This window comes from Rhodococcus sp. 05-339-2 (assembly GCF_002258965.1).
Classification (GTDB): domain Bacteria; phylum Actinomycetota; class Actinomycetes; order Mycobacteriales; family Mycobacteriaceae; genus Rhodococcoides.
Genome location: NZ_NOYW01000014.1, coordinates 230,686 through 285,803, shown reverse-complemented (window position 1 = coordinate 285,803; position 55,118 = coordinate 230,686). Strand labels below are relative to the sequence as shown.

The 55,118-nt window shown below is 64.2% G+C and carries 64 protein-coding genes and 1 tRNA gene (2 of these 65 only partly in view); 42 read left to right on the top strand and 23 right to left on the bottom strand.

What is annotated here, in order from left to right:
• On the top strand, positions 1-377 hold the 3' portion of the coding sequence (gene purN / locus CH273_RS12230) for a phosphoribosylglycinamide formyltransferase (protein WP_032395762.1). Its footprint begins 238 nt before the window's first position; only the last 377 of its 615 coding nucleotides appear in the window; the start codon falls outside the window, past its left edge; the stop codon is at positions 375-377.
• Positions 374-1,930, top strand: coding sequence for a bifunctional phosphoribosylaminoimidazolecarboxamide formyltransferase/IMP cyclohydrolase (gene purH / locus CH273_RS12225; RefSeq protein ID WP_032395761.1), 1,557 nt, complete (start codon positions 374-376; stop codon positions 1,928-1,930). The genes purN and purH overlap by 4 nt, the downstream gene beginning before the upstream one ends.
• A 67-nt stretch (positions 1,931-1,997) precedes the next feature.
• On the opposite strand, the gene CH273_RS12220 is transcribed toward purH, so the two are convergent.
• Positions 1,998-2,861 (bottom strand): DUF559 domain-containing protein, encoded by an 864-nt coding sequence (locus CH273_RS12220; protein ID WP_032395760.1) that lies wholly within the window; start codon positions 2,859-2,861, stop codon positions 1,998-2,000.
• 237 nt (positions 2,862-3,098) lie between these two features.
• Here CH273_RS12220 and CH273_RS12215 point away from each other — a divergent pair, with 237 nt between their 5' ends.
• Both CH273_RS12215 and CH273_RS12210 read left to right on the top strand, forming a co-directional pair.
• Positions 3,099-4,484, top strand: a complete 1,386-nt coding sequence (locus CH273_RS12215) for an ATP-binding protein (protein ID WP_032395759.1) — start codon at positions 3,099-3,101, stop codon at positions 4,482-4,484.
• The gene (locus tag CH273_RS12210) at positions 4,484-6,430 is read left to right on the top strand and encodes a vWA domain-containing protein (RefSeq protein WP_032395758.1); all 1,947 of its coding nucleotides are present in this window, start codon (positions 4,484-4,486) and stop codon (positions 6,428-6,430) included. The genes CH273_RS12215 and CH273_RS12210 overlap by 1 nt, the downstream gene beginning before the upstream one ends.
• On the opposite strand, the gene CH273_RS12205 is transcribed toward CH273_RS12210, so the two are convergent.
• The 7 genes from CH273_RS12205 to rpmB form a co-directional block, all read right to left on the bottom strand.
• On the bottom strand, positions 6,431-7,003 hold the full coding sequence (locus CH273_RS12205) for a DUF1707 SHOCT-like domain-containing protein (protein WP_032395757.1): 573 nt from the start codon (positions 7,001-7,003) through the stop codon (positions 6,431-6,433).
• A gap of 25 nt (positions 7,004-7,028) precedes the next feature.
• A complete protein-coding gene (locus CH273_RS12200) occupies positions 7,029-7,493 on the bottom strand; it encodes a hypothetical protein (protein WP_032395756.1) in 465 nt (154 codons plus the stop codon).
• Between the two features lie 46 nt (positions 7,494-7,539).
• Positions 7,540-8,466, bottom strand: a complete 927-nt coding sequence (locus tag CH273_RS12195) for an AEC family transporter (RefSeq protein ID WP_032395755.1) — start codon at positions 8,464-8,466, stop codon at positions 7,540-7,542.
• A gap of 85 nt (positions 8,467-8,551) precedes the next feature.
• Positions 8,552-8,806, bottom strand: coding sequence for a 30S ribosomal protein S18 (rpsR, locus tag CH273_RS12190; protein ID WP_008719028.1), 255 nt, complete (start codon positions 8,804-8,806; stop codon positions 8,552-8,554).
• 16 nt (positions 8,807-8,822) lie between these two features.
• Positions 8,823-9,128 (bottom strand): 30S ribosomal protein S14, encoded by a 306-nt coding sequence (gene rpsN, locus CH273_RS12185; protein ID WP_032395754.1) that lies wholly within the window; start codon positions 9,126-9,128, stop codon positions 8,823-8,825.
• Between the two features lie 3 nt (positions 9,129-9,131).
• Positions 9,132-9,302 (bottom strand): 50S ribosomal protein L33, encoded by a 171-nt coding sequence (gene rpmG / locus CH273_RS12180; RefSeq protein WP_170944568.1) that lies wholly within the window; start codon positions 9,300-9,302, stop codon positions 9,132-9,134.
• A complete protein-coding gene (rpmB, locus tag CH273_RS12175; RefSeq protein WP_032395753.1) occupies positions 9,299-9,535 on the bottom strand; it encodes a 50S ribosomal protein L28 in 237 nt (78 codons plus the stop codon). Before rpmB ends, rpmG begins: the two co-directional genes overlap by 4 nt.
• A 137-nt stretch (positions 9,536-9,672) precedes the next feature.
• Here rpmB and mrf point away from each other — a divergent pair, with 137 nt between their 5' ends.
• The 6 genes from mrf (at position 9,673) to CH273_RS12145 (ending at position 15,716) form a co-directional block, all read left to right on the top strand.
• Entirely contained in the window at positions 9,673-10,905 is a 1,233-nt protein-coding gene (gene mrf / locus CH273_RS12170) for a ribosome hibernation factor-recruiting GTPase MRF (RefSeq protein WP_032396244.1), read from the top strand.
• The gene (locus CH273_RS12165; RefSeq protein ID WP_032395752.1) at positions 10,902-11,162 is read left to right on the top strand and encodes a type B 50S ribosomal protein L31; all 261 of its coding nucleotides are present in this window, start codon (positions 10,902-10,904) and stop codon (positions 11,160-11,162) included. The genes mrf and CH273_RS12165 overlap by 4 nt, the downstream gene beginning before the upstream one ends.
• A gap of 3 nt (positions 11,163-11,165) precedes the next feature.
• On the top strand, positions 11,166-11,333 hold the full coding sequence (gene rpmF, locus CH273_RS12160) for a 50S ribosomal protein L32 (protein ID WP_032388658.1): 168 nt from the start codon (positions 11,166-11,168) through the stop codon (positions 11,331-11,333).
• A 26-nt stretch (positions 11,334-11,359) separates the two neighbouring features.
• A complete protein-coding gene (locus CH273_RS12155) occupies positions 11,360-12,418 on the top strand; it encodes a VIT1/CCC1 transporter family protein (protein ID WP_032395751.1) in 1,059 nt (352 codons plus the stop codon).
• Between the two features lie 233 nt (positions 12,419-12,651).
• On the top strand, positions 12,652-13,833 hold the full coding sequence (locus tag CH273_RS12150; RefSeq protein WP_032396243.1) for an RtcB family protein: 1,182 nt from the start codon (positions 12,652-12,654) through the stop codon (positions 13,831-13,833).
• A 164-nt stretch (positions 13,834-13,997) separates the two neighbouring features.
• Positions 13,998-15,716, top strand: a complete 1,719-nt coding sequence (locus tag CH273_RS12145; protein WP_032395750.1) for a metallophosphoesterase — start codon at positions 13,998-14,000, stop codon at positions 15,714-15,716.
• A gap of 66 nt (positions 15,717-15,782) precedes the next feature.
• Here the strand turns inward: CH273_RS12145 and CH273_RS12140 are convergent, their stop codons facing one another.
• Both CH273_RS12140 and CH273_RS12135 read right to left on the bottom strand, forming a co-directional pair.
• Positions 15,783-16,799: a magnesium and cobalt transport protein CorA gene (locus CH273_RS12140; RefSeq protein ID WP_032396242.1), complete on the bottom strand. Its 1,017-nt coding sequence runs from the start codon at positions 16,797-16,799 to the stop codon at positions 15,783-15,785.
• 226 nt (positions 16,800-17,025) lie between these two features.
• Positions 17,026-17,343 carry a PASTA domain-containing protein gene (locus tag CH273_RS12135; RefSeq protein WP_032395749.1) on the bottom strand — a complete coding sequence of 106 codons (318 nt, stop codon included), beginning with the start codon at positions 17,341-17,343 and terminating at the stop codon, positions 17,026-17,028.
• 77 nt (positions 17,344-17,420) lie between these two features.
• On the opposite strand from CH273_RS12135, the gene CH273_RS12130 reads away from it, so the two are divergent.
• The 8 genes from CH273_RS12130 (at position 17,421) to CH273_RS12095 (ending at position 24,540) form a co-directional block, all read left to right on the top strand.
• Positions 17,421-18,035, top strand: coding sequence for a trimeric intracellular cation channel family protein (locus CH273_RS12130; protein WP_032395748.1), 615 nt, complete (start codon positions 17,421-17,423; stop codon positions 18,033-18,035).
• Positions 18,036-18,091: 56 nt separating this feature from the next.
• Positions 18,092-18,778, top strand: a complete 687-nt coding sequence (locus tag CH273_RS12125; RefSeq protein WP_032395747.1) for a response regulator transcription factor — start codon at positions 18,092-18,094, stop codon at positions 18,776-18,778.
• Positions 18,778-20,229 (top strand): HAMP domain-containing sensor histidine kinase, encoded by a 1,452-nt coding sequence (locus tag CH273_RS12120; RefSeq protein WP_032395746.1) that lies wholly within the window; start codon positions 18,778-18,780, stop codon positions 20,227-20,229. The genes CH273_RS12125 and CH273_RS12120 overlap by 1 nt, the downstream gene beginning before the upstream one ends.
• A 102-nt stretch (positions 20,230-20,331) precedes the next feature.
• Positions 20,332-21,813, top strand: a complete 1,482-nt coding sequence (locus CH273_RS12115; RefSeq protein WP_082322504.1) for a trypsin-like peptidase domain-containing protein — start codon at positions 20,332-20,334, stop codon at positions 21,811-21,813.
• Positions 21,814-21,902: 89 nt separating this feature from the next.
• Positions 21,903-22,400, top strand: coding sequence for a MogA/MoaB family molybdenum cofactor biosynthesis protein (locus tag CH273_RS12110; RefSeq protein ID WP_037191958.1), 498 nt, complete (start codon positions 21,903-21,905; stop codon positions 22,398-22,400).
• Positions 22,401-22,408: 8 nt separating this feature from the next.
• Positions 22,409-22,612 (top strand): hypothetical protein, encoded by a 204-nt coding sequence (locus CH273_RS12105; protein WP_032395744.1) that lies wholly within the window; start codon positions 22,409-22,411, stop codon positions 22,610-22,612.
• Between the two features lie 564 nt (positions 22,613-23,176).
• Positions 23,177-23,950, top strand: a complete 774-nt coding sequence (locus CH273_RS12100) for an MspA family porin (RefSeq protein WP_052049610.1) — start codon at positions 23,177-23,179, stop codon at positions 23,948-23,950.
• 146 nt (positions 23,951-24,096) lie between these two features.
• On the top strand, positions 24,097-24,540 hold the full coding sequence (locus CH273_RS12095) for a hypothetical protein (RefSeq protein ID WP_032395743.1): 444 nt from the start codon (positions 24,097-24,099) through the stop codon (positions 24,538-24,540).
• A gap of 133 nt (positions 24,541-24,673) precedes the next feature.
• Here the strand turns inward: CH273_RS12095 and CH273_RS12090 are convergent, their stop codons facing one another.
• Positions 24,674-25,105: a hypothetical protein gene (locus CH273_RS12090; RefSeq protein WP_052049608.1), complete on the bottom strand. Its 432-nt coding sequence runs from the start codon at positions 25,103-25,105 to the stop codon at positions 24,674-24,676.
• 212 nt (positions 25,106-25,317) lie between these two features.
• Positions 25,318-25,794 (bottom strand): large conductance mechanosensitive channel protein MscL, encoded by a 477-nt coding sequence (mscL, locus tag CH273_RS12085; RefSeq protein ID WP_032395742.1) that lies wholly within the window; start codon positions 25,792-25,794, stop codon positions 25,318-25,320.
• 252 nt (positions 25,795-26,046) lie between these two features.
• Here mscL and CH273_RS12080 point away from each other — a divergent pair, with 252 nt between their 5' ends.
• Positions 26,047-26,583 carry a hypothetical protein gene (locus tag CH273_RS12080; protein ID WP_032395741.1) on the top strand — a complete coding sequence of 179 codons (537 nt, stop codon included), beginning with the start codon at positions 26,047-26,049 and terminating at the stop codon, positions 26,581-26,583.
• 20 nt (positions 26,584-26,603) lie between these two features.
• On the opposite strand, the gene CH273_RS12075 is transcribed toward CH273_RS12080, so the two are convergent.
• The 3 genes from CH273_RS12075 to CH273_RS12065 all read right to left on the bottom strand — a co-directional run bounded on the left by CH273_RS12075 (position 26,604) and on the right by CH273_RS12065 (position 28,450).
• Positions 26,604-27,266 (bottom strand): SAF domain-containing protein, encoded by a 663-nt coding sequence (locus CH273_RS12075; RefSeq protein WP_032395740.1) that lies wholly within the window; start codon positions 27,264-27,266, stop codon positions 26,604-26,606.
• 89 nt (positions 27,267-27,355) lie between these two features.
• Positions 27,356-27,700 carry an FmdB family zinc ribbon protein gene (locus tag CH273_RS12070; protein WP_032396238.1) on the bottom strand — a complete coding sequence of 115 codons (345 nt, stop codon included), beginning with the start codon at positions 27,698-27,700 and terminating at the stop codon, positions 27,356-27,358.
• Between the two features lie 153 nt (positions 27,701-27,853).
• A complete protein-coding gene (locus CH273_RS12065) occupies positions 27,854-28,450 on the bottom strand; it encodes a 5-formyltetrahydrofolate cyclo-ligase (RefSeq protein WP_032395739.1) in 597 nt (198 codons plus the stop codon).
• A 107-nt stretch (positions 28,451-28,557) separates the two neighbouring features.
• Between CH273_RS12065 and CH273_RS12060 the strand changes: the two genes are divergently transcribed.
• The 13 genes from CH273_RS12060 to CH273_RS11995 all read left to right on the top strand — a co-directional run bounded on the left by CH273_RS12060 (position 28,558) and on the right by CH273_RS11995 (position 38,865).
• A complete protein-coding gene (locus CH273_RS12060) occupies positions 28,558-29,511 on the top strand; it encodes a UTP--glucose-1-phosphate uridylyltransferase (protein WP_032395738.1) in 954 nt (317 codons plus the stop codon).
• A 33-nt stretch (positions 29,512-29,544) separates the two neighbouring features.
• Positions 29,545-30,804, top strand: coding sequence for a molybdotransferase-like divisome protein Glp (gene glp / locus CH273_RS12055; protein WP_032395737.1), 1,260 nt, complete (start codon positions 29,545-29,547; stop codon positions 30,802-30,804).
• Between the two features lie 72 nt (positions 30,805-30,876).
• Positions 30,877-31,524, top strand: coding sequence for a GNAT family N-acetyltransferase (locus tag CH273_RS12050; protein ID WP_032395736.1), 648 nt, complete (start codon positions 30,877-30,879; stop codon positions 31,522-31,524).
• 150 nt (positions 31,525-31,674) lie between these two features.
• Positions 31,675-32,544 carry a divisome protein SepX/GlpR gene (gene sepX, locus CH273_RS12045; RefSeq protein WP_032395735.1) on the top strand — a complete coding sequence of 290 codons (870 nt, stop codon included), beginning with the start codon at positions 31,675-31,677 and terminating at the stop codon, positions 32,542-32,544.
• 55 nt (positions 32,545-32,599) lie between these two features.
• Positions 32,600-32,672: transfer RNA gene (locus CH273_RS12040), tRNA-Ala, on the top strand.
• A 353-nt stretch (positions 32,673-33,025) separates the two neighbouring features.
• On the top strand, positions 33,026-33,868 hold the full coding sequence (locus CH273_RS12035; protein WP_052049606.1) for a glycosyltransferase family 2 protein: 843 nt from the start codon (positions 33,026-33,028) through the stop codon (positions 33,866-33,868).
• A complete protein-coding gene (locus CH273_RS12030; protein ID WP_230596810.1) occupies positions 33,865-34,509 on the top strand; it encodes an acyltransferase in 645 nt (214 codons plus the stop codon). The genes CH273_RS12035 and CH273_RS12030 overlap by 4 nt, the downstream gene beginning before the upstream one ends.
• Positions 34,510-34,654: 145 nt before the next feature.
• Positions 34,655-35,539 carry a glycosyltransferase family 2 protein gene (locus CH273_RS12025; protein ID WP_143546213.1) on the top strand — a complete coding sequence of 295 codons (885 nt, stop codon included), beginning with the start codon at positions 34,655-34,657 and terminating at the stop codon, positions 35,537-35,539.
• Between the two features lie 367 nt (positions 35,540-35,906).
• Positions 35,907-36,359 carry a GyrI-like domain-containing protein gene (locus CH273_RS12015; RefSeq protein ID WP_032395733.1) on the top strand — a complete coding sequence of 151 codons (453 nt, stop codon included), beginning with the start codon at positions 35,907-35,909 and terminating at the stop codon, positions 36,357-36,359.
• Positions 36,359-36,793 (top strand): effector binding domain-containing protein, encoded by a 435-nt coding sequence (locus tag CH273_RS12010; RefSeq protein ID WP_032396234.1) that lies wholly within the window; start codon positions 36,359-36,361, stop codon positions 36,791-36,793. Before CH273_RS12015 ends, CH273_RS12010 begins: the two co-directional genes overlap by 1 nt.
• Positions 36,794-36,982: 189 nt before the next feature.
• On the top strand, positions 36,983-37,657 hold the full coding sequence (locus CH273_RS12005; protein ID WP_032395732.1) for a ScbR family autoregulator-binding transcription factor: 675 nt from the start codon (positions 36,983-36,985) through the stop codon (positions 37,655-37,657).
• A gap of 59 nt (positions 37,658-37,716) precedes the next feature.
• On the top strand, positions 37,717-37,887 hold the full coding sequence (locus CH273_RS27670) for a hypothetical protein (RefSeq protein ID WP_155290802.1): 171 nt from the start codon (positions 37,717-37,719) through the stop codon (positions 37,885-37,887).
• A 75-nt stretch (positions 37,888-37,962) separates the two neighbouring features.
• On the top strand, positions 37,963-38,865 hold the full coding sequence (locus tag CH273_RS11995; protein WP_032395730.1) for an SDR family oxidoreductase: 903 nt from the start codon (positions 37,963-37,965) through the stop codon (positions 38,863-38,865).
• Here CH273_RS11995 and soxR read toward each other — a convergent pair.
• Entirely contained in the window at positions 38,781-39,281 is a 501-nt protein-coding gene (gene soxR / locus CH273_RS11990) for a redox-sensitive transcriptional activator SoxR (RefSeq protein ID WP_082073774.1), read from the bottom strand. The genes CH273_RS11995 and soxR overlap by 85 nt on opposite strands.
• Positions 39,282-39,345: 64 nt before the next feature.
• Between soxR and CH273_RS11985 the strand changes: the two genes are divergently transcribed.
• Positions 39,346-40,584: an arginine deiminase gene (locus CH273_RS11985; RefSeq protein WP_032396233.1), complete on the top strand. Its 1,239-nt coding sequence runs from the start codon at positions 39,346-39,348 to the stop codon at positions 40,582-40,584.
• Positions 40,585-40,588: 4 nt separating this feature from the next.
• Here the strand turns inward: CH273_RS11985 and arsC are convergent, their stop codons facing one another.
• Positions 40,589-40,972, bottom strand: a complete 384-nt coding sequence (arsC, locus tag CH273_RS11980; protein ID WP_052049600.1) for an arsenate reductase (glutaredoxin) — start codon at positions 40,970-40,972, stop codon at positions 40,589-40,591.
• 64 nt (positions 40,973-41,036) lie between these two features.
• On the opposite strand from arsC, the gene CH273_RS11975 reads away from it, so the two are divergent.
• From CH273_RS11975 to CH273_RS11965, 3 genes are all read left to right on the top strand, one after another.
• Positions 41,037-41,705, top strand: coding sequence for an SDR family oxidoreductase (locus tag CH273_RS11975; RefSeq protein WP_032395728.1), 669 nt, complete (start codon positions 41,037-41,039; stop codon positions 41,703-41,705).
• A gap of 10 nt (positions 41,706-41,715) precedes the next feature.
• Complete coding sequence (locus CH273_RS11970) at positions 41,716-42,084, top strand: GntR family transcriptional regulator (RefSeq protein ID WP_032395727.1); 369 nt, start codon at positions 41,716-41,718, stop codon at positions 42,082-42,084.
• 66 nt (positions 42,085-42,150) lie between these two features.
• The gene (locus tag CH273_RS11965) at positions 42,151-42,573 is read left to right on the top strand and encodes a DoxX family protein (RefSeq protein WP_032395726.1); all 423 of its coding nucleotides are present in this window, start codon (positions 42,151-42,153) and stop codon (positions 42,571-42,573) included.
• Positions 42,574-42,612: 39 nt separating this feature from the next.
• On the opposite strand, the gene CH273_RS11960 is transcribed toward CH273_RS11965, so the two are convergent.
• Entirely contained in the window at positions 42,613-44,124 is a 1,512-nt protein-coding gene (locus CH273_RS11960) for a dolichyl-phosphate-mannose--protein mannosyltransferase (RefSeq protein ID WP_032396231.1), read from the bottom strand.
• Positions 44,125-44,231: 107 nt separating this feature from the next.
• On the opposite strand from CH273_RS11960, the gene rsmI reads away from it, so the two are divergent.
• Complete coding sequence (gene rsmI, locus CH273_RS11955) at positions 44,232-45,056, top strand: 16S rRNA (cytidine(1402)-2'-O)-methyltransferase (protein ID WP_032396230.1); 825 nt, start codon at positions 44,232-44,234, stop codon at positions 45,054-45,056.
• Positions 45,057-45,060: 4 nt separating this feature from the next.
• Here rsmI and CH273_RS11950 read toward each other — a convergent pair whose 3' ends face one another.
• Positions 45,061-45,489 (bottom strand): SRPBCC family protein, encoded by a 429-nt coding sequence (locus CH273_RS11950; protein WP_032395725.1) that lies wholly within the window; start codon positions 45,487-45,489, stop codon positions 45,061-45,063.
• A gap of 14 nt (positions 45,490-45,503) precedes the next feature.
• Positions 45,504-46,523 carry an alpha/beta hydrolase gene (locus CH273_RS11945; protein WP_032395724.1) on the bottom strand — a complete coding sequence of 340 codons (1,020 nt, stop codon included), beginning with the start codon at positions 46,521-46,523 and terminating at the stop codon, positions 45,504-45,506.
• A 171-nt stretch (positions 46,524-46,694) separates the two neighbouring features.
• Here CH273_RS11945 and CH273_RS11940 point away from each other — a divergent pair, with 171 nt between their 5' ends.
• On the top strand, positions 46,695-48,074 hold the full coding sequence (locus tag CH273_RS11940; protein ID WP_032395723.1) for a WS/DGAT/MGAT family O-acyltransferase: 1,380 nt from the start codon (positions 46,695-46,697) through the stop codon (positions 48,072-48,074).
• Positions 48,075-48,145: 71 nt separating this feature from the next.
• On the opposite strand, the gene metG is transcribed toward CH273_RS11940, so the two are convergent.
• Entirely contained in the window at positions 48,146-49,690 is a 1,545-nt protein-coding gene (gene metG, locus CH273_RS11935; protein ID WP_032395722.1) for a methionine--tRNA ligase, read from the bottom strand.
• Between the two features lie 21 nt (positions 49,691-49,711).
• Here metG and CH273_RS11930 point away from each other — a divergent pair, with 21 nt between their 5' ends.
• The 3 genes from CH273_RS11930 to rsmA all read left to right on the top strand — a co-directional run bounded on the left by CH273_RS11930 (position 49,712) and on the right by rsmA (position 52,763).
• Complete coding sequence (locus tag CH273_RS11930; RefSeq protein ID WP_032395721.1) at positions 49,712-50,539, top strand: TatD family hydrolase; 828 nt, start codon at positions 49,712-49,714, stop codon at positions 50,537-50,539.
• 102 nt (positions 50,540-50,641) lie between these two features.
• Entirely contained in the window at positions 50,642-51,769 is a 1,128-nt protein-coding gene (locus tag CH273_RS11925; RefSeq protein ID WP_032395720.1) for a resuscitation-promoting factor, read from the top strand.
• A 118-nt stretch (positions 51,770-51,887) separates the two neighbouring features.
• A complete protein-coding gene (gene rsmA / locus CH273_RS11920) occupies positions 51,888-52,763 on the top strand; it encodes a 16S rRNA (adenine(1518)-N(6)/adenine(1519)-N(6))-dimethyltransferase RsmA (RefSeq protein ID WP_032395719.1) in 876 nt (291 codons plus the stop codon).
• Between the two features lie 7 nt (positions 52,764-52,770).
• On the opposite strand, the gene CH273_RS11915 is transcribed toward rsmA, so the two are convergent.
• Together CH273_RS11915 and CH273_RS11910 are read right to left on the bottom strand one after the other, a co-directional pair.
• Positions 52,771-53,586, bottom strand: a complete 816-nt coding sequence (locus tag CH273_RS11915; protein WP_032395718.1) for a DNA/RNA non-specific endonuclease — start codon at positions 53,584-53,586, stop codon at positions 52,771-52,773.
• 12 nt (positions 53,587-53,598) lie between these two features.
• Complete coding sequence (locus tag CH273_RS11910) at positions 53,599-54,588, bottom strand: helix-turn-helix transcriptional regulator (protein ID WP_032395717.1); 990 nt, start codon at positions 54,586-54,588, stop codon at positions 53,599-53,601.
• A 182-nt stretch (positions 54,589-54,770) separates the two neighbouring features.
• Between CH273_RS11910 and CH273_RS11905 the strand changes: the two genes are divergently transcribed.
• Positions 54,771-55,118: the 5' end (the start) of a 4-(cytidine 5'-diphospho)-2-C-methyl-D-erythritol kinase gene (locus tag CH273_RS11905; RefSeq protein ID WP_032396229.1), read on the top strand. It continues 588 nt past the right edge of the window; 348 of the gene's 936 nt are visible here — the first part of the coding sequence; it begins with the start codon at positions 54,771-54,773; its stop codon lies beyond the right edge, outside the window.

The window sequence follows — 55,118 nt, the reverse complement described above, 5'->3', positions numbered from 1 at the left end:
CGAGCTTCGAACCCGATCTGGTCGTCACCGCCGGGTTCATGAAGATACTCGGCCCGCAGTTCCTCGGGGCCTACACCGGACGCATCGTCAACACCCACCCTGCACTCCTGCCGTCGTTCCCCGGCGCACACGCCGTCCGCGACGCGCTCGACCACGGCGTCAAACTGACCGGTTCGACGGTTCATCTGGTCGATTCCGGAGTCGACACCGGGCCGATCCTGGCGCAGGAAGCCGTACCGGTTCTCGACGGCGACGACGAATCCGCGTTGCACGAACGCATCAAGATTGTGGAGCGACGGTTGCTGGTCGACGTGATCGCAGCCGTGGCCGCCAAAGGTGTCACCTCCGATGGACGAAAGGCTCAGATAATCCGATGAGTGAACGTAAAGCAGTGCGCCGCGCGCTGGTCAGCGTCTACGACAAGACCGGACTGATCGAACTGGCGACCGGCTTGCACAGCGCAGGCGTCGCTCTGGTGTCCACCGGATCGACGGCGAGCAAGATCGCCGACGCCGGAATCCCGGTCACCAAGGTCGAGGACCTCACCGGATTCCCCGAGACCCTGGAGGGGCGCGTCAAGACGCTGCACCCGCGGGTGCACGCGGGCGTGCTCGCCGATACCCGTAAGCCCGAGCATCTTTCGCAGCTCGAGGAATTGGGCATCGAGGCTTTCGAGCTCGTCGTGGTGAACCTCTACCCGTTCACCGACACCGTCGCCAGTGGCGCGACGCCGGACGAATGCGTCGAGCAGATCGACATCGGCGGACCCTCGATGGTGCGCGCCGCGGCCAAGAATCACCCGTCGGTGGCCGTCGTCGTCGACCCGGCCCGCTACGAGGACGTGCTCACGGCCGTCTCCGGTGGCGGATTCACCCTCGCCGAGCGCACGTCGCTTGCGGCACAGGCCTTTCAGCACACGGCCGCCTACGACGTCGCGGTGGCATCGTGGATGAGCAGCGTTCTGACCCCCGACACCGAGACGGTGTTCCCGGAATGGATCGGCGGCACCTGGGACCGCTCGGCCGTGCTCCGTTACGGCGAGAACCCGCACCAGAAGGCTGCCCTGTACGTCGACTCCTCTGCTGCTCCTGGCATCGCGCAGGCCGAGCAGTTGCACGGTAAAGAGATGTCGTACAACAACTTCACCGATTCCGATGCGGCCTGGCGTGCGGCGTTCGATCACGCCGATCCCACCGTCGCCATCATAAAGCACGCCAATCCGTGTGGCATCGCCGTCGGCAAGGACATCGCCGAGGCGCACCGCAAGGCGCACGCCTGCGATCCGGTGAGCGCATACGGCGGCGTCATCGCAGCCAACCGTGAGGTCACCGTCGAGATGGCCGAGCAGGTGGCCGAGATCTTCACCGAGGTCATCATCGCCCCGTCCTACGCCGACGGTGCGCTCGGAGTCTTGCAGCGTAAGAAGAACATTCGCGTGCTGCTCGCGGTAGCACCGCCCACCTCGGGCGTCGAACTCAAGCCCATCTCCGGCGGCGCACTGTTGCAGCAGCGGGACGTGCTCGACGCCGACGGCGACAATCCCGCCAACTGGACCCTCGCAGCCGGCGAACCCGCCGACGAGGCGACGCTGAAGGATCTCGAATTTGCCTGGCGCGCAGGAAGGGCCGTGAAGTCCAACGCGATCCTGCTCGCCCACGACGGTGCGTCCGTCGGCGTCGGAATGGGCCAGGTCAACCGCGTCGACGCCGCCCATCTCGCCGTGCAGCGAGCCGGGGATCGCGTCGCCGGTTCGGTCGCTTCCTCCGATGCGTTCTTCCCGTTCCCCGACGGTCTGCAGGTGCTGATGAACGCAGGCGTCAAAGCCGTTGTGCAGCCCGGTGGCTCGGTACGCGACAACGAAGTGATCGCCGCGGCACAGGACGCGGGAGTGACGCTGTATCTGACGGGATCGCGGCACTTCGCTCACTGAGCTCTCCTGCCGAACTCGAAGTTATGGATGGATTTCCGGCGAAATCCGTCCATAACTTCGAGCTCGGCTAGACCTTGGCCCCCGCGGCGCGCAACTTGTCGCGAACCCGCGCTGCGACTTCCCACGGATCGGCGCGCAGTTGCAGTGCGCTCACCCGAATCACCGTCCAGCCCATTGATTCCAGAAGGTGTTGACGCTCGATGTCCCAGGCTCGCTGCCTTTCGTCGGACCAGTGCTGCTCGCCGTCGTACTCCACCGCCACCTTCCACCGTGCCCAGCCGATGTCGATGCGGGCGAACACCCTCCCGTCCGGACCCACCACCTCGATCTGAGTTTGCGGTCGAGGTAGTCCCGCGTTCATGAGAGCCAGTCTGGTGCGTGTCTCCTGTGGTGATTCCGCACCGGCGTCGACCACGGCGAGCACGGCCCTGAGCTGAACGATGCCGCGGGCACCTCGATGGTTCTCGGCAAGCCGGGCGATGTCGTGAACGCCGACTCCTGTGGCGCGGCACAGTGCATCCAGCCGTGCGACGGCGGTTCCGAACGGCCTGCGTCGGCCGAGGTCGTATGCAGTTCGCGCCGCTGTGGTGAAGACCAAGCCGTCGACAGTCTCGGATTCTTCGGGCAACAGCTCGTCGAAGCCGATCCGAAGCCCGCCCAACTTCTGTCGATGTTCGGCCCAGATGAGCTCGGCATCGTGGTCTGCGGAGATCCAGCCCGATCCGTGCAACGCCGCGGCACTCAGGCCGGAGACCACTGCCTTGCCTCGCGAGTACAACCACGCTGCCCTTGCCTTGGTCGGCGCATCCAGTTCGGAACCCGGGTCGATGTAGACGTCACGATAGATTCGACGAAAGTGCTGCCGGAGCTGCTGGCGGGTGACCAACCCGTTTGCCAGTGCCTCGGATCCGACGAACGGTGCGCTGTCCATTCATGCACAGTGGCATCGGATTCAGGCGAATAGTGGGCCGAGCGCCGGCTGTGGATGAACAAAATTGTTGTCCACAGTTATGCCGCTGTGATCAATATCGGGCCGAGATGTGTATCGGCTGCCGAGCTCGAAGTTGTGGACGGAATTTGCCCGATTTTCGTCCACAACTTCGAGCTCGGCAGAACGGGTGTTCGTCACTACATGGCAGCATCGGCCAAACGCTCGTAGCGTGGAGAAGTGACCTCTACCAAACCTGGCATCTCCACACTCGGCGAACTCAAGGCATCCGGACATCGGCAGCGGTCGATCAAGGAAGAGTTGCGGGAAAATCTTCTGAAGGCATTGCGTGACGGCACCGATCCGTGGCCGGGGATCGTCGGTTTCGGATCGACGGTGTTGCCGCAGTTCGAGCGCGCGATTCTGGCCGGTCACGATGTTGTGCTGCTCGGCGAACGCGGTCAGGGCAAGACGCGTCTGCTGCGCACCCTGAATCTTCTGCTCGACGAGTGGGTGCCGGTGATCGCCGGAGCCGAACTCGGAGAGCATCCGTACGAGCCGATCACCCCCGCCAGCATTCGCAAGGCCACCGAACTCGGCGACGACCTGCCCGTCGAGTGGCGTCATCGCAGCGAGCGGTACGCCGAGAAGCTCGCAACCCCGGATACCTCGGTTGCGGACCTCGTCGGTGACGTCGATCCCGTCAAGGTCGCCGAAGGTCGCAGCCTCGGCGATCCCGAGACGATCCACTTCGGACTCGTGCCCCGCAGCCACCGCGGCATCGTGGCGATCAACGAGCTGCCCGACCTCGCCGAGCGAATTCAGGTCTCGCTGCTCAACGTCATGGAGGAGCGCGACATCCAGGTCCGCGGCTACACGCTGCGTCTGCCTCTCGACGTCATGCTGGTGGCGAGCGCGAACCCCGAGGACTACACCAATCGCGGACGCATCATCACCCCGCTCAAGGACCGCTTCGGCGCGGAGATCAGGACGCACTACCCCCTCGAGCTCGATGCCGAAGTGGCCGTCATCGACCAGGAGGCGGAGCTGCAGGCAACTGTTCCCACCTATCTGCTCGAGGTGCTGGCTCGATTCACCCGGCTGCTGCGCGAGTCGCCGTCGGTCGATCAGCGGTCCGGCGTCTCCGCTCGCTTCGCTATCGCAGCGGCCGAAACCATCGCTGCCGCAGCCGTTCACCGAGCAGCGATACTCGGCGAGGCCGAGCCCGTGGCGCGGCCGGTGGATCTCGGCACCATCATCGAGGTGCTGCGCGGCAAGGTCGAGTTCGAGTCGGGTGAGGAGGGCCGCGAAATCGAGGTCCTCGAGCACATGTTGCGCCGGGCGACTGCCGACACCGTTCGAGCTCACCTCGGCGGAATCAACCTCGCAGCGCTGGTGACGGCGGTCGAGACGGGCGAACCCATCGTCACCGGCGACCGCATCACCGCCAAGGCGTTGCTCGACGAGTTGCCCGACGTCGAGGTGATCGGCGACATCCACGAGCGACTGAACGCCACCTCGGACGGCGAAAAGGCCGCCGCGGTCGAACTCGCACTCGAAGGGCTGTACCTGGCGCGACGGATCTCCAAGGATCCCGACGACGACGGTCAGACGGTGTACAGCTGATGCGTCGCTCCAGATACGGGCGCTATCACGACGGACCGGATCCCCTTGCGCCGCCGGTGGATCTGCGAGAGGCGCTCGACGCCATCGGTGAGGACGTGCTCGAGGGTGCGTCGCCGCGTCGGGCGCTGCAGGAGATGCTGCGCCGCGGGACCAAGAACATGCGCGGACTCGACGACCTGGCAGCCCAGGCCGCGAAGCGTCGACGAGACCTGTTGAAGAAGAACAACCTCGACGGCACGTTGCAGGAAGTGCGTGAGCTGCTGGACAAGGCAGTGCTCGAGGAACGCAAGGCATTGGCGCGCGCTCTCGACGACGACGCACGGTTCCAGGAGATGCAGATCGGTGACCTGTCACCGTCCACAGCGCAAGCAGTGCAGGAGCTTTCGGACTACGACTGGCGCTCGTCGGAGGCACGCGAGAACTACGAGAAGATCAAAGATCTGCTCGGACGCGAGATGCTGGACCAGCGTTTCGCGGGCATGAAGCAGGCCCTCGAAGGTGCAACCGACGAGGACCGTCAGGCCATCAGCGAGATGCTGAAAGACCTCAACGAGTTACTCGACGCCCACAACAAGGGCGAGGACACCGACGAGCAGTTCGAGCAGTTCATGGACAAGCACGGGCAGCACTTCCCGGAGAATCCGTCGAGCGTCGAGGAGCTGTTGGACTCCCTGGCCCAGCGAGCCGCGGCCGCCCAGCGGCTCCGTAATTCGCTGAGTCCCGAGCAGCGGGCCGAGCTCGATGCGTTGGCGCAGCAGGCCTTCGGTGACTCGAACCTGCTGAGCCAGCTCGATCAACTCGATCAGAATCTGCAGCAGGCCCGGCCCGGTGAGGACTGGGACGGCTCGCAGAACTTCCGCGGCGAGAACGGCATGGGACTCGGCGACGGCACCGGTGCACTCCAGGACATCGCGGACCTCGAGAACCTGGGCAATCAACTCTCACAGCAGTACAACGGGGCTGCCCTGGACGACATCGACGCCGACGCGTTGCTGAAGCAACTGGGGCCGGAAGCCGCGGCCGATGCGCGGATGCTCTCCGAGCTCGAAAAGGCGCTGCAGCAGCAAGGTTTCATGGACAAGGGTGCCGACGGCCAATGGCGTCTGTCACCGAAGGCAATGCGGCAGTTGGGGCAGTCGGCACTCAAGGACGTCGCCGGAAAGCTGTCCCGACGCGGCGGCGAGCGAGACACCCGCAAGGCAGGCGCGATGGGGGAGCCCACCGGAGCGTCGCGAGCGTGGGAGTTCGGTGACACCGAGCCGTGGGACGTCACCCGCACGGTCAATAACGCGGTACTGCGCTCGGCGGTAACAGGATCGGGCTTTCCGGTGCAGTTGCAGGTGACCGATGTCGAGATCAGCGAGACCGAGACGCGAACGCAGGCCGCCGTGGCGCTGCTCGTCGACACGTCGTTCTCGATGGTGATGGACGGCCGTTGGGTGCCGATGAAGCGCACAGCACTCGCGCTCAATCACCTGGTGAGCACCCGATTCCGCGGGGACGATCTGCAACTCATCGGATTCGGCAGGCACGCACAGACATTGACGGCCTCCGAGCTGGCCGGGTTGGACGGTGCGTACGACCAGGGCACCAATCTGCACCACGCGCTGATGCTTGCGGTGCGGCATCTGCGACGTCATCCCAACGCGCAACCGGTGGTGTTGATCGTGACCGACGGTGAGCCGACGGCGCATCTGGAGCCCGACGGCCATGCGTATTTCGATTACCCACCGTCGTCGAAGACGCTCGGGCTGACCGTGCGTGAACTCGACACCGTCGCGAAACTCGGTGCGCAGGTGACGATCTTCCGGCTCGGCGACGATCCAGGCCTCGCGCGGGTGGTCGACAAGATGGCCGAGCGGGTGGGCGGACGCGTCATCGCGCCGGATCTCGACGGACTCGGTGCCGCGGTGGTGACCGACTACCTCAAGCGTCGGCGATCGTAGTTACTTCTCCGCTGCCTTGATCTCCACCGACACTCCGCCCCAGAAGGCGAAACCGGTGATGATCACGCGCGGCGCACCGGGGTGCGTCGCGCTGACGTGCTCGAAGCCGCCCATGATGCCCATGCCGCGGACTTCGACGCTCACGCCGGGCGGCACGGTGACCTCGATGCCGCCCATGATGGCGACGCAGTTGATGGTGGTTTCCTCGGTGGTGAACGACGCGCGGCGTAGGTCGAGTTCGATTCCGCCCCAGAATGCGAACGCGTCGATGCGCGCGGCGGGGGTCCACTCTCCTTTGCGCACGGCACCGCTCATGATCGCGATCACCCGGTCGTTCGCGGAGCCACCGGACGGTGCGGCCGCAGGGGGAGGGGAGAGCACCAGGTCGCCGGTCAGCAGGTCGAGTTCTCCGTAGGTCTTCGCCTGGTACACCGCGGCGGTGCGCTCGTCGTATTCGCTCACGGTCAGTTGGCCGTTCGCGAAAGCGTCGCTCAGCAGCTGCGCGACGAGGTTCCTGTCCGCGTCGGCTGCGCGAATCCGGCTCCGATCTCGGTCGGGGAGATGATCGCTCACTGGCCGGACACTACCGAAGCCTGGGTCAGGCCGCATTCAGGATGGTGCGGCTCCCGAGCGGTGACGCGAGAGTTATCTGCATGGTGGCGTAGACGGCAACCATGATGCAGGACTTGTCCGCGGCATCGGGCCGGGTGCCGGTACGCAGTTCGATGGTGACGGTGGTGTCGGTCTCGGTGACCGACGCGTCGGCTCCGTAGCACTCGGGAGTGCCGGTGACGAAGTGGACCGCGATGGTGTTGGGGGAGATCTGGCTCCACGACTCGAACGGGGTGGTGGTGGCGCGGATCAGATCGGCCGTCGGCTCGAACATCGTGCCGACGTCGCCGACGGGCACCTCGTGCGGAACCGGAGGGGCGCTGGGTTGTTGGGCGAACCCCACAGGGGAGGTGGAACCGACTGTCGGGGTTGTGTCCTCGTCGCCACCGGAGGCGGTGCTGCAGCCGACCAGAAGCAGGCACAACATGACACCTGCAGCGAGAAACCTCATGAATCCAACGTAGCGCCGGGAGCTGAGGAGAACCTTTGTGTTCGGCTCATGCGAGGAAGACCGTCACGAGCGCTATGACGGGGATCGAGACGAGTGTGGTCACGAACGCGGTGTCTCGGGCGAGCACAACACCGCGCTGGTAGCGGCTGGCGAAGACGAACACGTTCTGCGCTGTCGGTAGTGCCGACACCACGACGATGGCGAACAGATCGTGCCCGTCCAGACCGAAGACGAACCGGGCCATGAGGTAGCCGAGCAGGGGCTGGAGTGCCATCTTGAAGACGGTGGCCAGAGCGACGTCCCGCCGCGGGCTGATGCCCTTCTGCAGCACCCGGGCACCGTAGAGGGACAGGCCGAAGGCGAGCAACGCGCCGGGGACCGACGCATTCCCGACGAGTTGGAACGGCTGCATCAGTGCCTCGGGCAGCTCGAGTCCGGTGATCGACAGCACCAGTCCCGCTGCGCCGGCCAACACGATCGGGTTCCGGAACGGCGTCGTGACGGTCTTGAACAGGGAAACCTTGTCGACCTTGGTGGAGATGTCGAGAATCGTCACCGCGATCGGGGTGTAGATCATGATCTGGAACAGCAGCAGAGGAGCCACGAAGTTTGCGTCGCCCAGCACGAACACGGCGATCGGGATGCCCAGGTTGGCGGCGTTGACGTACGAACTAGCCAGTGCGCCGACGGTCGCGTCGGGCACGGTCCGTTTCAGGGCGAGCTTGGCTATGACGAAATAGATCGCTCCGACGAGCAGTGCCGTGGAACCGGCGACGGCCAACACGGGCGAGAGGATGACCGACAGGTCCGAGTTCGCCAACGTGACGAACAGCAACGCAGGGGTCGCGACGAAGAAGACGAGACGGCTGAGGACGAACTGGCCGTGCTCGCCGAGCACCTTCAAGTGGGCGAGGAGGTAGCCCAGGGCGATGACGACGAAGATGACGGTGAAGCCCTCGAGGACGCCGGACATCTACGGACTGCTCATCTCTGGATCGGGAACGACAGAGAGGCCACGTAGCCGATGGCTACGTGGCCTCTCCGAAAGAAAGTGTGGATCAGCGGCTGGTGAACGGCAGCAATGCCATTTCACGAGCGTTCTTCACCGCGACAGCGACCTGGCGCTGCTGCTGCGGGGTGAGCCCGGTGACCCGACGGCTGCGGATCTTGCCGCGGTCCGAGATGAACTGACGAAGGAGGTTGATGTCCTTGTAGTCCACCGTGGTCACCTTGGCGGCGTTCAACGGGTTCTTCTTCGGTCGACGGCCTGCCTCTGCGCGGACCTTCTTCGACGGTGCTCTCTTGACTGCCATCTGAAACCTTTTCCCTTTACCAGCTCGACTTGTGGACGCCTGGCAGTTCCCCGCGGTGAGCCATCTCGCGCATTTTCACGCGGGACAGCCCGAATTTCCGAAGGTAACCGCGCGGACGTCCATCCGCAGCGTCACGATTGCGTAATCGTACCGGACTCGAATCGCGCGGCAGACGCTGCAGTGCTGCTCGAGCCTGCGCACGCTCGGAGTCGCTGCTCGAGGGCTTGCGGATGGTGTCTTTGAGCTCTGCTCGACGCGTTGCCCACCGGGCGACGACGATCTTGCGTTGCTCGTTCTTCGCGATCTTCGACTTCTTCGCCACTGTCTACCGCTCCTCTCGGAAATCCACGTGCTTGCGCACGACCGGGTCGTACTTCTTCATCACCAGTCGGTCGGGATCGTTGCGACGGTTCTTGCGGGTGACGTAGGTGTAGCCGGTACCGGCGGTCGACTTCAGCTTGACGATCGGACGGACGTCCGTGCTCTTGCCCATCAGATCTTCTCCCCGCGTGCGCGGATCTTGGCCACCACGGCGTCGATGCCGTCGCGGTCGATGGTCTTGATGCCCTTGGTCGAGAGCGTGAGGGTGACGCGTCGGCCCAGGCTCGGCGCGTAGTAGGTCTTGCGCTGGATGTTCGGGTCCCACCTGCGGCTGGTTCGCACGTGAGAGTGCGAGACCGATTTTCCGAATCCGGGGGTGCGGCCGGTGACTTGGCAGTGCGCTGACATGAGCACTCCTTTCTTGCCGTTATGACAATCGTTTTCGACAAAGCGTGTTCTCGAATGTAGCGTGCATTCACAGGTAATGACAATCGTTGTCGAGAAGAAGGGTGCTCGTGAACAACTCACCGGACGATCGAACCCCGATGGTCCTCGTCTCCGGCTGGACCGGAGCCATGGACGCGGTCGTGACATCACTGCTCGCGCCGGGCACCGTCGCGGTCCGCCACGATCTGAGCCGCGTCGCCGAAGGAGTCGTGCGTCGCACACTGTCCGTACTGGGGGAGGAACCGCGCGAGAGCATTCTGGAGCTGGCGCACGGCTGCGTCTCGTGCACCCTTCGGGAGGATCTACTGCCACTGTTGCGGGCACTGTCGACGCGCAGCAACGTCGATCGCATCGTGCTCGCCATGGACCCCGCGCTCGAGCCCGAGGCACTGTGCTGGGCCGTGGACAACGTCGTCGTTGCGGGTGTCGTCGGGCAGATCGACGGCCCGGCCTCGCGTGACGTCCGCATCGAGGCAGTGATCGACTGCCTCGACGCCGCAACCTGGTTGGCCGACGCCACCGGCGACGACGCGTTGGCCGACCGAGGCGTCGTCGCCAGTGGCGACGACGATCGAACCGTCGCGCAGTTGGTGGTCGGGCAGGTCGACTACGCCGATGCACTCGTCGTGACCGCAGGTTCCGACGTCGACGCGTGGGAACGCGCCCGGCTCGCTGCGGTCCTGGCGCGGTTGGCCCCGAATGCTCCCGTCGTCTGGGTGTCCCAGGACGCACTGGTCGATGCCCCGGCACTTCTCGCGAGTGTCCCTGCCGATGCGCGACGCGGTGCGATCAGCGACGCGCACTCACCGCTGTTGCGCGGACAGCCGCCACTGACCGTCGATTGCGGCATCACCCTGGTCGAGTTCACCGCCACGCGGCCGTTCCATCCCGAGCGGTTCCACGAGGCGATCGACGTATTGCTCGACGGCGTCGTCACCGCACGGGGGCGGGCGTGGGTGGCCACTCAGCCCGACGAAGCTCTGTGGATCGAATCGGCAGGCGGCGGCCTTCGCGTCGCCAGCGCCGGAAAATGGCTTGCCGCAATGACTCCGGAGCAGCAGGACCGCGTCGACGCCACCCGTCGGGCAATGTCGGCGCTGCGGTGGGACGAGAAGTTCGGTGATCGAGACACGTCGCTGGTCGTCCTCGTCCACGAAGCCGACCCCGCCGAGATCGACCGAACCCTGCAGTGGGCGTTGGTGTCCGACGACGAAATGGCAGACCCTGCGGCCTGGTCCGCCTGGAACGACCCATTCGGTCAGTGGCACGAAGACCCCTGCGAGAGCAGCGAATCCCCGTACGCAGAACAATCACGAGAGGCAACAGAATGAAACCAGGCATCCACCCCGACTACCACCCGGTCGTGTTCCAGGACTCGAGTACCGGCAACAAGTTCCTCACCAGATCCACCGTCACGTCCGCCCGCGAGACCGAGTGGGAAGACGGCAACACCTACCCGCTGATCGTCGTCGACGTCTCGTCGGAATCACACCCGTTCTGGACCGGAGCCGCCCGCGTGATGGACACCCAGGGACGCGTCGAGAAGTTCGAGAAGCGATACGGCCGACGAAGCCGAAAGGACTCCTGAATCATGGCTGTTCCGAAGAGAAAGATGTCGCGCTCGAACACACGGAGCCGTCGCGCGCAATGGAAAGCCGTTGCTCCTGATCTGGTGACCGTGCGTTTTCAGGGCCGAGAGTTCAGAGTGCCGCGGAGATTGGTCAAAGCAGTGCAGACCGGGGTGTACGACCCGAGCTGACTCGCGACGGGTCTATCTTCACTTTCATGAACGATGGACCCAGTGCGCGAGATGTGAAGCGGTGGCGCCAGTACCTCGCCGACGAGCGAGCCGAGGCCGCCGTCTATCGCGATCTGGCAGGCCGACGCACCGGCGAGGAGCGCGAGATCCTGCTCGCCCTCGCCGATGCGGAGGGCCGCCACGAGCAGCATTGGCGAAATCTGCTCGGTGATCGGGTCGGAATGCCGCTCAAAGGTGACATCCGCACCCGCATCCTCGGGGTGTTGGCACGTCGCTTCGGTTCGGTGTTCGTACTCGCGCTGGCCCAACGAGCGGAAACCCGTTCGCCGTACGCCACCGACGCCGACGCGACGGAGGCGATGACGGCCGACGAGCAGATCCACGCGGAGGTCATCAGGGCACTGGCGGCCCGCGGCCGCAATCGATTGTCCGGAACGTTCCGGGCTGCGGTGTTCGGTGCCAACGACGGACTGGTGAGCAACCTCGCTCTCGTTCTGGGTATCAGCGGCTCCGGGGTGTCCAATCAGATCGTCCTGGTCACCGGCCTCGCGGGACTGCTCGCCGGCGCGCTGTCGATGGGGGCGGGCGAATACGTCTCTGTCCGTTCACAACGCGAGTTGCTCGAGGCGTCGTCGCCGGACAGTGGGGCGCGCGACGCAGTCCAACACCTCGACGTCGACGCCAACGAACTGGCCCTGGTCTACCGAGCCCGAGGGATGACCCACGAGGAGGCCGACGCCAAAGCGGCGGAAGTACTGCGCGTACTCCCTGCCGACGAGATGGCCCCCGACGTCGACCAGCACGAGTCCATCGGAACCGGCCTCGGTGCCGCCGGTGCCAGCTTCTGCTTCTTCGCCTCCGGTGCCGTCATCCCGGTGTTGCCGTATCTGTTCGGCCTCGAAGGCTTTGTGGCCCTTGCCGTTGCCGCCGTGCTCGTCGGAATCGCGTTGATCTGCACGGGCCTGGTGGTGGGACTGCTCAGCGGTGGGCCGCCGGTCAAACGTGCTCTGCGACAACTGGCTATCGGCTACGGCGCAGCCGGGGCGACGTATCTGTTGGGCTTGGCATTCGGTGGGGGTGTGTAGGGCCCGGCGTTCTGAGTAATTCGCTCGCGTGGACGAGGGATCGATCGATAGGGTTCCGGTCATGCGTGCAACCGTTCTGTCCGGTGCCGCTCTCGACACGAGAGTCGGTGTGAGCCTTGTGCTGCGCGCGTATTCACCGGAGCGATGCGCCGCTCTTTGCGGCAAACAAGCTCGGCTCGTGAATCGATCCATCGAATAGCGCCCTCTTGTACAAGGGGGCAGGAAGGAACATCATGCCCCCGAACAAGGTGGGCTTGCGTTTGCTCAATTGGGCTTCACAGCTCGAGGACAAGACTCTCGAGCAGGCCCGTGAAACATCGTCGATGCCGTTCGTGCATCCGCACGTCGCGCTGATGCCCGACGCTCACAGCGGTGTGGGAAGCGCAGTGGGAACGGTGATTCCTACGCTGGGCGCTGTCATTCCGGCCGCCGTCGGCGTCGACGTAGGTTGCGGAATGATCGGCGTACGAACAGAATTCACACTCGACGACGTCGACGGCCGTAATCTGACTGATCTGCGACTCGCCATCGAGGCAAGCATCCCGCTGTCGCCGGGCGACTACAACGTCGGCGTCGACCGGTGGAATTTCACCGCTCCGAAGCTACTCGAACTCGAGGAGTTGGCGGCCACGGACGGTGTCGAGCTGAATCATTCACCGCAGTGGCGCGAGCAGCTCGGTTCGTTAGGCGGCGGCAACCACTACATCGAACTGTGCCTCGACGAAACCGATCGGGTGTGGCTGTTTCTGCACAGTGGGTCGAGGGGCGTCGGCAACAAGATCGCCAAGAAGCACATCGCGATCGCACAGCGATTGTGCGCTCAGTGGTGGATTCCGTTGCCCAACAAGGACCTGGCATACCTGCCCGAGAGCTCCCGTGAATTCGGGCAGTACCTCCGAGAATTGAAGTGGGCGCAGCGGTTCGCATACCTGAACAGGGCCGAGATGATGGACCGGTTCAGTGCGGTATTCGCCGAGTGGATGGGAACCGACGACCATCGCGAGGTCGAACGGATCAATTGCCATCACAACTACACGGTGAAGGAGAACCACTTTCAGAAGGACGTGTGGCTCACCCGAAAGGGCGCGGTCGACGCACACGAGGGTGTCAAGGCGATCATTCCCGGGTCGATGGGAACTCGTTCGTACGTGGTCGTCGGCAAGGGCTCGAAGGCGGGGTTGTGCTCGGCGCCTCACGGTGCCGGTCGACAGTTCTCTCGGACCGAGGCCAGGAAGCGGTTCACTCACGAGAACCTGCGGGAGCGGATGGTAGGGATCGAATTTCGCGACAGTGCAGACTTCATCGACGAGATTCCCGACGCCTACAAGTCGATCGATGTCGTGATGGAGGACGCCCGCGACCTGGTGAGCATCGAGCACGAACTGCGGCAGATCCTCAACGTCAAGGGGACCTAGATCCGACCTCTCGTCGTGCATGGAAATTCGTAGTGGGTTACGAAGATCCGTGCACGACGGGATTGTCCGCGTTCGTCCCGTTGTGCATCGGTGTTCTCGTGTTGTTCACCCAACAACTTCGCTTGGTTAACGGATAGAGAGAGCGTCACCGTCACCATCGAGGCATGACGCTCAATCCCGCAGGCGAAACCGTCGCGACCGGAATCCCGGGCACGCTCGCCGAGAACATGACCATGGCCGAGCAGCACGATTGGCATCGGTCGTTCCTGCGGCGGCACCCCGTCAGTCGACGCAACTTTCTGGTGGGAGCCGCCGCGACGGCCGCCGCGGTAGGCGTCGGGAACTCGGTGTTCGCGCGAACCGCGTACGCGCAGGACGCCCCGCTGGCCGTGGCCGGACGGCACATGGGCTTCGGAAACGATCCGGCGACGCAACTGCGGTTCTCGGCACAGCTCTCTCGTAGTCCCGGGCTCACCGGTGTCTTCCTCGATCACGGCCCCACGCCCGCACTCGGCGCTACGACGTCGGCCGAGGTACGCAACCTGATCAGTCAGGTTCCGCAGACCGACGGCGGAATTCTGTCGGCGGAGCAGTACTACGTGCATGTGCCCGTCGACAATCTGACGCCCAAGCTGCCGCACTACTACCGCTGGCGCACCGCCGACGGCTTCGTCAGTGACATTCGGAGCGCGTCCCCGGCCCTGCCGACCGGTCGCATCGCTCCGTTCCGGTTCACGATGATGGGCGATCAGGGCGTCGACGAAACACCCTCGCAGCCGCCAGGTTTGGTTGCCGGCGACTACGACGACCAGTACTACAAGGAGGACAACGAGCCGTCGGTCAAGCACGCGCGCAACATCAATCGGCAGATCGAGGCCTCGCACCCGGACTTCCACATCCTCGCCGGCGACATCGCGTACGCGGACCCGTCGGGTGCCGGTCTGCCGCCGCAGTTCGCGAAGCACGGTCAGACCCCACCGAAGGGATTCGACAAATTCAACCCGTTCGTCTGGGACGGCTATTTCCAGGCGATCGAGGCCAGTGCATCGACCGCGCCGTGGTTGTTCGCCACCGGCAACCACGACATGGAAGCGCTGTACAGCCCCAATGGCTACGGCGGACATGCCGCGCGGCTCGATCAGCCGACCAACGGACCCAAGGGATGCCCGTCGGCGTACTCGTTCGTCTACGGCAACACTGCCGTTCTCTCGCTCGACGCGAACGACGTCAGCTACGAGATCAAGGCCAACACCGGTTACAGCGGTGGAGCCCAGAACACCTGGGTGGAACAGACATTGGCGAAGTACCGTGCCGATCCGAACATCGACTTCATCGTCTGCTTCTTCCACCACTGCGCGTATTCGACCACGTCGACGCACGCGAGCGACGGCGGCGTCCGCGACGCGTGGGTTGCGCTGTTCGACAAGTACCAGGTGGATGTGGTGCTTCAAGCCCACAACCACGTTTTCGAGCGCACCGATCCCATTCGTGGCAACCGTGCGACTCGGGTCGCCGGTGACAACGCCACGGTCAACGGAAAGACCGACGGCACCGTGTATTACACAGTCGGCGGTGGTGGTCGTCCACGCTATACGTTCCAGGACGGTGAGGGCGTGAGCTACCGCGGCAACGAGTTGCCCGACACGGCAGTTCCGAACAGCTACGTATGGGCACCGGACGGCACCAAGTCGGCCGAGTCCATCACCTGGTCTCGGGTGCGATTTCTCAACTACTCGTTCGTCAGAGTCGATGTGGTGCCGGGTATTCCGGGCATCACCGCCAGCAGGATGACGATCGGTGCAATCGACGAATACGGAAACGAGTTCGACCGTCTGACGTTCGAGCGAGACATCCCTGTGGGTCCGGTGTTCGGTTCGTCCTAGTGCCTGCGGCAGTGGTGTGGCTGAGTGCCGTGGAGGGCACCTAACCGCACCACTGCGCGGAGCGCACTACAACCACTTCTGACGCTTGAACACCACGAACAGTGCAGTGGAGCAGATCACCATGGCGATCAGAGCCATCGGATAGCCGAGTTGCCACGTCAGTTCCGGCATGTCCTCGAAGTTCATGCCGTAGATGGCGGCGATCAGGGAGGGTGCGAAAAGAATTGCGCCCCAGGACGAAATGCGTTTGACCTGTTCGTTCTGCTCCAGGCTGGCCACGGTCATGTTGCGCATCTCCTCGTTCTGCTGCTGCGCAACGATGGTCGAGTGCACGGTCAACGCATTCTGCAGGTTGGAGCGGAAGGACTCGATGCGGTCGGAGACGCGGATCGCGTGATCGTGCACGTCGCGCAGGTATCGCTGCAGTTCCACGTCGACGTTGTACTTGTCCGAACCGCGCTTGAGTGATTCGATCATCTCGACGAGTGGTTTTGCGGCACGGTCGAATTCGGACACCTCACGGAGCAGTGAGTAGATGCGACGCGATACCGACGGGTCGCCGGTGAACAGCTGATCCTCGATCTCGTCGATGTCGTTCTGCAATCCGGTCACCACCGGGACGTACTCGTCGACCACTTGATCGAGGATGCCGTAGAGAATTGCCTCGGGGCCGAGTTGGAGAAGTTCGGGAGATCCTTCGAGCCGCTTGCGCACCATTGCCAGATCGGGGGATTCGGCATGGCGAATGGTGACGACGAAATCGGGTCCGAGGAATATGTGCAATTCGCCGAATTCGACCTTTTCGGTCTCGTCGATGTATCGAGCGGGTCGGAGAACGACGAACAGTTGCTCGGCGTACCGTTCCAGTTTCGGTCGCTGATGGGCTGCAATGGCATCTTCCACGGCGAGGCGGTGCAGACCGAACTCGCCTGCTACAGCATTGATTTCGCTGATCTCGGGGCGGTACAGGCCGATCCAGGCCATGCCGTGCCGCTCGCGCATCAACTCGAACGTGATGTCGAGGCTCTCGGGATTGGCAGTGCGTTTGCCGTCGACGTAGACGGCATTGTCGATGATCGGCACCTGTTCGTTCACCTCGGCTCGAGAAGGAAATGTGCCGGACGGCATCACGACCGAGACTATCTCCTGCCAAAATGGGGCGGTGTTTTTCGGCGCAGCCATCACCGCGGGTGCGACGCCGATCACGACGCCGCATCCCTCATCGGCCGCCGGTTGTCACGCTCAGGTGGCAGACCCCAACGGGGTGATCCGGGAATCTGCCACAACTCGAGGTGGCCGTGCGGCTGGTCTAGTCGCTTATGACGATCACTTTGATCTCCGCGTTCTCGCTGACCTTCACCCCGACCGGGAAGTTGAGGCCGATCACGCGGGCGTCGGGGCGGTCGTAATTGACGGTGACGTTGTCGAAGCCTGCGTCCTCCAGGGCCGCGATGGCCGCAGATTGGGACATTCCGATCACGTCTGGAATTCTTTCGCGATCCGGAGCAGCTTGAGCGACTGCGCCGCCACCGAGCGCGATGGCTCCCGTCAATGCAACAGTGGCGACGGCTTTCTTGAATTCGATACGCATGATGTTCTCCTCGGGTGAGCCGGAATCTTCGAACACGACGGTGCCCCTCAATTCTAGGTCCGACCTCGGGTTTTGCTGTGAGGTTTCTGTCAGCACCATGACATGCTGATCCGATGCTTCTCGACGTACTCGGATTGATCGGTATCGCGGCCTTTGCGGCGTCGGGGGCGTTGATCGGAGTGCATCGCCGGTTGGATCTGTTCGGGGTCTGCGTCGTCGGAATCACGACGGGCATCGGCGGCGGAATCATTCGCGATCTGCTGCTCGGCATCCACCCACCGACGTCACTGGACACGTGGCCGAACCTCACGGTCGGCTTGTTCGCCTCGCTGGTCGTGTTCGTTGCGCACCGACAGATGGGCAAGGTCAGGCGCGGTGTTCTGGTGCTCGACGCCTTCGGGATGGGACTGTTCGCATCGACCGGTGCGACGATCGCGTTGGCTGCCGGCGGTAGCGCGTTGGCGGGAGCTCTCATCGGCACCACGACGGCGGTGGCAGGCGGCGTGATCCGAGACGTGCTGGTCAACGAAGTTCCCCTGCTGCTGCATCGGGACCTGTATGCCCTGCCGGCCATGCTCGGTGCGACGGCCGTCGTGTTGGCCGATGCCGCGACCCTGCCGGAGAACGTGGGTCTGGTCGCGGGAACCCTGCTCGCGACGGGGTTGCGCCTGCTCGCGCTGTGGCGAAAGTGGAACCTCCCGCTGGCGAAGCACCTACCGACGCTCTAGGTCGCTATCCGCACCCCTCTCAGACATATCTCAGTCGACCAGGACAAACTGTACGAATGCGGATATTGGTGGTCGACGACGATCGGGCAGTGCGTGAGTCGCTGCGCAGGTCGCTGACATTCAACGGGTACACCGTGGACCTGGCGGTCGACGGGCTCGACGCGCTCGAGCAGGTCGCGGCGGCACGTCCCGACGCCCTGGTGCTCGACGTGATGATGCCTCGCCTCGACGGCCTGGAGGTGTGCCGTCGATTGCGCAGTGTCGGTGACGACCTGCCGATTCTGGTGTTGACGGCACGGGACTCGGTGTCCGAGCGTGTTGCCGGCCTCGACGCCGGTGCCGACGACTACCTGCCCAAGCCGTTCGCGCTCGAGGAGCTGCTGGCTCGCCTGCGCGCACTGCTTCGGCGTACCGCGATGGAAGCGGGCATCGACTCGGAGACCATGACGTTCGCGGACCTGTCGTTGGACCCGGTCACTCGTGAGGTCTCGCGCGCCGAACGCTCGATAAGCCTCACCCGGACCGAATTCTCGTTGCTCGAAATGCTGATGACCAATCCGCGTCGAGTCCTCACCAGAAGTCGCATCCTCGAGGAAGTCTGGGGTTACGACTTCCCGACGTCGGGCAACGCGCTCGAGGTGTACGTCGGGTACCTGCGGCGCAAGACCGAGGCGGAGGGGGAGTCGCGGCTGATCCACACCGTTCGCGGTGTCGGGTACGTCCTGCGCGAGACGCCTCCGTGATGGTCGCTTCGTTCGGGCGAAAGTCGGCCGACAATGTCGGCTCCTCGCCGACTGCGATGCGGCCACCGATGCCACTGACACGGTCGGTGTCGCTGCGGTGGCGGGTGACCTTGCTCGCGGCCTCCGTCGTCGCAATTGCGGTGGCGGTCATGGCCATTGCCGCGTACACGGTGGTATCCCGAGCACTGTACGGCGATGTGGACACTCAATTGCGTTCGCGTGCTTCGGCTCTGGCGGAGTCCAGTCTGGTGTCCTACGACCCGCGGTTCGTCGCTGGAGCAACGTTGTACAGCACCGATGTCAGTGTCGCGCTGATCTATCCGGACATGTCCAGCTACAACCCGCCCGGGCCCAAGGTGCCGATCGGCGATGCCGAACTCGCTGTGGTGAGCGGAGAGCAGGAATCGTCGCTACGCACACTCGACGATCAGCGGGTGCTGGCACTACGCACCAAGGACGGCAGCACTCTCGTCGTCGCACAGAGACTACTGCCGACCGGAAAAGTACTCGACCGCCTGGCGTGGGTGCTGCTGATCGTCGGGGCCTGCGGCGTGGTGCTGGCGGCGGGAGCAGGTATGGCCGTGGGGCGCACCGGTTTACGACCGATCGCCCGACTGACCGCGGCTGCCGAACGGGTGGCACGCACCGACGACCTGACGCCGATCCCGGTGACCGGCGACGACGAGTTGGCGCGTCTGACCGAGAGTTTCAACACGATGCTCCGGGCACTTGCCGAATCTCGCGGCAGGCAGAGCAGATTGGTCGCCGACGCGGGCCACGAACTTCGCACCCCGTTGACTTCGCTGCGGACCAACATGGAGTTGCTCATCGCGGCGGGACGCCCAGGAGCGCCGTCCATCCCGGACGAGGACATGGCCGAGTTGCGGACCGACGTGGTGGCGCAGATTCAGGAATTGTCCACCTTGGTGGGTGATTTGGTCGATCTGGCGCGAGAGGACGCGCCGGAGACGGTGTTCGAGCGAGTCGATCTCGCCGATGCCGTCGAACGTAGTCTCGAACGAGCACGCCGCCGTCGCAACGAGATCGACTTCGAAGCGACGTTGATGCCGTGGTTCGTCTACGGCGATCAAGCAGGACTCTCGAGAGCTGTGCTGAATGTGCTCGACAACGCGGCCAAGTGGAGTCCGAGCGGTGGTGAGGTGCGAATCGCGATGCGGCAGATCGGCGATGGCCTGCTGGAATTGACGGTCGACGACGCGGGCCCCGGTATCCCCGAGGAAGATCGCGAGCTGGTGTTCGAGCGCTTCTATCGCTCGACGGCGTCGCGTTCGATGCCCGGATCCGGTCTGGGACTTGCCATCGTGCGGCAAGTGGTCGTCAAGCACGGCGGCACCATCGGAGTGGAGGTGTCCGAGCGGGGCGGCGCGCTGATACGAATCGTGTTGCCCGGCGAGGGTGCTCCTGATCCCACCACACTCTCGGCAAACTGATAGCCGGATCTCAGCGCGCTCTCAGTCCCGCCCTGCACAGTGAGTAGCAAGAAGGCGGGCGGACCTCGGATACCGAGGTCTCTACTGAAGGAAGCAGCAACGATGAGCGACGACCGTAACGAATCCGAACAGAGCGGACAGGGTGCCGGTGGCGAGCAGCATCCGGCGGACCGGGCTTCGCGCGGCGACGAGCAGAACTACTCGGCCCAGCAGCATCCGACTCAGCAGCATCCGACTCAGCAGTTCCCGCCGCAGCAGGGTTACCCCCAGCAGTACGCCGGCTACGGACAGGGGGCCTACCAGCCCGGCTACGGCCCGTACGGTCAGCAGGGCGATCCGCAGCACACCCAGGCTCACCACGCACAGCCCCAGCACGTTGCGCCGCAGTCCGATTCGGCACCGACTGCGGTGAAGTCCCGCCCGGGTAGGTCGGTACTGGTGGCCGGAGCCATCGCCCTCGTTCTGGTCGGTGGCGGAATCGGCGGCGCGGTCGGTGCGATCGCCACCAACAATGCCAACGGCAACGGCGGGGGAGTGACCAACTCACTGAACTCCACGGTCACTGCAGCTCAGCCTGCCGCCAATTTCCCCGACGGCTCGATTCAGGCAGTAGCGAACAAGGTTCTGCCGAGCGTCGTGCAGATTCAGGTGAAGGGCTCTCAGGAAGAGGGTGAGGGCTCTGGCGTCATTCTCAGCAGCGACGGCCTGATCCTGACCAACAATCACGTCGCGACGGGTGCGGGTGCCAACGGCAAGCTCACTGTCGCGTTCTCGGACGGATCGGTGGCCGACGCGACGATCGTCGGTGCCGACTCGGTCTCGGACATGGCCGTCATCAAGGCCGAGGGCAAGTCGAACCTGACGCCGATCGAACTCGGATCGTCCTCGAACCTCGAAGTGGGCCAGCAGGTCATCGCGATCGGCTCCCCGCTCGGCCTGGCCGGCACGGTCACTACGGGCATCGTCTCCTCGCTGAACCGGCCCGTGTCGACGTCCGGCGAGTCCGGCAATCAGAACTCGGTGATCGACGCCATCCAGACCGACGCTGCGATCAACCCGGGCAACTCGGGAGGCGCACTCGTCAACACCGACGGACAGCTGATCGGCATCAACACTGCGATAGCCACACTCGGCGGAAGTCAGGGGTCCGCGCAGAGCGGCTCCATCGGGCTCGGGTTCGCCATCCCGGTGGATCAGGCCAAGCGCATCGCCGACGAACTGACCACGACGGGCAAGGCGACCCAGGCCATGATCGGCGTTCAGGTGCCGTCGCAAGACGACGCCAATGGAGCAACCGTCGTCGAGGTCACCGAGGGAGGACCGGCAGCAGCTGCGGGCATACCGAAGGGTGCGGTGATCACCAAGGTCGACGATCGCATCGTCGCCAGCGGTGACGCGTTGATCGCAGCGGTGCGGTCACACGCACCGGGCGATTCGGTCACCATCACCTACACCGACGGCGGCAGCGAGAAGACCGCGACCGTGACTCTTGGCACCGCCGAGCCCGCAGCGGCGCAGCCACAGACTCAGCAGCAGGAACAGCAATTGCCGTTCCAGGTCCCGTCGTTCCCCGGTGGTCGCTGATGTTCGGAGAAGCGGGCAGGCAGAGCACGGTTGCAACGATTTACGCACAGCGTGAGCCGGGTGGAGGCCTTACTACTACGGTGAGCGGTATGGAACTCGACGCACCACTGGCAGGGCGCGCGTTGGTCGTCATCGTTGACGACCGAACAGCGCACAGCACCGAGAAGGATTCGAAGGGCCCACTCGTCACGGAGCTGCTGACCGAGGCAGGCTTTCTGGTCGACGGTGTCGTCGCAGTGACGGCGGACGAAGTGGACGTGCGCAACGCACTCAACACCGCGGTGATCGGCGGCGTCGATCTGGTGGTCTCCATCGGTGGCACGGGCGTCTCACCGCGCGATGTCACTCCGGACGTCACCGCGGAGGTCCTCGACCGTGAGATTCCGGGTATCAGCGAGGCACTGCGATCGTCGGGGTTGGCAGCAGGTTCGTTGGACGCAGGTCTGTCCCGCGGGCTGGTCGGTGTGTCCGGAAGCACCCTGGTGGTGAATCTGGCCTCGTCGCGGGCTGCGATTCGAGACGGGATGGCGACACTGACGCCACTGGCGAGTCAGGTCATCGCCGAGCTGTCGGGATTGGACGCATAGCGATACCCATGAGCGACGAGCCGAACGACGATCGATCGGCCGAAGACGACGCGAGCCGGGCCCGAGCAGAACGGGCCCGGCTCGCTCGCATCTTCGGTGAGGTGCTGCCGGAGACGACCGGAGACGAACGGGGTGAGGGTTCGGGTGTCGAGAACGGCGGGTCGGCGTCGGACGAATGGTTGAAGCAGCAGCGACCACCCCATTACTTCTGATGTGATCCACGACACATTTATTTGGCCTGAATGACAGGTCTGTTAGTTACTCGTTTACCTGCCGTTAGCGACGCGCGACCGGGGTACGGGTGGCTGGGGGACCGCACTGCCTCCGCTCCGTGCGGCGCGAGAAGTGACGATTCGCCCGTAACGGGCGGGCCGGTCCGAGCGTCTTCCCACATCAGAGCGGTTTTGCGGATTTGCGCAATGTGTAACGGTCTGGTCACGTAACCGGATAGTGTGACGCGCGTTACCACCTAATGGGGTGTGAAAGTTGTTCACGCCGTTGAAACACATCACGCCAAGGCAACGATGTGGTCCCGATCGTAGGGATTGTCACGATCGGGCAACTCCTCTAATGTTCCCCTCAGCTTCCAGAGACCAGAGCGTGGGACCAACCGGTTCCGCGCTCTTCACCTCGGAACAGTGTGATCAAGGATGTGGCCTTCGCGGCTACATCCGGCTCGGGCTCGCACACATCGTTGAGTGCGATCTAGTTCGAGGGTGAAAGCCACAAGCTTCCCCGTGCGACACCGCGCTGGGACTGAACATGATGAGGAATAAATGACGGAGATCCAGAAGTCGCGGCGCAGCCGGGGACTCAAGTCCATGAGCGTTGCAGTTGCTGCCAGCGCTTCGGTAGTCGGCCTGGTGCTCGGTACCGGAACGGCTTCCGCCGCTGTCGACAGCTCCAACTCGGTTGTCGACGCAGACGGCAACACCATCACGGTGACGCTGTCCGACACCTTCATCAACGGTGTCGCTCCGCTCGACGGCAACCCGCTCACCCGTGAGTGGTTCGCCAACGGCCGGGCTTCCTACGACGTCCAGGGCCCCTCGGCCGACGACTTCGAGGGCACCCTCAAGATCGGTTACCAGATCGGCTACCCGATGAGCCTCAACGGTGGCGTCGAGATCTCCTGGTCCTCGCCTTCGGCCGAGTTCAACCTCGGTTCGGGCAACGAGTCCTCCGTCACCGGCACGTTCCCGCTGGACGGCACTGCTCCGAGCGTCGGACCGCTCACCGGCACCGGCACCTCCACCAGCGGCCTCGACGTCGGCGTTCAGCTGATCCCGCAGGCCACCGGCACGATCGCACTGGCCAACGGCCCCGGCGTCGTGCAGTCCGAGAGCGCATACGCAGTGCTCAACGAAGAGGCCGACATCACCTCTTCCGAGGGTGACGCAGCGGGCACCAGCGGATCCATCCAGGTCGCGAACCTGCACGGCACCGCCACCGGCATCCTGGGCAACGTCACGATCCGTCCGTACGTTTCGCTGACCAGCGGAACGGGCGACACGGCCATCACCTACGGCGTCCCGGTTCGCCTCAACTGATTTCCGAATCGGTTGTAGCTCGGTGACGTAACGTCACCTGCTGAAATTCGAGACAAGTTCAGGCCCGTACGGATAACTCCGTACGGGCCTGAACTATGTTCTGCACAGAAGTAGTTCGACGTACACAGAGAGGCACTGAACCGAAGATGCACTCGAAAGCCCGTTTCACGGTCGTCGCCGCGGGAGCGCTCGTGGCGCTCGGCCTCGCCGCCGGTTGTAGCAGCGACGAGTCTGCGGCCTCCGGCGAGAACACGGATGTCTGCAATACCTTTGCCGCCGACCACAACGCGTTCGTCGGACTGGCGGCAGCAGGACCCGGATCGGCCGAGAACATCGACAAGTGGACCGCCGACAAGCAGGCAGCTGTCGACAAGCTGAAGGCGCTGCCCGGCACAGCCTCCGGTGATGTCGCCAGTTCGTTGACGACATTCGTCGATGCGTTGCCCGCCGATACGCTGGAGCTCTCGACCACCGACAGTGAGGCCGGCAAGGCCTTCGTCGACAACGGGGCGGCCGTTGCCTCGGCGTGCGAGGCAGACGGCACGACGATCACGCTCGACGCGCTTCCGCTCTCGACGTTCACCAACTGAGTTCTGACGCCGAGTCCGTAACACACCCAACAACGGCTTGATGCGCCAATCGCACTCTCTGAGAGCAGGGTTGGCGCATCGAGTCGTTTACGGGAATCGATTCGTTTGTGTCACTCGAACGGCAACCGTGTCCCTACAGATTCTTGGCTTTGATTGCCACCAGTATGGATGCCGCTAGGAGTATTAGTCCTCCGATCAGGACCAGCCACAAACCCCATCCGACCGAGGGTCCGATCTGCGCGCCCATGAAGTCTCCCTTGGTATTCCCAACGTTTGCCACGTCGTAGAGCGCGATGATGCTGACAATCAAGGCAAGAAAGGGGGTGATGTAGCGGTCCCCCAGCAGGGCCCTCCCCTCGCGAACTACGACAACGAACGACAAGAGGGCCGCGAGCCCTCCCAACGCGACCGTGATTGCACCGTCGCCCTCGGTCCCGTTCTTGCTGAAGGCAAAAATGGTCACCCACGGTCCGAGGCTTCCGATCACGATGGCGATGCTGGCAGCTAGGCATGTGATTGCCCACGGCTTGACTGTTGCTGCGTACTCGGTCTTTTGTGTTGACACGGGGAGCCCTTCGTAAAGATCGAAATTCCTGGCGACGTCGTAGTAAATGGATCTTAAAATTCTGACGACTTCCCGCGCCGAGTTTGCACTACCTGATCATTCAAACGGATGATCCTGGGACATACCCGATAAGCATGAATGTGCCAGTCACACTCAGCGTGCGTGACTGGCACATTCATTCGATAGGGGCCCGCCGAGCATGGGCGAGCGAGTCAGTCCTTGGAGTGTTTGCCCAGGTCCGGTGCGGCGTCGATTGCTTCGCCGCTACCTCCGGTGGTGTCGGCCGCAGTCGACAGTTTCTGTCCCGCTGCCGTTCCGCCCGCGAGGATGTCGCGGATCTGCACCAGCACGTCGACGTCGCTCAGTTCCTTCTCCGGCTGGCTGACGAAGCGCTTCTTCGCGGTGTTCACCGGCAAAATCAGCACGAAGTAGACCACGGCCGCGATGATGATGAAGTTGATGATCGCAGTGACGACGGCCCCGAGATTGATGAACGTCGCATCGTTGTCCGACAGGATCTTGATGCCCCAGCCGAGTTCGTTGCTGCCGCCTACGGCTGCGACGAGGGGATTGATGATGTTCGTGGTGAATGCGGTGACGATGGCGGTGAATGCCGCGCCGACGACGACCGCGACTGCGAGATCCACGACATTGCCGCGCAGTAGAAAGTCCTTGAAGCCCTTGAGCATGAGCCCTTCTCCCAACGTTCGGTTTCTTTTCTCCCGAGAGACGTTAGTCGAGAACGGTCTATTGAGGACGGCGTCCATCGCGCGCAGACCACCAAGTCGTCGGCCTCCGCATATAGAGATCGCACGAGATTTGTCGAAATATGCCGAATGGTCGGGTTTTGAGAGGCTCCGGGCGTTACCGTGAGTTAGACGGCATGCGTAAGCACCTGGGGGCATCGACCGCGCAGTTCGCACCATCGGAAGGTTGGCTTTATGAAGGCACCAATTGCAACGATCTCAGCATTGCTGCTCGGGGCCGCATTGATCGGTTGCAGTGGGCAGACGGATGGCGAGGCAACCACGACCCCCGGAACTGGCGTGAACAGTCCGGATGTCTCGCAAGAGTCGCAACCATCGACCGCGGCGGAATCGACGAATTCAACCTTCGGACAAGCTTTTACGTTCAAGAACAACCTGGCGGTGTCGGTAGATCCACCGGTACCCTATGCTGCCAGCGCGTCGTCAACGGCCAGTGGAACCGGAGAGGTCGTCGCGTTCACGATCACGATCGTGAACGGTTCGTCGGAGAACTATGACCCGGGGCTCTTCTCGGTCAGTCTCCAGAGCGGCAATGTCGAAGCGGAGCAAATCTTCGATTCTGCAAATGACATTGGCGGAGGACCAACGACCGTGGTGCTTCCTACACGTGAAGCCACTTTCCAAGTTGCATTCGAGGTAGGCGACCCTTCGGACTTGGTCATGCAGGTAAGCCCAGGGTTCGAGTATCGGGATGCCATCTTTACGAGCTGACACAGTTCCTACCTCAGCTTTCAGTGCAGGGTGACGGTGATTGCGCTGACCAACGAGGCGGCTGCAACCGTTGTCGCATCGTTCGTCGGAAGAGCCAGTAGTACGACGCGGTCTTGCTGCCTGCTGCCACCGGCGTCGGCGGAGACGAGCACGACCATCGCTCCCGACGCGAGAACCCGGGCCGCGGGGACGGCATCGGGGTCCTCCTGAGACTCGACCGTCAACACGTCGACGCGGTCGCCTTCCCGCAGCAGGTCGGTCACCGCGGCATCGGCCAGATGCACCGGTACGACGCGTGCCTCGGTCCCCAGGGCCGTCGTGGCGGTCCGAGATCCGAGTAGGCGTACGTCGGTGAGCAATTCACCCGATCGGACCGGTCCGGTGAGTGTTCGACCGTTCACGGCCTCGGACTCGACGAGTGCGCCCTCGGGGACGTTCGCTCGGTCCCACTCGGCCGCCGCCACATCGGCCGATGTGAGTACGGTGCCGGGTGTCAGGTCGCGTCCGGCCGTGATCACTCGTACTCGGTCGTCACCGGCGGTGTCGTCGACGAACAGAACGGCGGCAACGGCGACCAGGACTCCCGCTGCGATCCGTCTGAATTTCGTGGATCCGACCCACGCCGGACGCACGGTGATGCGATCGAGCAGCGTCGCGTCGAGTCGATTCTTGCCGGCAGCCATGGCCGAAACGCTATCGGTGGGAGTTCCGGTACAGGCACCGAAAAGGCCGGGCTGTGGATAACGGCCCGGCCTGTGGATGAAGCGGAAAGCTACTGGCTGGCAGCAGCTTTCGTGGTGGACGAGGAAGACGAAGAGTTCGACGACGACGAATCGGAAGATTTCTTCTCCGCGGGCTTGGACTCGGACTTCGAGTCCGACTTCGCAGCGGCCGCATCGGACTTCTTCTCGCCCGCGCCCTCGCTGGAGGTGCCCCCGCCGCCGCGGCTGTCGGTGCGGTAGAAGCCGCTGCCCTTGAAGACGATGCCGACGGAGTTGAACAGCTTGCGGAGCTTGCCCGAGCACGCGGGGCACACCGTCAGTGTGTCGTCGGTGAAGGACTGAACGATGTCGAAGCGGTTGTCGCACTCGGTGCATGCGTATGAGTAAGTGGGCATCGTGTTTCCTCCGCGCTGGTCACCGAGGAAATTCGCCACTCTGCTGGCCGAGGCCGAACACCGCCGGTGTCTTGTCTGTTCGTCGAATCTGTAGAAACTGGGGAGAGCATTAGCACTCTACAGTCAGGAGTGCCAACGAATCGAATCGTAGCGTTATTCCGTACCCAAGCGTAGGAGTCCGCTGCCGGGGGTCAACACGTGCGTCACCGGTCTGTCGTGCGGTTCGGCGGGTAGGCGATCGACCAGTTCGTTCTCACGCACCACCGCGACCAGCATGGCGTCGGGTCTGCACAGGTCGAGGGTGCGGTCGTAGAAGCCCGCGCCTCGACCCAACCGGGTTCCACGCCGGTCCACGGCCAGCGCCGGAATCAGCACCAGTGAGCAACCCGACACCGCATCGGGATCGAGCGTCGGTCCGCCCGGTTCCAGCAGCCCGAACGGGGCCGTCACCAACGACTCTCTTCCGGCGTACCGAGCCCAGCGCAACGGACCCTGCTCGTGTGCACTCGGAAGCAGAACGGTCGACCCGGCCGCGGCCATGGCGTCGAGCATCTCGATCGAACCGGGCTCCCGGCCGACGGGAACGTATGCGGCGATCACCGAGTGTTCGGCCGCCAATTCGCCCAGGACGTGACAGAGTGCGGAGGACTCCATTGCGCGTTGCGCACCGTCGAGCAGTCGGCGTTCGGCGAGAACATGCTTTCGCCATCGATCCTTGGACGTGTTCTCCGTGAATTCGGGAACGGTCACAACGGTTCGTCCTCCCTTCCTGTGCTGTCGTTCAACGATATGCACTCGGGGGTAAAACGCAGCACACGGCAAGCAGATCACCAGAAACCATGGATAGGGTGAGCACCATGACAGAAGCCGTTACAGCGACGACCGCCGCCACGCCCGTGCATTTCCGCACGGCCATCGTTCCCGCAGCGGGCATGGGTACCCGGTTCCTGCCGGCCACGAAAACCGTTCCGAAAGAACTGCTTCCGGTGGTCGACACTCCCGGCATCGAGCTGGTCGCAGGCGAAGCAGCAGATTCCGGCGCGCAGCGACTCGTGATCGTCACGTCCCCCGGCAAGGACGGCGTCGTCGCCCACTTCGTCGAGGACCTCGTCCTCGAGAACAAGCTCGAGGCCAGCGGCAAGCTCGAGATGCTCGAGAAGGTTCGAGTTGCCCCCGGTCTGCTCGACGTCCAATCGGTCATTCAGCACGAGCCGCTCGGACTCGGACATGCCGTCGCCTGTGCCGAAGAAGTCCTCGACGACGACGAGGATTCCGTTGCCGTTCTGCTTCCCGACGATCTCGTGATGCCCCGCGGTGTGCTCGACGTCATGGCCCGCGTGCGCGCCAAGCGCGGAGGCTCGGTGCTGTGCGCCATCGAGGTCCCCGACGACAAGGTCTCCTCCTACGGCGTCTTCTCCGTCGAGATCGTGCCCGACGCGGTCAACCCGAACGTCCTCAAGGTCACCGGTATGGTCGAAAAGCCCAAGCGGGAGGACGCCCCGTCCAACCTCGCTGCCGCGGGCCGCTACCTGCTCGACCGCGCGATCTTCGACGCCCTGCGCCGGATAAAGCCCGGTGCAGGCGGCGAGCTGCAGCTGACCGACGCCATTGCGCTGCTCATCGAAGAAGGCCATCCCGTGCACGTGGTGGTGCACCGCGGATCGAGACACGACCTCGGAAATCCCGGGGGATACCTGCGCGCTGCGGTTGACTTTGCTCTACAACGTGACGACTACGGTCCGGCGCTGCGCGAATGGCTGAACGAACGCTTGAGCGACAGCTGGGCACCGGAACTGACCACGTACGAATAGCATCGCGGGTCGATGCCATAGAGGAAGGGCCAGATGCGCTCGGTCGAAGATCAGCAGACCAGGGTGACCGCCGCGGCGGTGGCTCCACGGCCTGTCCGGGTCGCCATCTCGGAAGCACAGGGCCTGCTGTGTGCAGAAGAAGTGGTCACCGAGCGTCCCCTTCCCGGTTTCGACCAGGCAGCGATCGACGGCTACGCGGTACGGAGCGTCGATGTGGCGGCCGCGGGCACTGACCTGCGCAACGAGGACGACGAACGCATCGATCTGACGCTTCCCGTCGTCGGCGAGGTGTCCGCCGGATCGCGTCAACCCATCCGGTTGCAACCGCGTCAGGCGGTACGAGTCGACACCGGCGCGCCGCTGCCCACGCTGGCCGACGCCGTGTTGCCCCTGGATCGAACCGACAGTGGTCGTGCCCGCGTCAAGGTGTTCCGTCCGGTGCGGTCGGGTGACTACGTCCGCAAGATCGGCGACGACGTGCAGCCCGGTGACGTCGCGGTTCGCGCAGGCACGATCATCGGCGCGGCTCAGGTGGGGCTGCTCGCCGCCGTCGGGCGCGACAAGGTGCTGGTGCATCCTCGGCCGCGACTGTCGGTGATCTCCGTCGGTGGGGAACTGGTCGACACGGATCGGACCCCAGGGCCCGGTCAGGTGTACGACGTCAACTCCTACGCGCTCGCCGCCGCAGCGCGCGACGCCGGAGCCGACGTCAACCGGGTCGGGATCGTCAGCACCGATCCCAAGCGACTACGCGAGGTGGTCGAGGGCCAGCTCATTCGATCCGAGATCGTCGTCATCGCCGGAGCGGTGGGCGGCGGCGCATCGGACGGTGTGCGCGAGGCGCTCGGCGAACTCGGCGACATGGAAGTGGAACGAGTTGCCATGCACCCCGGGTCCGTCCAGGGCTTCGGTCAACTCGGACGCGACGAGGTACCCACCTTCCTGTTGCCTGCCAACCCCGTCAGCGCGCTGGTGGTGTTCGAGGTCATGGTGCGTCCGCTGATTCGGATCGCTCTGGGCCGACGGCAGCCGATGCGACGGACCGTGACCGCTCGAACCGTCGCGCCGATCACCTCGATCGAGGACCGTAAAGGATTTCTGCGCGGCCAGCTCATGCGCGACGAGGGAACCGGTGAATACCTGGTGCAGGCGCTCGGCGGCGCACCAGGATCGTCCTCGCACCTACTCGCGACACTCGCCGAGGCGAATTGCCTGGTCGTCATCGATCCCGAGGTCACCGAAATCCGCACCGGCGAAGAAGTGAAGGTCTCGTTCCTCGCTCAGAGAGGCTGACGCCAGTGGCGTGTTCAAGCGCCGCGGAGGGCACATAACCACGCCACTGCGCGTAGCGCATAACATCGACGGATGCCGCGAACGTGGTCGAGCCACCCAGGTTGGCCGGCGAAATTGGGTCCAGTGAGAGTGGCCGCCGGAACCGTCACCGTGCGGCCGGTACGGATGCGCGACGCGGCCGCGTGGAGCCGGATTCGCACGGAGGATCGCGCCCACCTCGAACCCTGGGAGCCCAGCGGAGAGGGCAGCTGGAATTCGCGACATCACATCTCCTCGTGGCCGACGCTGTGCTCGGGCCTGAAGTCCGAGGCGCGCAAGGGGCACATGCTGCCGATGGTGATCGAAGTCGACGGTGAATTCTGTGGCCAGATCACCACCGGAAACATCGTGCGGGGAGCACTTCGATCGGCCTGGATCGGGTACTGGGTGTCCAAGGAGGTCAACGGCAAGGGCGTGGCCACCGCGGCGTTGGCGCTCGGGCTCGACCACTGCTTCGGTCCGGTCGGACTGCATCGTGTCGAAGCGACGGTGCGACCGGAGAACCTGGCCAGTCAGGCAGTGCTGCGCAACGTCGGCTTTCGTGAAGAGGGGCTGCTCTACAAGTACCTCGACGTCGACGGCGAATGGCGCGATCACAAGCTCGTCGCGATCACCTCGGGTGAGGTGCAGGGAACCGTCGTCGAGCGGTTGGTTCGCGCGGGCCGGGCTGCGTGGGCGTGATCTTCGCGGCCGCGGCGCGAGTACTCGTGTTGTCAAAGTGACAGGAGTGTAATTCGGGTCGGCGCGTCTGCGTCGTTCTCGTTCTTCCTCCGCATAGCCTGAGGACGTCTTTCACTGTCGCCGTCGTCCAAGGGGAGGAGAACAACGCCGATGCCGAACTCGATCATCTGGATCGGTCTCGTAGCCGTCTGGCTCTTCGTTCTTCTGCCCATGCTCATGACCAAGCGTCCGCAGATCATGCAGACCACGGACGCTGCCCTCGCCACCCGCGTGCTGCATCGGGGTGGCACCCAGCGAAAGCAGCGCGGCCCCGCGACCGGGCATCGCAGCGATCCCGACTGGCGACCGGAAGACGACCTGCGAGTCTCCGCGCCGGCCCGAGAGATCTTCGGTGCCGCGATCGCGACCGTTCGTCCAGACTCACCCGATCTACCCGGTACCGCGGAGGACCCGATGGACACTCACGCTGCAGACAGCGACCTCGACAGCGAGGCACCGGACACGGAAGCACCGCGCGGAGGTTCGCCCGCGCACGAACCCGGTGTCGTCGACGACGATTTCGTCCCTCGCCGACGCGGACGCGGTGGTTTCGATCCCGAGGCCGATGCGATCGCCCGGGCCGCGCGGTACGCATTCCGACAGCGTGCCGTCCTCGGCCTGGTCTTCGCGGCGATCACCACCGCAGCCCTGGCCTTCATCATCTCCCCGGCGGTCTGGTGGCTGTGTGGACTGTCCGTCGCTGTCCTCGTCGGTTACCTGTACTACCTGCGTCGTCAGGTGCAGATCGAGGAAGAGGTGCGCAGGCGTCGGCTGACTCGGATGGGCCGATCACGTCTCGGCGTGGAATCGGAAACCGACGAAGAGTTGGAGCTCGTCCCGCAGCGACTGCGTCGCCCCGGCGCGGTGGTGCTCGAGATCGACGACGAGGATCCCGAATTCGAGCACCTCGACCACTACGAGGAGCCGTTCCAGGCCCGTCGTGACGACGACCGGGACCTGCGCAGAGCCCAGGGCGCGTAACCGACACCCGAAGCGACTTTGCTAGAGTTACCCAGCCGGTCGACATGACGGCAAAGGGGCTGTGGCGCAGTTGGTAGCGCGTCTCGTTCGCATCGAGAAGGTCAGGGGTTCGATTCCCCTCAGCTCCACCGACACGAAGAACCGTCACTCACGCGAGTGGCGGTTTTTTCGTGGTCCCGGCAACTGCGGAGGCACGTGTTACCGCGAAGTGAATTCGAGATGGATTCATATCGAACGAATTGGGTGATCGGTTCGGGATTCGATTTCAGTAGGCGTGTTTCGCGAACTGCAGTTGCACAATTGCCGCGCAAAACCTTCGATTCGATTGTTTGTAGCGATGCGACCCGACCGAAAGAACCTTTCGAGCCACTGAGCTGCGGATATGCAATTCGGGCAGCTTTTAGGCAATTCCTGAAACATGTCGTAAGTTCGAATTCGTGGCTGAGCTGTATTCAATGTCCGAATTTATCAGGGGATCGCGATGAACACTCTCAGTGTGGTAGTTCCGGTGCTCGACGAGGTCGATCATCTGGGTGAATGTCTGACGCTGCTGCTCGATCAGGGCGACGACATCGACCGCATCGTCGTGGTGGACAACGGGTCGACCGACGGCACGCTTCGGTTGGTGAACGACATCCGCGCGGTCACGAACAAGGTCATGTTGGTCCACGAGCCCAACCGCGGCGTGGTCCACGCTCGCAACACCGGATTCGACCTGGTGGACTCGTCGATCATCGGTCGAATCGACGCCGATACCCGTGTTCGGCCCGGGTGGGCGCGCTCGATCGTCGACTTCTTCGACGAGCATGCCTCCGTCGCCGCCACAGGTGGCCGGACGTTCCTTTACGAATCACCCTGGGCTCGGCCCCTGGCGTGGATGCATTCGCGCGCCGAACGACGTGAGCCGGCGGTGCGCGCCGCCCTGGCAGTATCGGGCAACAACTTCGCGATTCGCGCATCAGCCTGGCGCACGGTTCGCGATGCGGTCAGTGAGCGAACCTGTGTCCACGAAGACATCGATCTGTGCCTGTGCCTGGCTGCCGAGCGCTTGCCTGTTGCCCAGAACGGGTCGATGAAGGCCGCAGTGTCCGGTAGGCGCGCAACGACATCGCCGGTGAAATACGTCCACTATGCGTTGGCTGGGTACCGCTCCTACCAGGAGCACGGTCTGGCGTCGCGCAAGCTCGGACGCATCGTGGCGATGGATTGGCTGATGCACACACTGCGGTGGCCGATCTCGCGACTGTTCGCCGCAGTACCGTGCCGGGCATTGCCCGTCGACGATCGTGCCGAGTCCGACGAACGGATGCGAGCCGCCGCGTGACGGCCGGCTCGCGTGTCCGCGACTGGATGCGCAATCCGTCGGACGTCCGCTGGGCCCTCGCTCAGATGCGTCAGGCGACTGTCGTCTCGCTGGCGAATACGCCCTTCCTGCCTGCTGTGCTGCGCGCATCGGTTCTGCGGCCTGCGGGTCTGCGGACAACCGGTCCGTGCCTGATGTACGGCGGTTCCATGATTCAAGGACTGGCGTCGGTTCGGATGGGCACCGGTGTGTTTGTGAACTTCGGTTGCTATTTCGACACCGTTGCCGACATCGTGATCGGTGACCACGTCTTCATCGCCGATCACGTTCGGATACTCACCAGTACCCACGAGACCGGGCCCTCTCGGCATCGCGCAGGCGCACTGCGGGGAGAGTCGGTGGTGATCGGTCCGGGAACGTGGATCGGGTCCGGCGTGGTCGTGATGCCGGGCGTGCACATCGGTGCCGGCTGCATCATCGGAGCGAACTCGTTGGTGACCGGAGACTGTGAACCGGACGGGGTGTACGTCGGGTCTCCGGCGCGCCGTCGCCGAGAGTTGAACGACCTTCCCGCAGCGCAGCAGTGGATCGGGGAGAAGGCCGATTTTCGTGATCGGGAAGCAATGCACAGATTGGTAATTCCTCCGAATTCCGAATTCTGATTCATAAAGTCCGAATAATTAGACGGGTTCTTTTATTGAAGTAATGATGTAGCATCGTCAACGTCAGCGGCTCGAATTCAAATGCGTTCAGCGCCAATGGGTATCGGGCCACACGATTGCCAAAAATGTGTCAGGGGTTGGCGTTGTGAATACTCTTTCCATTGTTGTGCCCGCGTTCGACGAGGCGGCCCACATGCGCGAATGCCTGGACGCATTGCTCGTTCAGCGCGAACGCATTCAGGAAATCATTGTCGTCGACAACAATTCGACCGACGACACTGCGGCCATCGTCGCGGAATACGCACGGAGATTTCCGCAGGTGGTGCTGCTGCGAGAGGCCGAGCGCGGCGTCGTGCACGCGCGCAACACCGGTTTCGATCACGCCCACGGATCGGTCATCGGCCGCATCGACGCCGATACCCGTGTCCAGGCCGGCTGGGTCGACTCGGTACTGGATTTCTTCGATCGCCGACTCGACTATGTCGCAGTCACCGGCCCGATATACCTCTACGACTCTCCGTGGGCGCGCCCGTACCGGGCATTCGTCAACCGTTCCGTGCGGAACAGGCCTGCTGAGCAGTGGGTATCTGCCGCATCGGGCAACAACTTCGCTATCCGCAGATCCGCGTGGGAAGCCGTTCGCGACAGTACGAGCCTGCGAACCGACCTGCACGAGGACATCGATCTGTCGCTGTGTCTGAACAGGGTCGGTCTGCGGATCGCGCAGATCGAGCCGATGCGCGTCGAGGTGTCCGGCCGTCGGTTACTGACGCCGCCGCTCGAGTATCGGCATTACGTCCGGAGCTCGTATCGCACGTGGGCCCATCACGGTCTGGCCAGTGGCTGGTTGCGCAGATTACTGATTTCGGACCTGGTTCTGCACACGGTGCACTGGCCACTGACGCGAATTCTGTCGTCGTGCGAATCTCGGATTCTCCCGGTCTCGCATTCCGGAGCGAGCAACACGCCTGTGCGTGATCTGTCGGATATTCACGGCGAGAGTTACGTTGCCGCAGCGCACGGAAAGTAGATACTTCGGCGCTGTGTTCGTCCTCCTTCTTGCGTGAGGAATGCGGGCAGGGTCGCCGAAGCAGGTCCTTCGAGTACGGACGGTCCGTGCCGGATTCGTGTCGGCGATCGACCGCAGCCGGCGCGGCCCGCAGAACCGGGGGATCGAGCACGCACGGGTGGGCCGCAGTGACCGATGCGATGCAGGGGGTCCTGAGCTTCGAGGCAGAAACTGTCGGCAGCTGTTGCGGCGATCGAGACGGGTGCGAAGTTCGGTTGATCGTTCGACGATCCACCTACCAGTCGCGCCGGTAGATTGACGGGCGATATTGTGATCGGGCCGGTTCCGAACACAGGATCTGCCCCTGCAACTTCTCTACGGAGTGTGAATGTCGTTCGAGATCGTCGACCTTGACGAAACGTGGGTCGCTGGTCTTCCAGTTCGCAGCCCCAAACGGGCGCTCGGTCGCCTCAACGACCCGGCGCTCGATCAAGCATGGTCCGCTGTTCTCAATCAGGAGACCTCCGGTCCGCTCGCTTCCATTTATACGGACTACGCCCCCGGTATCGGTTCGTACAATACACAGGTAGTCGGTTATCTGTGTTCTTCACTCGGTCAGGTCGAGCGTGGACATCTGGTTGCGAAAGTGCCCGCGGCCAAATACGCGCGTTTTTCTGCGGTGGGGTATTTCCCCGAGGTTCTCACTCGATTGTGGACTCAGATCGATCATGCCGAAGAGCAGGGCGAGATCGTGCGATCGTTCACCGGCGACTACGAGTGCTATCCGCACGCGTACAAGATCGATCTCTATCTGGCGATCACTGCGCCCGGCGGTTCGTGATGACCTTCCGTGTCACGGCACACAGCGCGGAGCTGTTCAGTGGGTTGGTGGCACCGCGGGTGGAGCCCGGCGCGGAATCGAGCGGTAGCGAGTGGATGCGATTCCTGCGAGATCGTGTGCGCGAGAAGCACATCGACGCAACCCAGGTGAGCACGGTGTACGTTCCGGATCCGCACGGCACGGTCAATGCGGTGGTCGCGGTCTCGGTGGACTCGCCGAGTGATGTGGCTGTGGGCGATGTGTTCGTTTCGATACCGACCGGTGTGTTCGCAGTATTCACGCCCAGTGGCGCACTGGCGGATCCGATCGAGGACGTATGGGCTCAGGTCGACGAGTGCGTTTTGTCCGGATCGATATTTCGCGCCTACAAAGAGGAAGTCGAAGTCGTTACAAATGCCGGAGAGGTGGAACTTTTCATTTCAATCGTTTTGTAAACGAGCCGTTCTTCATGTAATTGTCACTTTCGAATCACAAAGTCGCCACCGGACCGGTTACTATTGTCCAGCGCTGGCAGCTCGATATGGCGAAGTGAATTCCACGTTCACCTCGATCGGCCGACGGGCAGGCAGCGCGCACAGAGCGTCGATGTCATGGCAAGGTCGACAGAGCAGGGGTGTTCCAACATGGTGAGACAACTCAGAGCAGAAGCCACACGAGCGGCCGCACTGCGCGCTGCAGCAGACCTCTTTCTCGAGGTGGGGCACGCGAATGCCACGCTGAGTCAGGTGTCGGCGCAGTCGGGCGTAACCAAGGGCGCGCTGTATTTCCACTTCGCATCGAAGGAGGAACTGGCCCGCGCGATCGTCGACGAGGGTCATGAGCGCGTGTCCACGGCGTGCGCGGGCATGGTCGACAGCCGCAGTCCGGCTCTCGAGTCGGTCATCGGAATCTCGTACTCGGTACTCGAGCTGGCCGCCTCGGACCCTCTGGTGCGCGTCATGTACCGGTTGCAGATGGAGATCGACGGATCCGACACCGCCCGCGGCAGCGTGTTCGGTACCTGGGGAAACATCTTCGAGCATCTCTTCGAGCGAGCCATCGAGCACGGTGATGTCGCCGACCATCTGGACGCGGGCAACGCGGCGCTGTTGATCTGCGAGATGCTGGCTGGCGTTCTGATGGTGTCCGAGGCACAATCCCGTCTCGAAGACGCGCCGTCGCGCATGGAGAAGGTCTGGAACACGGTCCTTCCCTCGCTGGTGCCGATCGACAAGCTCGCCTACTTCCGTGAGTTCGCGGCGCGAAGTCTGTCCAGTTTCGTACGCGAGAACATCACGTTGGGGTCCGTCACCGTCTGATCGTGTTCGTGATCTCGATGTGCTTGCCGCGCTTCGGGCCGCCGGGCACACTGTGTGACATGGAACACATCACGCACGATCGAAAGATGTCGGACAACGAGCTCCGGAAAGCGATCGGCACCCTGCAGCAACGCGCGGACGATGCCCGCAAGCGGGGTGCCGCCGATGACGCTGCCCGCATAGAGCGCACCATCGCGGACTACCGAGACGAGATGTCGCAAAGATTGTGACGCCCCTCCCGGTCGTCACCGCGTAGGGTCGAAATCGAACTGACACGTGTCGACCGGTGGGGGATACAGGTTTCGATGGCTACATACGATCTGCGCGGCAAGAAGACGTTGATCACCGGAGCGGGCAGCGGAATCGGTCGGGCAACGGCCTTCGCTGCCGCCGAGGTGGGAGCCGAGCTCTTCCTCACCGACATCAACGCCACCGGTTTGGCGGAGACGGTGGACATGGTGGGTCGAGCGGGCGGCACCGTCAGCCACTCGTTGCCGTTCGATGTGTCCGACTTCGAGGCGGTCACCGCCTTCGCGGACGACATCCATGCCGAGTTCGGCAGTCTCGACGTCGTGATGAACGTCGCGGGAATCTCTGCCTGGGGAACCGTCGAGAACCTCGAGCATCGGCACTGGAAATCGATGGTCGACGTCAATCTGATGGGCCCGATCCACGTCATCGAGAAGTTTCTACCGCCGATGATCGAGGCCGGTCGCGGTGGTCATCTGGTCAATGTCTCGTCTGCTGCCGGTCTGATCCCACTGCCGTGGCACGCTGCCTACAGCGCCAGCAAGTACGGGCTGCGCGGAGTGTCCGAGGTACTCAAGTACGACCTCAAGCGCCACGGAATCGGTGTCAGTCTCGTGGTGCCCGGTGGCGTGAAGACCGGATTGGTGCAGACGCTTCAGATCGCCGGCATCGATCGTGACGATCCGCGCGTACAGAAGCTGCAACACCGATTCGAAAAACGCGCCGTGGAACCGTCGGTCGTCGCCGATGCCATTCTCGCCGGCATCGCCAAACGCAAATACCTCGTCTACTCCTCCAACGACATTCGCTTCGGGTACTGGGTCGCGCGGAAGTTCGCCCCGCCCTACGAGTTCGTGCTGCAGAAGGCGAACGATCAGTTCTCCAAACTGCTCGAGCCGCGTCGAGTCGAGGGTTCGTCGAAATCGACATCCAGCGTGCGCGCACCCGGCCCCGAATAGGACAGCTCGTCGTGCGGATTGGCCAGCGCACAGCCGGCCAACGAAAGACAACCGCACCCGATGCACCCGGTCAAGTTGTCCCGAAGTCGGATCAATTGCTCTATCCGAGAATCGAGTTCGCGATGCCACCGCGTCGAGAGCCTGGCCCAGTCCTCGCGCGTCGGCGTCCGCTCGTCCGGTAGTTCGCTCAATGCCTGACGTATGGTCGCCAGCGGGATCCCCACCTTCTGCGAGATCCGGATGAAGGCGACCCGTCGCAGAGTTTCGCGATGGAATCTGCGTTGGTTACCCGAGGTGCGGCGACTGCTGATCAGCCCCTGCTTCTCGTAGAAGTGCAACGCCGAGACCGCAACTCCGCTGCGCTCGGACAGCTGGCCGGGGGTCAATTCGCGGACGTTCCACTCGGGCATCGGCACGACCTCGACAATACTTCAGGTCCTGATGCCGGCGGCGACCGACGAATGGGTTTACCGTTCGTTCATGAGTGTCGATGCGGCTGCAGGCCCGTTGGGTGCCGACTCGGAGGTGGGGGTGCTGCGCACCGTCATGCTGCACCGGCCGGGCGACGAGCTTCGACGCCTCACGCCGCGAAACAACGACCAGCTGCTGTTCGACGGTCTGCCGTGGGTCGATCGCGCACAGGACGAGCACGACGCGTTCGCCGATCTGCTGCGTGGTCGCGGGGTGACGGTGCTGCTCCTCGGCGAGCTTCTCACCGAGGCCATGACGGTCAGCGGCGCAGCGCGAATGCAAGGTGTCTCCGCCGCTGTCGATGCCCGACGGCTCGGCCGGTCGCTCGCCGAGGACCTCGCCCAACACCTGCGGGGTGTCCCCGCGGCCGAATTGGCGCAGATCCTGATGGCGGGGATGACATTCGACGAACTGCTCGAGGCGGAGACGGGGGAGCCGCTTCCGATCGGGGCGTCGCTGGTTCGGCGGATGCATCACGGTGGGGACTTCGTCATCGATCCGCTGCCGAACCTGCTGTTCACTCGCGACTCGTCGTTCTGGATAGACGATCGAGTGGCGATCACCTCGTTGGCTCTGCCTGCCCGGGTGCGGGAGACATCGCTGACCGATCTGATCTACGCGTTCCATCCGATGTTTCGGGGTGTGCGGCGCGGGTACGAGTCGCGGACCGCACCGGTCGAGGGCGGTGACGTGTTGCTGCTCGCTCCCGGTGTGGTGGCTGTCGGAGTGGGGGAGCGCACCACGCCCGCCGGTGCAGAAGCGCTGGCGCGCAGCCTGTTCGAGGACGGTCTGGCGCACAGTGTGTTGGTGGTGCCGATCGCGCAGGAGCGCGCGTCGATGCATCTGGACACGGTGTGCACCATGGTCGATACCGATGCGGTGGTGATGTATCCGGCCATTCAGGACACGTTGTCCGCCTTCACCATTCGCCGCGAGGACACAGGAGTCAGTATTCGAGGTGCCGACCCGTTTCTCGAGGCGGCCGCCGCTGCGATGGGAATCGGCAAGCTGCGGTTGATCGATACCGGACTCGACCACGTCACCGCCGAGCGCGAACAATGGGACGACGGTAACAACACGCTGGCCATCGCGCCGGGAGTCGTCGTCGCGTACGAGCGCAACGTCGAAACGAACGCACGACTCGAGGCGTCGGGCATCGAGGTGTTGCGGATTTCCGGATCGGAACTCGGCTCGGGACGCGGCGGTCCGCGGTGTATGTCGTGCCCGGTGTCCCGCGAGAGGTTGTAGCGCTCTACAGGACGGTGTTCACCTTGTCGGCCGGTCGGGCGAGCACAGTGCCCTTGTCGGTCACCACGATCGGGCGTTCGATGAGAATCGGATGCTCGGTCATCGCGGCGATCAACGTGTCGGCGTCCGCGCCCGCGAGACCCAGTTCCTTGTAGATGCTCTCGCGAGTCCGGATGGCCTGCCGGGGTTCGAGACCGGCATCGGCGAGAAGTGTGCGGAGTTCGTCCTCGGTAGGAGGCGACTCGAGGTACCGGATCACACGTGGAACCACACCGGCTTCCTCGATCAGTTTCAGCGCTGTGCGAGAGGTGTTGCACCGCGGATTGTGGTAGATGGTCGCCGAGCCCGATGGGTCGTTCCGCAGGCTCCTCTCCCCAGGGACGGTCATGTTTGCAATCCTGCCACGCGGGTAGCCAACCCGACAGATTCACGTCAGGAACGGAGTAGTCGATATGACCGACAAGCGCATTGTCATTGCAGGTGGCCACGGCCAGATCGCCCAACATCTGACTCAGGTGCTCACCGCCCACGGAGACCGCGCGGTGTCGCTGATTCGCAACAGCGACCACGTCGATGCCGTCACTGCGCTCGGCGCGTTGCCGCAGGTGATCGATCTCGAATCGGCTTCGGTCGACGATGTGGCCGCAGTGTTGGCCGGTGCCGACGCCGTCGTGTTCGCGGCGGGTGCGGGCCCCAACAGCGGTCCCGAGCGCAAGGACACGGTGGACCGCGCGGGCGCGGTGCTGCTGGCCGATGCCGCCGAGAAGGCCGGGGTCCGCCGCTACGTGCTGATCAGCTCGTTCGGTGCGGGCGAGCCGGTCGCCGAGGATCTCGACGACGGTTGGAAGGCCTACATCAAGGCCAAAACTGCTGCAGAAGAAGATGTTTCGGCCCGGGATGGACTGGACTGGACGATTCTGCGTCCGGGCAAGTTGACCGACGAGGACCCGACGAACTCGGTGGCACTGACCGAACCGCCGATGGACTCGGGTGAGGTAACCCGGGCCGACGTGGCCGCAGTGATCGCGCAGCTGCTCGACACCGGCGCGGCTGTACGCAAGACATTGATGCTCACGTCCGGTTCGACGTCGATCGTCGACGCAGTCGACGCTCTCGGATAAGGCACCTACTGTGCGCGTGCATATCGATTCGTCGAACACGACCCCTGTGTTCGAGCAACTGCGGATGCAGATTCTTGGGCTGGTGCGATCGGGCGATCTCATTGCCGGGACCAAGATCCCGACGGTTCGCGGCTTGGCCGAGGAGCTGAAGATCGCGCCGAACACGGTCGCGAAGACCTACCGCGAGCTCGAGCAGCAGGGCATCATCGAGACGCGAGGTCGGTCCGGGTCGTTCGTCGCGTCGGGCGGTGACCCGTCGCGTGACATCGCGGCCCGGGCGGCGACGGAGTTCGTCAGGACCGTGCGATCCATCGGCCTGGACGACGACCAGGCCCGTTCGTTTCTCGAATCCGCGCTCAAGGGTGCCAGCGGCAAATGAGTTGACGCTTCAACCTAGTTCTGTCAGGGTGGTGCTGCCCGTACCGCCCTGTCAGAAGGATGTGTCATGAATTCCACCGTCGTCCGCGACGCCGTCGCCCTCGTTGCTCGAATCGGACTGGGAGTCGTCTTCATCGCCCACGGGTGGCAGAAGCTCAACACCTACGGCCTCGATGGTGCAGCCGCGAGCTTCGAGGCGATGAACATTCCGTTGCCCACCGCGTCCGCGTATTTCGCGACGTTCGTCGAACTCATCGGTGGCGGAGCTCTCGTGCTCGGGATCTTCACCCCGATCGCGGGGCTGCTGCTGTTCCTGGACATGCTCGGTGCTGCCGTCTTCGTCCACTTCGAGAACGGCGTCTTTGCTGCGGACAACGGTTACGAACTGGTCGTCGCCCTCGGCGTCGGTTCGCTCCTGCTCGCCGCATTCGGTGCCGGACGCATCAGCATCGACGGCGTCACCAAGGGCAAGACGGCACTGCTTGCATAGGTCGTTCCGCCGACTCTGCTTCGGCCTGGCCCGACCGCCCTACCGCCAACTCGGTAACCACAACTGCTCCTGCCACATCTGTGGCGTGATCGGCATTGCGGTGAGAATCGGCCAGAGCCAGACGAAGTTCGCTATCACCACGGCGAGGTACAGGGACACCAGCAGTAGTCCGGTACCTCGCCGTTCGGCCGATGCGGTGGCCTTGCCGATGACGTCGCCCAACACCAACGCGAAGCCCATCACCATGAACGGGGCCAGTGCCACCGCGTAGAAGTAGTACATCTGCCGGTCGAGCGTGGTGAACCAGGGCAACAAGGCTGCGGAATAGCCGACGAGCACGGTGGCGTAACGCCAATCGCGTCGGACGAACACCGACCAGATCACCCAGGCCAGCATCGGCAGTGCCAACCACCACATCGCGGGAGTGCCGATCAGCATGATCGCCTTCACGCACGAGGACGCCGAGCACCCGGATACGCTCTCGCCGTCGGCGAAGTAGTACAGCATCGGCCGAAGGCCCATCGGCCAGGTCCACGGCTTCGATTCCCACGGGTGCCGGTTGCCTGCCGAATTGGTCAGGCCCTCATGGAATTCCAGCACGTTGCCGCTGTAGTACCAGAGCGAACGCAGTGCTTCCGGAAGGAACGAGAACGGCCCGCCTGCACCGATTCCGTTGCCGACCTCGTGCCGGTCCACGCCGGTCTCGGAGGTGAACCACGCCCAGTAGGTCATCAGATACACCGCGATCGGAACGACCACCAGCGCGTACAGCGCAGGGCCGATATCGCGCAACGCCGTTCCCCGCCACGGGCGTCCGACGCCGTACGAGCGCCGCGCCGCCACATCGAATGCCACGCTCAGCAATCCGAAGAACGCGATGAAGTACAGACCCGACCACTTGGTGCCGCAGGCGAGACCCAGCATCACGCCCGCCCCGAATCTCCACCAGCGCACCCCCATTCGCGGCCCCAGAACACTGGCGTCCATTCGGCCGTCGGCGCGTACTCTCGACAGCCGCCGCCGCATGTCGTCGCGGTCGACTACCAAGCAGCCCAGTGCCGCGGTGACGAACAAAGCGAGAAAGATGTCCAGCATGCCGATCCGGCTGCTGACGAACGTCACGCCGTCGACGGTCAGCAGAATTCCCGCGATCGCACCGACGAGTGTCGAGCGAGCGAGCCGGCGCACGATCCGAATGACCAGCAGTACCAACAGGGTTCCGGCCACGGCCGAGGAGAAACGCCAACCCCACCCGTTGTAGCCGAACAACGCCTCTCCGACGGCGATCAGCTGCTTGCCGACCGGTGGATGCACCACCAGCCCGTACGCCGGATTGTCCTCGAGCCCGCCGCCGGTGAGAACCTGATACCCCTGAGGCGCGTAGTGCTTCTCGTCGAAGACCGGGGTTCCTGCATCGGTGGGGTACCGCAACATCGTGAAGCGCGTGATGGCGCAGATGACGGTGATGACGACGGTGACGATCCAACCGCGGCGGACATCGGTGTCGTGGAACCAGTCGCGCGCGGCAACGGTCGGCCCGGGACTGACCATCGACCGGTCGCCGGAGCGCTCAGAGGTCAGCAAGGTCACGTACCGATCGTAGGCGTTGATCGGTAGTGCCCGACAAACCGCTGCACCACGTACGGGACACTGGAGTCATGCTCATCCTTGCCGCCACCCCGATGGGCGACGTCGGTGACGCCTCGCAGCGCCTGCGCGACGCCCTCGGCAGTGCCGATGTCGTCGCCGCCGAGGACACCCGGCGCACCAAGCAACTCGCGTCCTCGCTCGGCGTGGTGATCTCGGGCAGGGTCGTCAGTTTCTACGATCAGGTCGAGACGGCTCGCCTGCCGGCGCTGGTCGAGGCCGTGGCAGGGGGCAAGACGGTGCTGTTGGTCACCGACGCCGGGATGCCGTCGGTCAGCGATCCCGGCTACCGCCTCGTCGCGGCGTGCGTCGACGCCGATCTGCCGGTGACCTGTCTGCCCGGTCCGTCCGCCGTGACGACCGCACTCGCGCTGTCCGGTCTGCCCGTCGAACGGTTCTGCTTCGACGGGTTCGCGCCACGCAAGCAGGGGCAGCGTCGCAGCTACTTCCGGTCGGTGCTCGCCGAACCACGCGCCATCGTCTTCTTCGAGGCACCGCACCGCCTCGTCGCATGCCTCGAGGACGCCGTCCACGTGCTCGGTTCCGACCGCCGCGCCGCGGTGTGCCGGGAGCTGACCAAGACCTACGAGGAAGTCCGACGCGGTGGCCTCGGCGAGTTGCTCGAATGGTCGAGGGCAGGCGTACGCGGCGAGATCACCGTCGTGCTCGAAGGAGCCGTCGCCGTCGCCGAGGAGCCCGAGGATCTCGTTGCCGACGTGGAAGCGCTGGTGGCGTCGGGCATGCGGTTGAAGGACGCCTGTGCCCAGGTGGCGGTCGACGGCGTCTCCAAGCGTGAGGTCTACGAGGCAGTGCTCGCTGCGCGCAAGGAGCAGTAGCGCGTCAGCCGACGACCTGCTGACGCAGGCCCTCCGTGGCGGCCTCGAGGATCGTCTTGGTTCCCTTCTTCACCAGGAAGCCGGGAAGCGGGACCTTCGGGTCGACGGTCAGCTCGAATTCGACGTGGGTGGCGTCGCCCTTCGGAGTCAGGGTGTACCGGCCGTCCTGGGCCTTCTGTTGGGTGCTCTCCACGAGAGTCCAGGACACCTCGTTGTCCGACCACGTGTACTCGACGAGCTGTTCGTCGTTGACTCCGATGATCGAGACCTGCATCTTCACGTGGTGCGGCTTGCCGTCGTCGAACCGATCGACGACCTCGCACTTCTTGTGTACCGGGGACCACGAGGGAATGCCCTCGACGTCGGCGAGAACCTCGAGCACTGCCGCTGCATCCGCGTCGATGTCGACGGACTTGTTCACTGTGACTGCCATGGGGAGAACGTATCTCAGCTTTCTCTGCGGGGGCTGACGTTCCGCGCGAACTCGCCGATGGCTCTGAGCGCGCGGCGGGCCTCGGGGACGAAATCGGCTGCCTGGAACACGTGGACCTGGTCCTCGTACACCTGCAACTCGCAGTCCACTCCGGCGACGGCGAGTCGCTGAGCCATGAGCTCGGCGTCGGCATAGACCATTTCGGTCGAACCGACCTGGATCAGCACCGGCGGAAGGCCGGTCAGATCTCCGTCGACCGGTGACACCCGCGGACCCACGTCGCCGTCGACCACGATGCGCGCATCGACACGATCGGCCAGTGCAGTGAGTGCGGGAACCGCATTGGACGGGAAGACCGAACACTTCGACGCGTTCTCGTGGTCGAGTTTGCGGGTGGGGTCCATGTCGGTCAGGGGGGACATGGTGAAGATTCCTCCGGGCGCGGGCAAGTCGACGGTGCGCAGCGCCAGGGTGACCATGAACGCGAGGTATCCGCCTGCCGAGTCGCCGCCCAGGATGATCTGCTCCGGCCGGTATCCGGAATCGAGGAGGAAGCGGTACGCGTCGACACCGTCCTCGACCGCATGGCTGATCGGATTGCGCGGCATCATGCGGTAGTTCACCGACAGCACCGCTCCGTCGACGTGTTTCGACACTCGCGAGGTCATTCGGCGATGGGTGCGCAGCCCGCAGCAGACGAAGGCACCGCCGTGCAGGTAGAGCACCACGCGATCGGACCCGGTGCCCTCGGCTCTGATCCATTCGGCGTCGCACTCGGCGAGCATGACGCGGCTGCGGGTGGTGCCGCTGATCTGGGGGACGAGCAGTCCGGCGTAATCGACCAACCCCATGGGCCACGGAAGTGACGGTGTCTGCGCCCAGATCGTCAGGAACGGTCGGACAGTGAGCTGTAGGCCCTTGGACAGAATCTGCGACTGCAGGCTTGCGCCGCGGACGTAATGCCTGCGTGCGGTGACTGCTGGGTCGGTCGATTTCACTACGGTGAGCGCCGGATTCATAGCCGTCGCCTCCATCCCCGTCGTCGGTGCACGGCGCATCTGCGCCGTGCGTCGGAACCCCGCTCTTCTTGGAACCCCTGGTAACGGACAATAGCGGGTAGCTTTTCGTGACCGGACGTAAGGTCGTGTTCTGAGTCACATTCGGTGCCGTACCGTGACCGAAAACGAATGGAAAAGGGACAGCTCATGGCACTCATGCCCATCACGGAATCGATGTTTCTGATCGCCGAGTCACGGGAGCACCCGATGCACGTGGGCGGTCTGGAGTTGTTCGTCCCGCCCGGTGATTCGCACGACTTCGCCGAGGAGGTACACCGCAAGTTCACCACCGGTGAGGTACACGAGCTCTTCCGTAAGCGCCCTGCGCGGCCGGTGCAGATCATGGGAAATCTGGCCTGGGCCTTCGATCCGGACGTGGATTTCGAGTACCACGTTCGCCGCACGGTGCTGCCTGCTCCCGGCCGGATTCGCGAGCTGTTCCAATTCCTCTCGCTCAACCACAGCGCACCGCTCGATCGGTATCGACCGATGTGGGAGCTGCACATCATCGAGGGTCTGGCGGACGGCCGAATCGCGTTGTACACCAAGGTGCATCACTCGCTGGTCGACGGCGTCAGTGCATTGAAACTGATGCAGCGCACGCTCTCCACCGATCCCGACGACCGAAGCGGAGTCGCCACCTGGGACCCGTCACTGTTCGGTAAGCGCAAGAAGCAGGGCGTCGAGGAGCAGCCGGGACGGCTTGCTCAGCTGGGCAGTGGGCTCTCGCTGGGACGCAAGATCGCGGGCGACCTCGTCGATTTCGCTCCGGCCTCGGCACGAATCGGATTGCGCGCGTTGAAGAAAGAAGGAGCTCAGCTGCCGTTGCAGGCACCGCGCACCATGTTCAACGTGCCCATCGGCGGCGCGCGCCGCTTCGCTGCCGAGAGCTGGTCGATCGAGCGGATCCGCACGGTCGGAACGGCTCTGGACGCCACGCTCAACGACATGGTGCTCGCGATGTGCGCCGGGGCTCTGCGCGCGTACCTCATCGATCGCAACGCGCTGCCCGAGGAACCGCTGATCGCGATGGTTCCGGTGTCGCTCCGCAAGGAGGGGGACGGCAAGGACGCCGGGAATTCGGTGACGACCATCCTGTGCAATCTCGCCACGGACGAATCCGATCCGCTCGTGCGGCTGGAACGAATCAAGGATTCGACCGTCAAGGGCAAGCAGATGATGAGCGAGCTCAACACCCTCGAAGCGCTCGCCGTGGGAGCAGTCACCATGGCTCCGTTGCTGTTCGGGCCGGTGCCGGGATTCGTCGACTACACCCCGCCGCCCTTCAACGTCATCATCTCCAACGTTCCCGGATCCAAGGAGGATCTGTACTGGAACGGCGCGAAACTGGACGGCATCTACCCGGCGTCCATCGTGGCCGACGGGCAGGCTCTCAACATCACCGTCGCCAGCAACGGCGACTCGCTGAACTTCGGACTCATCGGATGCCGACGCAGTGTGCCGCACCTGCAACGAATGCTGACGCATCTGGAGAACACGTTGGAGGAACTCGAGAAGACCTTGTGAGTGCGGCTTCGCCGCATGTGAGCGAAACTTCGTAGCCCACTACGAAGTTTCGCTCACATGCGTGGAGCGCTCTACTCGTACTTGGGGAACACCGGCGTCGGGGTGGGTAGTGCAGTGCCGGGCACCGAACGTGTTGCGATGTCGGTGAATTCGCGGTTCTGTACGCCGAGCAGGTCGAGGATGCGCGACGCGGAATCGGGCATGACGGGCTGCGTCAGGATGCTCACGATGCGCAGCACCTCGATCGTCACGTACAGCACGGTGGCCATGCGATCGGGATCGGTCTTGCGCAGTACCCACGGCTGCTGCAGCGAGAAGTAACGGTTGGTCTCACCGAGCACCGACCAGATCGCTTCGAGCGCGGAATGGATTGCCTGCACGTCGAATTCGCGTCGGCAGAGCTCGAGGAGTGCATCGGCGCGGGCCAGCATCGCGTCGTCCTCGGCGGTGAATTCTCCCGGTGTCGGGAGAGCTCCGTCGAGGTTCTTGGCGACCATCGTCAGCGAACGCTGCGCGAGGTTGCCGAGTTCGTTGGACAGGTCGGCGTTGACGCGGGCTACGATGGCCTCGTGGCTGTAGCTGCCGTCCTGACCGAACGAGACCTCGCGGAGGAAGAAGAAGCGCACCGGGTCGAGGCCGTAGTTCTCCACCAACGATTTCGGGTCCAGAACGTTGCCGAGAGACTTGGACATCTTCTCGCCCTTGACGTTCAGGAACCCGTGCACGAACACTCGCTTGGGCAGTTCGATGCCCGCGGACATCAGGAACGCCGGCCAGTAGACGGTGTGGAAGCGGGTGATGTCCTTGCCGATGATGTGCAGATCGGCAGGCCAGAATTTCCGGAAGGACTCCGACTCGAGGTCGGGATAGCCGGCACCGGTGAGGTAGTTGGTGAGCGCGTCGACCCACACGTACATCACGTGCGCCGGATCGCCGGGCACCGGTACGCCCCAGTCGAACGTCGTTCGGGAGATCGACAGGTCGCGCAGGCCGCCCTTGACGAAGTTCACGATCTCGTTGCGACGGGTGCCGGGCGCGATGAAGTCCGGCGACGCGTCGTACAGCTCGAGCAGTTTGTCCTGGTACTGCGACAGCTTGAAGAAGTACGACGACTCCTCGGTCCACTCGACCGGAGTGTTCGTCTCCGTCGCGACGCGCGAGCCGTCCTCGGCGAGGGTGGTCTCGGCCTCGGTGTAGAACGCCTCGTCTCGTACCGAGTACCAGCCGGAGTAGGAGTCGAGATAGATGTCGCCGTTCGCTTCCATCCGCTTCCACAGTTCTTGGCTGGCGGCATGGTGATCGGCGTCGGTGGTGCGGATGAAGCGTCCGTAGGAGATCTTCAGCAGGTCCTGAGCGGTCTGGAATGCGTCGGAGTTGCGCGCGGCGAGCTCACGGACGTCCACGCCCTCGGTCTGGGCGGTCTGCTGCATCTTCAGGCCGTGCTCGTCGGTACCCGTCAGGAATCGCACGTCGTAGCCGTCGAGGCGTTTGAAGCGCGCGATGGTGTCGGTGGCGATGTACTCGTAGGCGTGTCCGATGTGCGGAGCGCCGTTGGGGTACGCAATCGCCGTGGTGACGTAGAACGGTGGCCGTGGGGCATCAGCTGGCGCAGTCATGGTGCGCCTACTCTAACCAGCGTGAGCAGAGACCGTCCCGCACCACCGTTGCCCGAGTCCGTCGGCACTCTCGTCGACGCGCACACCCACCTCGATGCGTGTGGGGCGACCGACGCGGCGAGTGTGGCCGCGATCGTGGACAAGGCCGAGTCCGTCGGTGTCACGCGGGTGGTCACGATCGCCGACGACCTCGATGCCGCGCGCTTCGCCGTCGACGCGGCGTCCTGGGATCCGCGAGTGTGGGCTGCGGTGGCGATTCATCCCACCCGCGCGAACGCGCTCGACGACGACGCCAGGGCCGAGATCGAGCGGTTGGCGTCCGATCCTCGCGTGGTGGCGGTCGGGGAGACCGGACTGGACTACTACTGGCCGGGCAAGCTCGACGGGTGCGCCACGGTGGCCGAGCAACACGAGGGATTTCGCTGGCACATCGACCTCGCGAAGCGCCTGGGCAAGCCGTTGATGATTCACAATCGCGAGGCAGATGAGGATCTACTGGCCGTTCTGACGGCGGAAGGTGCGCCCGAGACGGTGATCTTCCACTGCTTTTCCGGTGGTCCCGAGACCGCGAAGGCCTGCGTCGACGCCGGTTACGTTCTCAGCTTTTCGGGGACCGTGAGTTTCAAGAATGCGCACGCGTTGCGGGAGGCCGCGGTTCTGGTACCGGACGAGCTCGTGCTGGTGGAGACCGACGCGCCGTTCCTGACGCCGCATCCGTATCGAGGTGCACCCAACGAGCCGTACTGCCTGCCGTACACCGCGCGGGCGTTGGCCGAGGTTCGCGGCCAGGATCCAGCGGCGCTCGCTGCTCACGCCACTGCCAATGCGGAGCGTGTGTACGGCCTCTAGCTGGCGAGGTTGCGACGTGGGTGCTAATTCGTTACCGTACCGTGACCGAACCCGGGCGTTTCGACGCCGAAGTCACGCTCGCAACCGCCAGGAATACGAAACTTGTCGACTATCAGACGCCTCAACTCTGCCCGCTCGACCACTCTCTACCTGGTCATCGCGGCCCTGTTGATGACGCTCGTCGCCGGTGGTGTGATGGCCGTGAGCCGTCACAAGACCGTGACCATCGACGTCGACGGCGACATGATCTCGCTGAGCACCATGAAAACCGACGTCAGCAGTGCGTTGGCCGACGCCGGTTATGCCCCGTCGGACAAGGATCTGGTCGTTCCCGCTCCCGACTCCGGCCTGAGCGACGGCGACACCGTTGTCCTTCGCCGCGCCCGCGAGATCACACTGAACGTCGACGGCAAGCCCGAGGAGATCTGGACCACCGCACTGACCGTCGAGGAAGCACTGCAGCAGACCGGCCTCGCCGAGGACGTGCACGTCTCCGCCTCGCGCTCGGAGCGACTGCCGCTCGACGGCACCGAGTTGGACGTCGCACTGCCCAAGCAGGTCTCGCTCGTCGACGGCGGAGCCCCCGCCACCCCGATCACCCTGGCCGCACCGACCGTGCGCGAATTCCTCGAGGCAGCAGGCGCGCCGCTCGAAGAAGCCGACACCGTCAGCCCCGATCCCGACGCGACCGTGACCGACGGCGCCGAGATCGTCGTCACGCGTGACCGCACCGTCACCAAGACCGAGACCACCGATACCGATGCGCCGGAGCAGCGGATCGAAGATCCGACGATGAACATGAGCCGTACCGTCGTCGAGAACCCCGGTGCCCCGGGCGTCTCCGACATCACCTGGAAGATCAACATGGTCAACGGCGTCGAGGTCGGTCGCGAGAAGGTCGACGAGAAGGTGCAGGTACCCGCGCAGCCGAAGACCGTCCGCGTCGGAGCAAAGCCCGGCACCGAGGTGCCGCCGGTGGAGAACGGTGCGATCTGGGACGCGCTCGCACAGTGCGAGGCAACCGGCAACTGGGCGATCAACACGGGTAACGGCTTCTACGGTGGCGTGCAGTTCGACCAGAACACCTGGGAACGTCAGGGCGGCCTCAAGTACGCACCGCGCGCCGACCTCGCCACCCGCGAAGAGCAGATCGCAATCGCATCGGTGACGCAGAAATCGCAGGGCTGGGGCGCATGGCCCGCCTGCACCTCGCGCCTGGGTTATCGCTGACTGCCTTGGGTCATTCCGCAGGCTCCACTCCTGCCTTCCTGGGTCATTCCGCAGGCTCCACTCCTGCCTTCCTGGGTCATTCCGCAGGCTCCACTCCTGCCCACGTAGAGTTTCCGCCGTGTCCGAACATGTGAGGGGATCCGCGGCTCTGCTCGGTCCCGCCGAGGTCCGCTCCCTCGCAGCCGAGCTCGACGTGCGGCCCACCAAGCAGCTCGGGCAGAACTTCGTGCACGACGCAAACACTGTTCGACGCATCGTCGCCTCCGCGGGAGTGGGCCCTCAGGACACGGTCCTCGAGGTCGGCCCCGGCCTCGGTTCGCTGACTCTGGCGTTGCTCGACGTAGCCGAATCCGTCATCGCCGTCGAGATCGATCCCAAGCTCGCGAACCGCTTGCCCACCACGGTGGCCGACCGAGCCCCGACCCTGGCCGATCGGCTGACGGTGATCGAGGCCGACGCGCTTCGCGTCCGAGCGGCGGACATCGCGGGGGAGCCGACTGCACTGGTGGCCAACCTCCCCTACAACGTCGCCGTTCCCGTGCTGATTCATCTGTTCTCGGAATTGCCGAGCCTCCGTGTCGCGGTGGTGATGGTCCAAGCCGAGGTGGCCGATCGGCTCGCCGCGGTACCGGGCAGCAAGATCTACGGCATCCCCAGCGTCAAGGCCAGGTTCTTCGGTGACGTCAAAAGGGCCGGCGCGGTGGGCCGTTCGGTGTTCTGGCCGGTGCCCAAGGTCGAGTCGGGCCTGGTGCGTATCGATCGGTACGACGAGCCGCCGTGGCCCACCGACACCGCGCATCGCAAGGCCGTCTTCGCGGTGATCGATGCCGCATTCGCGCAGCGACGAAAGACCCTGCGAGCGGCCCTCGCCGGCTGGGCCGGCTCCCCGGTGGCGGCCGAACGCCGGTTGCGTGAGGCCGGAATCGACCCGACGGCGCGAGGCGAAACCATCGACGCCGCAGCCTTCGTCCGCTTGGCCGCCACCGAAGCCTGAGGCCCCTCTACAGGTGGATGTCCGACAGTCGCGTCAGCTCGGTCCACGTCGACGCCTCGGCACGAGCGGCAGCCACCGGTGCGTAGCGATCGGCTTCGATCAACACACCCAGCTCCAGGCCGGTCATCGACGCGATGTCGGCCACCGGAACCTGGTAGGTCCGGTACGGGCCGAGGGGCGGGGGATCGGTCTCGAGTCGTAACGGCTTGTCGAGGATCGGATCGAGGGACGGCGACTGGTCGAGAACGTATCCGGTGCATGCGGGAGTCGAATCCTGCGACCATGCCGCGATCTTGAAGAACTGCCGCGGAATGGCGACACCGCGGTAGATCGGATCGTCGTCGGCGAAGATGCACCCGCTGAACACCGAGAGCTTTCGGTCGTACTGCTCGGCGTTTCCCAGCACGTAGTCCTCCAGCCCCAGCCACAGCGTCTTCGACTGATTCAGGGTGGCCGTCTGTGGCGCGCACACGGTGTAGTGGAACGTGTCCTCGTTGGCGCGCTCGGCCACCGCACGCTCACCCCACACCGGATCTCGCCTGCGAACCAGATGCCCGCGATCGAGGTCGTTGTTCTTGTACAGCTCGTTGCCCGCCTGCTGCGCAGCCGGTAGCCGATCGTCGAGTCGCCAGTTGTCTCCCCGCCCGACATCCTGCAGGCTCGCGCCGTCGATGTTGACGCCGGTGACCGCGGCGAGGCGTCGGGCAGGGTCGATGGACACCGAGAAGTGCGTGTACGCAAGCACCACCACGTCGGCGCGATCGGGCAACGGAACGTCGATGTCGGCCAGGAATTTCGGGTCGAAACCGAGTGGTGTCGTCATCTGCCCATTGACTCACGGACCGGTTACCGGAGGGTGAACCGCCGCGAGGTATCGCTCGTTCAGCCTCGCGTGCCGCTCGGCCACGATGCGGCATTCCTCGCGCAGTTCCGGTGGATCGAGCACCGTGAAATCGGTGTCGAACGCCGCCAGCCACCGCGCGATCGAGGGCAGCGAATCCCCGGCCAACACCACCGCGCAGGTGCGGTCGTCGATGGATTCGAGTGTGCCCCACTGCTCGTCGATCATCGGCGCGATCGTCTCGATCGGAGCGTGCAACGCGATCCGCGCCTGAACTCTGGCGAACGCACGATCGATTCCCTTCGAGACGAACGACGCCGCGCCTCCCGGCGGCAGCGCCCGGGGCGTGAACCGCGGACCCGTCGGAATCTTCGGAGTCAGGCGATCCACCCGATACGACCGCCAATCCTCCCGCAGTACATCCCAACCCAGCAGGTACCAGCGCGCTCCCGCCCGCACCAGGCTGTACGGCTCCACCTCGCGCCTGGACTCGGAACCGTCGTGCTTGCGGTAATCGAACCGCAACCGCTCGTGTCCGTGGCACACCGCTGCCACCGTGGACAGCACCGACGCATCCACCGCCGAACGGGGTGTCTTCTCCACCACGTCGATGCGCAACGCGTCGAGCCGATGCTGGATGCGCGAGGGCATCACCTGCCGCAACTTCGTCAACGCCCGCAACGACGCCTCCCCGATACCCGCGACCGAGCCCCCGGCGGCGGACTGCAACCCGAAGGCCACCGCCAGCGCCTCGTCGTCGTCGAGCAGCAGCGGAGGCATCTCCGCGCCGGGACCGAGCTGGTACCCACCGCCGACACCCGGCGTCGCATTGACCGGATAACCGATGTCGCGCAGCTTGTCCACGTCGCGCCGCAACGTGCGAGGAGTGACGTCGAGTCGCTCCGCCAATTCCGCGCCCGCCCAATCACGACGCGTCTGCAGCAGAGACAACAGTCGCAACAACCGAGCCGATGTTTCCTTCATGGGCCCACGATGCCACCGAATGCGGACATATTCGGTCCGCATCGCCCGATCATCCCCGCCCCCGAAGTCCACTGAATGTGACATCGACCGCCCAAAAGTCCACTGAACGTCACATCGAGTACCCACCGGAGGCCGCCCTGGTGGTGAACTCGGGCGTTGTTTCTCCACTACTGTGGTTACTCGTGCTGTCTGTCGTTCCCACACCCGTCGTTGTTCGGGCCCCGTCGAAGGTGAATCTGCATCTGTCGGTCGGTGACCTGCGTCCCGATGGCTTTCATGAGCTGACGACGGTGTTTCAGGCGCTCTCGCTCTCGGACGAACTGTCGGTGATTCCGGCCAAGACGCTCTCGGTTCGGGTGCGCGGTGACGACGCGAGGGTGGTTCCCACCGATTCGCGGAATCTGGTGTGGAAGGCCGCCGAGTTGCTGGGGCGTCGGGTCGGGCGAGAGCCGTCGGTGGAGATCACCATCGACAAGGGAATTCCGGTGGCCGGTGGCATGGCAGGCGGAAGTGCCGACGCTGCCGCGACC

Excerpts from the sequence above, each read along its gene's own strand:
- CH273_RS11960 (WP_032396231.1), bottom strand. The coding sequence starts at position 44,124 with ATGGTCAGTCCCGGGCCGACCGTTGCCGCGCGCGACTGGTTCCACGAC.
- CH273_RS12100 (WP_052049610.1), top strand. The coding sequence starts at position 23,177 with ATGACGGAGATCCAGAAGTCGCGGCGCAGCCGGGGACTCAAGTCCATG.
- CH273_RS12080 (WP_032395741.1), top strand. The coding sequence starts at position 26,047 with ATGAAGGCACCAATTGCAACGATCTCAGCATTGCTGCTCGGGGCCGCA.
- CH273_RS11950 (WP_032395725.1), bottom strand. The coding sequence starts at position 45,489 with ATGGCAGTCACAGTGAACAAGTCCGTCGACATCGACGCGGATGCAGCG.
- CH273_RS11965 (WP_032395726.1), top strand. The coding sequence starts at position 42,151 with ATGAATTCCACCGTCGTCCGCGACGCCGTCGCCCTCGTTGCTCGAATC.
- CH273_RS12150 (WP_032396243.1), top strand. The coding sequence starts at position 12,652 with ATGCCCCCGAACAAGGTGGGCTTGCGTTTGCTCAATTGGGCTTCACAG.
- rpmB (WP_032395753.1), bottom strand. The coding sequence starts at position 9,535 with ATGTCAGCGCACTGCCAAGTCACCGGCCGCACCCCCGGATTCGGAAAA.
- CH273_RS12115 (WP_082322504.1), top strand. The coding sequence starts at position 20,332 with ATGAGCGACGACCGTAACGAATCCGAACAGAGCGGACAGGGTGCCGGT.
- CH273_RS12050 (WP_032395736.1), top strand. The coding sequence starts at position 30,877 with ATGCCGCGAACGTGGTCGAGCCACCCAGGTTGGCCGGCGAAATTGGGT.
- CH273_RS12110 (WP_037191958.1), top strand. The coding sequence starts at position 21,903 with ATGGAACTCGACGCACCACTGGCAGGGCGCGCGTTGGTCGTCATCGTT.
- CH273_RS12060 (WP_032395738.1), top strand. The coding sequence starts at position 28,558 with ATGACAGAAGCCGTTACAGCGACGACCGCCGCCACGCCCGTGCATTTC.
- CH273_RS12005 (WP_032395732.1), top strand. The coding sequence starts at position 36,983 with ATGGTGAGACAACTCAGAGCAGAAGCCACACGAGCGGCCGCACTGCGC.
- CH273_RS12075 (WP_032395740.1), bottom strand. The coding sequence starts at position 27,266 with ATGGCTGCCGGCAAGAATCGACTCGACGCGACGCTGCTCGATCGCATC.
- CH273_RS12105 (WP_032395744.1), top strand. The coding sequence starts at position 22,409 with ATGAGCGACGAGCCGAACGACGATCGATCGGCCGAAGACGACGCGAGC.
- CH273_RS12195 (WP_032395755.1), bottom strand. The coding sequence starts at position 8,466 with ATGTCCGGCGTCCTCGAGGGCTTCACCGTCATCTTCGTCGTCATCGCC.
- CH273_RS12070 (WP_032396238.1), bottom strand. The coding sequence starts at position 27,700 with ATGCCCACTTACTCATACGCATGCACCGAGTGCGACAACCGCTTCGAC.
- glp (WP_032395737.1), top strand. The coding sequence starts at position 29,545 with ATGCGCTCGGTCGAAGATCAGCAGACCAGGGTGACCGCCGCGGCGGTG.
- rpmF (WP_032388658.1), top strand. The coding sequence starts at position 11,166 with ATGGCTGTTCCGAAGAGAAAGATGTCGCGCTCGAACACACGGAGCCGT.
- CH273_RS12145 (WP_032395750.1), top strand. The coding sequence starts at position 13,998 with ATGACGCTCAATCCCGCAGGCGAAACCGTCGCGACCGGAATCCCGGGC.
- CH273_RS12125 (WP_032395747.1), top strand. The coding sequence starts at position 18,092 with ATGCGGATATTGGTGGTCGACGACGATCGGGCAGTGCGTGAGTCGCTG.
- CH273_RS11985 (WP_032396233.1), top strand. The coding sequence starts at position 39,346 with ATGAGTGTCGATGCGGCTGCAGGCCCGTTGGGTGCCGACTCGGAGGTG.
- CH273_RS11910 (WP_032395717.1), bottom strand. The coding sequence starts at position 54,588 with ATGAAGGAAACATCGGCTCGGTTGTTGCGACTGTTGTCTCTGCTGCAG.
- mrf (WP_032396244.1), top strand. The coding sequence starts at position 9,673 with ATGGTCCTCGTCTCCGGCTGGACCGGAGCCATGGACGCGGTCGTGACA.
- CH273_RS12010 (WP_032396234.1), top strand. The coding sequence starts at position 36,359 with ATGACCTTCCGTGTCACGGCACACAGCGCGGAGCTGTTCAGTGGGTTG.
- CH273_RS12200 (WP_032395756.1), bottom strand. The coding sequence starts at position 7,493 with ATGAGGTTTCTCGCTGCAGGTGTCATGTTGTGCCTGCTTCTGGTCGGC.
- rsmI (WP_032396230.1), top strand. The coding sequence starts at position 44,232 with ATGCTCATCCTTGCCGCCACCCCGATGGGCGACGTCGGTGACGCCTCG.
- CH273_RS11940 (WP_032395723.1), top strand. The coding sequence starts at position 46,695 with ATGGCACTCATGCCCATCACGGAATCGATGTTTCTGATCGCCGAGTCA.
- CH273_RS12095 (WP_032395743.1), top strand. The coding sequence starts at position 24,097 with ATGCACTCGAAAGCCCGTTTCACGGTCGTCGCCGCGGGAGCGCTCGTG.
- CH273_RS11975 (WP_032395728.1), top strand. The coding sequence starts at position 41,037 with ATGACCGACAAGCGCATTGTCATTGCAGGTGGCCACGGCCAGATCGCC.
- CH273_RS11915 (WP_032395718.1), bottom strand. The coding sequence starts at position 53,586 with ATGACGACACCACTCGGTTTCGACCCGAAATTCCTGGCCGACATCGAC.
- CH273_RS12035 (WP_052049606.1), top strand. The coding sequence starts at position 33,026 with ATGAACACTCTCAGTGTGGTAGTTCCGGTGCTCGACGAGGTCGATCAT.
- arsC (WP_052049600.1), bottom strand. The coding sequence starts at position 40,972 with ATGACCGTCCCTGGGGAGAGGAGCCTGCGGAACGACCCATCGGGCTCG.
- CH273_RS12210 (WP_032395758.1), top strand. The coding sequence starts at position 4,484 with ATGCGTCGCTCCAGATACGGGCGCTATCACGACGGACCGGATCCCCTT.
- metG (WP_032395722.1), bottom strand. The coding sequence starts at position 49,690 with ATGACTGCGCCAGCTGATGCCCCACGGCCACCGTTCTACGTCACCACG.
- CH273_RS12155 (WP_032395751.1), top strand. The coding sequence starts at position 11,360 with ATGAACGATGGACCCAGTGCGCGAGATGTGAAGCGGTGGCGCCAGTAC.
- CH273_RS12015 (WP_032395733.1), top strand. The coding sequence starts at position 35,907 with ATGTCGTTCGAGATCGTCGACCTTGACGAAACGTGGGTCGCTGGTCTT.
- CH273_RS12165 (WP_032395752.1), top strand. The coding sequence starts at position 10,902 with ATGAAACCAGGCATCCACCCCGACTACCACCCGGTCGTGTTCCAGGAC.
- CH273_RS11995 (WP_032395730.1), top strand. The coding sequence starts at position 37,963 with ATGGCTACATACGATCTGCGCGGCAAGAAGACGTTGATCACCGGAGCG.
- CH273_RS12120 (WP_032395746.1), top strand. The coding sequence starts at position 18,778 with ATGGTCGCTTCGTTCGGGCGAAAGTCGGCCGACAATGTCGGCTCCTCG.
- CH273_RS27670 (WP_155290802.1), top strand. The coding sequence starts at position 37,717 with ATGGAACACATCACGCACGATCGAAAGATGTCGGACAACGAGCTCCGG.
- CH273_RS12130 (WP_032395748.1), top strand. The coding sequence starts at position 17,421 with ATGCTTCTCGACGTACTCGGATTGATCGGTATCGCGGCCTTTGCGGCG.
- sepX (WP_032395735.1), top strand. The coding sequence starts at position 31,675 with ATGCCGAACTCGATCATCTGGATCGGTCTCGTAGCCGTCTGGCTCTTC.
- mscL (WP_032395742.1), bottom strand. The coding sequence starts at position 25,794 with ATGCTCAAGGGCTTCAAGGACTTTCTACTGCGCGGCAATGTCGTGGAT.
- purH (WP_032395761.1), top strand. The coding sequence starts at position 374 with ATGAGTGAACGTAAAGCAGTGCGCCGCGCGCTGGTCAGCGTCTACGAC.
- rpsR (WP_008719028.1), bottom strand. The coding sequence starts at position 8,806 with ATGGCAGTCAAGAGAGCACCGTCGAAGAAGGTCCGCGCAGAGGCAGGC.
- CH273_RS11945 (WP_032395724.1), bottom strand. The coding sequence starts at position 46,523 with ATGGAGGCGACGGCTATGAATCCGGCGCTCACCGTAGTGAAATCGACC.
- CH273_RS12220 (WP_032395760.1), bottom strand. The coding sequence starts at position 2,861 with ATGGACAGCGCACCGTTCGTCGGATCCGAGGCACTGGCAAACGGGTTG.